This is a genomic window from Peptoanaerobacter stomatis, from assembly GCF_000238095.2.
In the GTDB taxonomy this organism is placed as follows: domain Bacteria; phylum Bacillota; class Clostridia; order Peptostreptococcales; family Filifactoraceae; genus Peptoanaerobacter; species Peptoanaerobacter stomatis_A.
The window spans coordinates 1-57,671 of record NZ_JH815227.1 but is presented as its reverse complement, the minus strand read 5'-3'; the positions used below and the strand labels follow the sequence as shown (position 1 = coordinate 57,671).

Sequence of the window (57,671 nt, the reverse complement as noted above, 5' to 3'; positions counted from 1 at the left end):
TATCCGTAAATTTTGACAAACATAATATAGCACCTGTAGTCTATGACAACATAGGCTTAGCTCTTACCGATAATATTAAAGTATTAAAAGATACAATAAAAGTGTATGAAGTAACTCCACAAAAAATTGAAGATGAAAATCACCCTGATTATATATATTGGGATGCAAGATATACAGACGAAAGCTTGGTAGGTTCCGATAAATATACTGTATCTGAAATAACAGATACAACAAGAGATTTTAATATAAGTTTTAATGAACAAAGCAATAAGTCTTATGTGATAAAATATGATACTTTATTAGATGCACCTAATGATGTAGTAAATACTGCGACATTAGATGGTAAGAGCGCAAGTGCAGGGCTTGGAGGTAATACGCACAATAGAATCTATAAATATATTAAAACTCATTCAGAGAAAAAAGACAATGATTATATAACAGTATATGACGACTTGGACATGGGGAATAAAACCATGCTGTTTTATATATATGTAGAGCCTAACAGAGCTCCGATGAGAAATATAGTTATAGACGATACATTTTTAAACAAAGGTTTAAGTATAGAAAAAGAAGACATCAGTTTTTCAGATACAAGTATTACAGATGCGGATTTTACTTTTGAGAAAAAAGCGGATGCAACAGAGGGCTTTAAATTATCAATAAACAAAGAAATTTCCAATAAATTGGAAATAAAAATGGTAGCCCATTTTACAAAAAATGACAATATATCTACTGAAAAAACTCATTTTCCAAATAAAATAACAGCAACTTGGAAAGATAAGTATAATGGGGCAAACACTAACAATAATCAAGTGGAATATATAATACCTCAAAAATTGGTCGATGAGTCATATAAAAATAACAGTAATATTTCAGGTACACTTCATGGCGGTGATATTAAGGACAGATTAATAGATTGGACTACAAATATAAATTATGCAGGAGAAAACTTGCCTGCCAATACTTCTGTAAAAATATATCCAATAAAACAAGACAGTCCTGATGATACTACAACCATAGATGAAAGATATCACAAGATAATAGATAATTTTAATATATATCCATATAAACTTAACAAATATGGCGATATAAAATATGATATGGATCATAAATTAATTGAAAATACCGATTATACAAAAACTTATAATGGAGACGGCTCATATACCATAACGTTCTTGAATCCTATAACAACAGGCTATTCTATAAGATACAGCACACAAATAGATACTAAGTATACAGATGATGAGAAGACAAATACAGAGTTTGATATATACAATAAGACAAAATTTAAGCTTAAAAATGAAATCAGTGTACCTCCTTCAACTTCTGTAAATATAACGGCAATTGTAGATACAAAGATAAGAGAAGTCTTTAATAAAACAGGTGTTCAAAACAAATTAAATGCCTATGAAATAAACTATACAGCTATATTTAATCAAATAGCTGAAAAAGTACCTCAAGGTACTTATATCTACGATGTATTATCTGAAGATCAGATATTCATGCCAAATTCATTAATAATGACTTATTCAAACGGTACAAGAGTACCAGAATCAGACTATGTTGTAAATTATTCAGTAGATTCAAAAGCAAGACATGTTATGAGCATTAGATTTACAAAAGATATAATGGAGCCTATCAAAATATCATATAATGCTCATGTTAATAACGAAAATGCAAAAGTATTGAAAAATGCGATAAGCTATAAAGAAGATCCGACAGAAGTCGATGTAAAAGACGGCTCTAAAATAACATTTAAGAGAAAAGGCAGCGGGAGACGGATAGTTCCTAAAGGTGGAAGCCTTATAAACATAAGCTATACTAACGAAAGCTGTTGCAAAAATGGAAAATGTCCTATATTTCCAAATGAGCTTGAATTTGAAGTGATTATAAAAGACAGTCCAACTTCTACGGAAACACTATATAAGACTGTAAAAGTAGGAATAAACACTAAAGTACCTGTAAACATATCAGCGGATAAGTTTGTAAAAGTAATATTAAAACAAGGCCCTACTGCAAATCCGAAACTAAGAGAATTTGCAACAGAATTCAAAAAAACAGAAGAAGATAAAACAACAGATGTAAAATATGATGTATCACTAAACGAATATAAATTAAAAATAAAATTTGAAGGTGATATAGGCAGTAGATTTGATGACACATTAGCACCTGATATTTCATTACAGTATAGTAAAAATAATGCAAGCTATAACGAAAAGATAGATGCCATTACTTTAAAAAACGCTATAAAAAATTTGGTATCATCAAATGAATATGTTGTTAATGTAGATACTATAACGCAAGACATGTTTAAAAATTCTACTAATGACAAGGTAAGATTACAAATACCTGCAGGTGATGTCAAGTTAAAGAACTATAAAATAGAGTTGTTATCTATAAACGGTGAACCTACTGCTGATAAAAATGTAAATAATAATGAGATTGTCTTAGATAAATGTACCGAAAATAAAATAGTAGTGAAGATATCAAGACTGAAAAAACACAGCATTACTTTAAAACAATGGGCATCTGTTGGAGCAGGTATAAATTTTACAGATAATACAGTCGCAAATAACAAAGATATAATACTAAAAGGAACAAAAGTTGAATTAAAGAAAAATACAGCTTCTAATGACTATGTTTTGTTTGAAGATATAGCAGAAGATATCTATGATATAATAGCCCCCTCTATATCTTATTATATTACGCCTGAAATAAGCACAGATTTTATAAGTACCGAAAATTCATCAGCGTCTAATAAAGTGGATGTGAGTAAGTCAAGCTTTATGACAGAGCTTACAGCGACAAATACGGATGCACTCTATAAAAAAGCTAAAAGATTAATAATAAATAAAAAAGAAGTAATAAGAAAATATGACGGAACAGATGAAACTAAAATATTTAACAAAGATATAACATTTACACTTACTGATAAGAATGACAGTAATATCACAGCAAAATTTACTGTAAATTCATCTACACAAAAATATAAAGTTGTTGAAGATAACAGTAATATAATAGATGTGCAAGGAGATGTATTGTATGTAAAAGAAGGGCAATATACTCTTACAGAAGAAAATATGCGCTCAAATTATTACTATGGCTATATAGATTTATCCGATACCAAAAATCTCACATCAAGCTCAGTAAATAATACATCAATAGATGTAGATTTAAGTGCAAGTGTAGTTAATACAGATATTTCAAAAGAAATATACAACCATAGAGATTATAATACACTCAAGATAACAAAAACAGGTGACGGCATACATCCTGTAACAGGTACTAAAATAGCCTTGTATACTGCTGTAAACGGAACAGAAGGAACTCAAATATATGAAAAGACAGTGGATAGCAGTGGAACAGTAACATTTGAAAATATTTCGGATTTACAATACGGCTACAAGGAAACAAAGGCACCTGACGGATATATACTTGATTCTACGTTTTATTTTATAACAAGAGATAGCGATACAAGCAATAAAAGTCTTGGAAGAACAGAGACAAAAAGTCTTGTAAACAACAGAATGAAATCAAAGATTGTAATATCTAAAAAAGATGTAAGCAGAGATAAATATTTGAGTGGAGTATCTTTTATATTACAAGGAACAAATGAAAATTCGCAAGATGTATCTGCTGTAAAAATCCAAAAATATACTGCAAAAATCGGTGATATTGCACAAGCTTCATGGGATAATCTTGAAGTGGGCACATACAAACTATATGAAAAAATACCTGATGATTATAAAACACCTGAATCATATGAAAATTCTGACACAGTAGATAATCATATATTTACAGGATATAGAATTCAAATAAATGATAATAAAAAAATATATACTGTGGATGATAATAACAAAAATACTGGAAAGATAATAACAGATGAAAAAAATGCCACTGTTATATTAAACACAGCTTTAACCTTAAATTTCGACGTGAAAAAGAAAAGTGCGAATGATGATATAGCTGATAAAAATAATCTGCCACTTAAAGGAGTACAGTATACTCTTACAGAAAAAACAAATTCAAATATTGTAGGAAAGTTCAGCAAAACAGTAAGTACCAATCAAAACGGTATAGCAACATTTGAGAACATAGCTGTAGGAGAATATGAGTTAAAAGAATCAGCTACAATAGATCCATATAAGAAAGATACTGCCGTAACAACAGTAAAGGTAGAAAATGATAACGGAACTGCAAAGCTGATAGTAGGAACTGATGAAAATACAAATAAACTTATAGAAAAAACAAACTCAGTAGATTATGGAACGCTAAAAATCGTAAAAACAGCAGGAAATCAAAAAGTAAATAATGTTAAGTTCACTATAAAATATATAGCAGATATAAATAAGGTACCTGCAGGTTTTGTAAATGGCACAACAGTTCCTACTAATCTACAATCACATCCGTATTTCAAAGACAGAGTATATGAGGCTATTACATCTGAAGTAGATTCTGAGAACGGTGTAATAAAACAAAAACTTCCAAAAGGTATATATAAGATAACAGAAGTAGAAGCACCGGACGGATACCAAAAATCAGCTCCATACTATGTCAAAGTTAGTGGTAATGATGCCGAAACTCCTCTAACAATAAACAATGAGGTAGAAACAGTAAAACTTAGCATAGTAAAAAAAGATGCAAATGATAACAGATTAATAAAAGGTGCAAAATTTGAAATAGAAAGAAAAAATAATATAAACGGTAGCTATGAAAAGCTAAAAAATACTGATAATACTACCATATTTACTACAAATGCCTCTGGAAAAATAGAAGTGACTGTTCAAAAAGGAGATATAAAAATAACAGAAATAACTCCTGCGCCTCATTATAGTCAAAACAGCTTACAGCTATATGACACTGCTGTTGAGGACAGTAAAAAAATATCAGGTGAACTGAGAATAACAGCAGATAAGACAGTAATAGCTACAAATGCTAAAATAAAATCAAAATTTGTATTAAACAAGAAAAGTGTAACAAGAGATAATAATTCTGTAAATTTTGAAAATGTAGAGTTCAAGCTGTATGAAACAGACGAAAATTATACAAAGCTTGATAATGTTGCAGACTATACATTTACTACGGATGCTGACGGAAAAATAGAAGAAGAAATAGACACAGGCTACTATGTAATAGAAGAAACAAGAAAAGCAGGCTATACAGCTAACATAGTAGCAAATGATAATGGAACGCCAATATTATCAAATAATCTTTCTTTTAAAAAAGATATAAATGCAGATACAAATATATCTGTAGAGAATAAACCTATATATGTAAAATTTAAAATAACAAAGATAAAAAAAGGAACAACTACTCCTGTACAAGGTGCAACAGTGGCAATATTTGACAAAAATGACATTAAGATAGCTGAAGCTACAAGCGGTGCAGACGGTGTTATGAACTTTGATGCTACTTACCTAAATGGAGTAAAGAAGTATGACGGTATATTATGGCAAGAAGGCTTGTACTACAAAGAGCTTAACAGACCAAACGGATATTTCCTAAATGACAAGAAGCATAATATAACACTGGCAGATGATGTATCATTAAACGACAGCACTATAAACTACACTCTTGGAAATAAACAAATACTTGGAGAGATAAAAGTAATCACATATTCACGTAATAAACTGACAAATGCTGAAGCAAAGCTTGGAAATATAAAAGTGGAACTTGAAAAATATGACGGCACAAGCTGGCAAAAAATTAGAGAAGCCACTACAGATAATAACGGTGAATTTGTATTTACAACATTAGAAGAGGGAAAATACAGAGTAGTTGAAAAATATGCATCTAACACAGAAGTATTGAAAGGATACGAACAAGTCGATAAGGAAGCTACTACAACAAAAGGCGGAGTTATAACTGAAGTTGAGATAAAACCTGCATCAGCTGACGGAAAAGATACAAACGGAGTAACAAATCACACCTTGTATATTTCGCATGAAGCATTCTTCGGTTCACTTACTATCAACAAAAAAGATACAGACGGCAATAAACTAACAGGCGTTGAGTTTGGATTATATGATGATTCCGATAAAAAAATAGATACGCTTATTACAAATGACGGTACAGTAAAAAAAGAAAATCTTATTTTTGGTAATTACTACATCAAAGAAGAAAAAACTCCAAATAATATACTGATGAATACAAGCAAGATAGATTTCAGCATAAATTATGGCAATAGAGATGTGGTAAAAGATATAACAAATAATAAATTTGAAGCTAAGATAGAAGTATCCGTAATTGACAGTGAAACAAATGAACCGGTAGATGACACTGAAATATCAATTATTAATATCGGCGAAAAAATTACGGATTCAACAGGCAAAATAATCTATACAAATGTACCGAAGGGAAAACATAATATAAGCATATCCAAAGTAAACCCTAATTATTTGCCGAATCATACAGTTAAAAAAGTAGAGCTTAAAGATGCGGATAATAATACAATAATAAAAATAGAGTACAAGCTTACAAAGATAAGAACAGGTATAATATTGACAAAAACAGACGAAAAAACAGGAGAAAAATTACAAGGAATAGAGTTTGAACTTAAGGGAACGAAAGTAGGCAACACTACAGCTATAGTAAAAACTACTGATGAAAAAGGCAAAATAATATTTGATAATCTAATATACGACACTTACACTATAAAAGAAACTCAAACTAAGGAAGAATATAGATTGTTAGAAGATGCTATAACAGTAGAATTAAATCAGGAAAATTTAGTATTAGATGTAAAAAATACTAAAAAAACAGGTTTGTTGGAATTTGTAACAGTGGATAAAAATAACAAAAAGCCTTTGCGCAACGCTCATATAGAAATATATAAAGGAAATAAAAAGATAGCTACATTTGTTACAAATGATATGGGTACGGTTGATACTGTAAACACAACTGATAAAAATATCTATGTTAGAAATGACCAAGCAACAAATAAAAATCAAATAGTAATGCCGATAGGCAACTATACTATAAAAGAAATAAAAGCACCAAGCGGATATGAGCTTAAGAAAGAAAGTATGGGGTTTGAAATATCACTTGATACGGTTACACCTGTAACACTTGAAAACGAACCAAGTCCATCAAGCAGCGATGACGAAATTAATGGTGGAAATAGTGGTGGTTTTGGAGGAGGAGGTGCCGGAGGAAACGGTGGCGGTATTGGAGATGGCGGTGGAGGTTCATCTCAAACTATACCGGGTATAATATTTTCCCTTTCTAATACTTCTAATAATACTACACAAATGAACACACCTGAAAGTGTGACAAAATCTAATACGCCTGAAAATTTGACTTTAAATACTTTCGCAAACATTGTTCCTATTCAGATTGATATACCGAATGAAAATTCGGCACAAAAAAAAGAGGATAATTTAAAACAAATATACAATGCTTCTAAAACACCAAATGGTCAAATGCCTGTAAACATAAAGCCGGATAAACCTGAAACAAATACTGACAACAATAGACACGAACAAAGCAACAATACAGCTCCTGATGGCAATGAGTCAGCTACTAAACCAAATTCAACAACAACTGACAATACAAAAGACAAATCCAATGTTGAAAAGATTAAGAAAGCTATAGAATCTAAAAATGTATATGAAATTGTTGATAAGCAAAACCGCCATATAGGAAATGCAAGAGTAGTGTTAAAAGACGATGGTGTATTTTTAGAGTTTGTAAATGATTCGGATGTACCTCTTAGCGGTAAAATAAAGTATGATGAGGATGATAATTCTATAGAGTTAATAGAAGAGAACATACCTCTTTCTCAGATAAATTTTGAAAATAAAACTTTACCAAAAACAGGTTCAAATAGTAATAAAACTACAACTATATCAGGTTTCGCTTTAATACTTTTAGCAATTCTGCTTAAAAGAAAAAATAAAAATATATAAAATAAAATATTAAAATTAATACTAAAATTCAATAGAATGATAGAAAAATAGCGTTGTGAAAATTTAGTAAATATATAACTATATTCATATATTTCTTATCAATAAATTATCTATTATTCTATTGACGATTAGTATAAAAAATTAACCTAAAAAGATTATAATTTGTCTTTTTAGGTTAATTTTTTTTATTGTTTTGATATTTATTCAACTTTATATTATATTAAAAGTTAATAGAATAATAGAAAAATATGTAAATTTAATAAAATCCGGCAATATTTGTAGACTTATAATATTAAATTATTTATTATGAGATTAGAGATTAGAGATTAGAGATTAGAGATTAGAGATTAGAGATTAGAGATTAGACTATTATATAAATATTATATTTTGCATAGTTTTTATTCAATGGTTTCATAAATTTGTTGAAAATTTTCATAATTTATGCTATTATTACAAGGTATTTTTTATTATGTACAATTTATGAAATGGAGAAAAAATGAAATTTTTTATTCAAGTTGAAAACTTGATATATGAATATAAAGATTATGAAAATGTGCGCAGAGCTGTGGATGATATATCACTTAATATAGAAAAGGGTAAGTTTATAGTGGTATTGGGGCATAACGGTTCGGGGAAATCTACTTTTGCAAAACATTTGAATGCGATATTTACACCTACAAAAGGGAAAGTATATATAGATGATATAGACACTACTGATGAAAATAGGGTATTTGATATAAGACAAAAATGTGGAATGGTTTTTCAAAATCCGGATAATCAGATAGTAGCTACAATAGTTGAGGATGATGTAGCTTTCGGTCCTGAAAATATGGGAGTTCCGTCGGAAGAAATAAGAAAAAGAGTTGATTATGCTTTGGAAACTGTGAGGATGAGTGAATTTTCTACAAGAGCTCCACATCTATTATCAGGCGGTCAAAAGCAAAGAATAGCAATAGCAGGCATAATTGCTATGAAACCTGAGTGTATAATACTTGATGAATCTACTGCAATGCTTGATCCTCGTGGTAGATATGAAGTTATGAATACAGTAGAAAAGTTGAATAAAGAAGAGAATATTACGATAATACATATAACACATTTTATGGAGGAGGCTGTAAAAGCCGACTATATTTATGTTATGGAAGAGGGAAAAATCGTAATGCAAGGCACACCGAGAGAAGTTTTTTCTCAAGTTGAAGATTTGCAAAAATTGGGATTGGACGTGCCACCTATGACAAAATTATCGTATGAACTTAGGAAAAACGGTGTAAAAATAGATGATAAGATTCTTACAGTTGAGGAGATGGTGGATAGCTTATGTCAATTAAAGTAGAAAATTTAAAACACATATATGCACCGAATACTCCGTTTGAAACAATAGCATTAGATGATATAAATATAGAGATTAAAACAGGTGAATTTATCGGTCTTATAGGACATACAGGCTCAGGAAAGTCTACGTTTATACAGCATTTGAATGGACTGTTGAAAAGTAACTATGGGAAAATTTTTATAAATGATTTGGATATAACCGATGAAAAAATATCACTTACAGATGTAAGAAAAAAAGTAGGTTTAGTTTTTCAATATCCGGAATATCAGTTATTTGAAGAGACTATTGAAAAAGATATAGCTTTTGGACCGAGAAATCTCGGACTTGCTGAAGATGAGATAACTCAAAGAGTAAAAGATGCTATGCAGCTTGTCGGATTGGAATATGAAAGGTCAAAGGATAAATCTCCGTTTGACATATCAGGAGGACAAAAAAGGAGAGTTGCAATAGCAGGTGTAATTGCTATGAAGCCTGAGATATTGATATTGGACGAGCCAACAGCAGGTTTAGATCCGAAAGGTAGAGATGATATACTTAGAAACATAAAAGAAATTCATGAAAAAGAAAAAAATACCATTATATTGGTATCTCACTCTATGGAAGATGTTGCCAAACTTGCCGACAGATTACTTGTTATGAATAGAGGCAAGGTAGAATTTTTTGATACACCTAAGGAAGTTTTTAAGCATGAAGAAAGGCTTAAACAAATCGGCTTAGATGTACCGAAAGTATTGGACTTGGCAAAAAAACTGAGAGAGCAAGGCTTTGATATTTCAGATGACATTTTAACAATTGATGATATAAAATTAGAGATACTTAAAAATTTAAAGGAGAAATAATGCTAAAAGACATAACCATAGGGCAATATTATCCTACAAACTCCATAATTCACAAGCTGGATCCGAGAGTTAAGATAATATTTACCTTTGTTTTTATGGTATCATTGTTTATTGTAAATACATTTTCAGCATATATATTCGTATTTGGTATGCTTGCAGCGGTTATTGTTTTGTCAAAAGTACCATTTTCATATATATTAAGAGGTGTTAAAGCAATAATATATCTCTTGCTTTTTACTTTTGTTCTAAACGTTTTGTTTACAAATGGAGGCAAGATATATTTTGAATACGGAATAATCAAGATAACACAAGATGGATTGAACTTAGGCTTTTTTATGCTGATAAGATTGCTATTGCTTATAGTAGGGGCGTCAATGCTTACGCTTGTAACAACACCTATACAACTTACAGATGCACTTGAAAATATGCTTTCACCATTTAAGAAAATGGGTTTACCTTCACACGAATTGGCGATGATGATGACTATAGCACTCAGATTTATACCTACATTATTAGATGAAACAGACAAGATTATGAAAGCTCAAATGGCAAGAGGTGCTGACTTTGAGAGCAAAAATGTAATAAACAGGGCTAAGAGTATGATACCTCTGTTAGTACCATTATTTATAAGTGCGTTCAGAAGAGCAGATGAGCTCGCTATGGCTATGGAATCAAGATGTTATCATGGTGGTGAAGGAAGAACAAGATTAAAACAGATTAAGTATGTGCAAAGAGATTACATTGCACTTGCGATATTATTTTTTTATTTGATTATCAGTATATTGATTAGAAATTATAAGATATTGTGATGAGTGTTTATTTTTGAAATTATGACAGTATTAAAATGTTTAATGAATTGAAAAACTATGAAGAATATATTTTTAAAAGTAAGTTATGATGGCACAAACTACTGTGGCTGGCAAAAACAAAATAATGCTGTAAGCATACAACAAACACTGGAGAAAGCCATATCAAACATAACAAGAGAAGATACAGAATTAATTGCATCAGGTAGAACCGACTCAGGTGTACATGCTTTAGGACAGGTATGTAATTTTAAGACAAGTTCAAATATTCCATCTCAAAAATTTGCATATGCAATAAATTCCAAACTTCCAAAAGATATAAGAGTTGTTGAAACAAAAGAAGTGGATTTTGCATTTAATGCAAGGTTTACAGCAAAAAAGAAAACATATATGTATAGGATATATAACAGTGAAATTTCAAGTCCGTTTTATTATAAATATTCTATGCAAGTTGCCAAAAAATTGGATATGGATTTGATGTCAAAAAATGTGAATATGCTCATTGGAACGTATGATTGGACATCATTTTACACATATGAAACAAACAATCCTAAAAATCCTGTAAGAACCATATACAGTGCCGATATATCAAAAAACAATGATATGATTACATTCGAGATAGAGGGTAACGGATTTTTATACAATATGGTCAGAATAATAGTAGGGACACTTATAGATATAGGACTTCATAAAAATGAGAGGGATATAAAGCAGATAATAGAAAAAAAAGACAGATTGTATGCAGGAGCAACAGCAAAGCCACAAGGTCTTTTTTTGAAGGAAGTATGCTATCAATAAAATGAAATGGGAGAAACTATGAACAAGATGGAAGATGTTTTTACACTCATAAGAGACGGATATGATGATTTCAGCAAAGGTCATAAGAAAATAGCGGATTTTATAATAAAAAACTATGACAAATGTGCTTTTATGACAGCGTCTAAAATGGGAGAAGAGGCTGATGTAAGTGAATCTACAGTTGTAAGATTTGCTTATACACTTGGATATGACGGTTATCCTCAGCTACAAAAAAATTTACAGGAAGTTATAAAAAATCAGCTTACTATAATACAAAGAGCTAAAATGAGTTTTGACAATATAGATGAGTATAAAATATTTGAAAGTGTGCTAAAAAATGATACACATAATATTAAACAAACTTTGGCAAGGATAGAATCTGATACTTTTAGAAAAATAATAAATGATATAGTGAATTGCAAGGGGAAAATTTATATTGTGGGTCTTAGAACATCAACATCTTTAAGCGAATATTTGGCATATTATTTAGAGCTTATGATGGATAATATAAAGCTTATAAAGTATACATATACAGATGTGTTTGAGCAGATAGTAGATGTAAAAAAAGAAGATTTGGTAATAGGCATAAGTTTCCCAAGATATACATCAAGAACTTACGATATATTAAAATATGCAAAAGATAAGGATGCCAATATAATAGCAATAACAGATTCCAAACATTCTCCTATAGGAGAACTTTCGAACAATACAATAATAGCGGTAAATAATATGACCTCTATAGTAGACTCTTTGGTTGCACCTCTTAGCGTAATAAATGCTATAATTGTAGCAGTGGGTTCAAAGAAAAAAGAAGAAGTGAAAAATAAATTTGAACAATTTGAATATATTTGGAAGATGCAAGGAATATTCAAGGAGTAATAAAAAGGTTGTTACTATGATTTTTTATCATTTTGTAACAACCTGTTTTATTTATAAGAGTTTATTCAGTGCGTGATATACTCCGAAGTCATCATTGGTGGATGTTATAAAATCTGATATATCTTTTAATTCATCTATAGCGTTGCCCATAGAAACAAGTGTTCCGACAGCTTTTCTCATAGTCAAATCGTTGTGACTGTCGCCGATTGACAGTATGTTTTCTTTATTTATACCGAGTTTCTCAGCTAAATTAGATATACCGTTACCTTTATCAACACTACTATGATGTATCTCGATAGATTTTTCACCGACTTGTGTTATATAATAATCCATAGCACTTACTGTTTCATAAGCTTTTTTCATATCTGAATTACTTAAAAAGGATGCTAAAATCATATTGATTCCGCCTTGTTCATCTTCTGAAAATTTGAGTATATCAGGTACACTCATTCTTGTGTCTTCGACTAATTTATAAAATTCAGGGTTTATATAGTCTTTGTATTTTTCGAGTGATTCTTCACTACAGATAACTTTTCCGTTTGAGTATAATTCAAACATCATGTTCATATGATCAAGCTTTGAATGTATATTTTTTACATCTTCAGATTTTATACGAATATCAAATATTGTGTTGCCGGTTTTATCTATACAGGCGGAACCATTTGTAAGTATGGTATAATCTGTATATGGAAGTAAATTTTTTATACTGTCTATATGATATACTTCTGATAGAGTTCTTCCTGTACATATTGCAAAGTTTATACCTTTTTCGTGATGTTTTTTTATTATTTCTACATTTTGGGGTGATATTTGTTTATCAGAGCCAAGCAGTGTACCGTCTAAATCAAGTGCAACTAATTTTATCATAACAAAATCCTTTAAACTGTTTTTAAGATAATATATTTATAATTGTTTATCATTTTTATTATATCACTGTTTAATCAGATAGCATTAAAATCTTATTGTAAAATTATATTTACCCAAGCTTATAAAAATTATTGCATATCTTTTATTTTTTGTAGCAATATTTCTTTTGTGTTGAGTTTAGGTTCGTCAAGGACGATTTCCATTAAATAATTTAGTATTTCGCCTATTTCCTTACCTGTATACCCTAATTTTTTTATATCATGTCCATTTAAAGCAAGGTCTTTTTTTGTGAATATATTTTCTTCATCTAATACTTGTTTCACTTTTTTCTCAAATATGTCATTGTCGCCTATTGTTGTAGACATTGAATCCGCTTTTTGTAGCTCTACAAGGTAGTTTATGTTTTCTTTGCCTATATATGAAATAAGTCGTCTTATGCCTTTTGGGGTTATAGTATCAGGTGCTATCATATGTTTTTCAACAAGAAGAGATACTATATTTATTATATTGTTAGGATATCTAAGCTTTTTAAGATATTTTACGGCTATTTCTTTGCTTATTTTGTTATGACCGTAAAAATGTGCAATACCGTTTTCGCCTATGGTTCTTGTGTAAAGTTTGCCTGTATCGTGAAATAGGGCGGATAATCTTAAAATTATATCATTTTTTATGTTATCGAGTACGCTCATTGTGTGAAAGAATAAATCATATTTATGGTATGGATTTTGTTGGTCATATCCGTACATATCGTCTATAACAGGCAAAATATATTTTAATAAATCTGTTTTGTGCATTAATATAAAAGCTTTTGACGGTTTTTCTGTGAGAAGCATTTTTGTAAGCTCTGCATTTATACGTTCAATGGAGATATCATTTATTGTGTGTGATAATAATTTTATTGCATCAAAAGTATTTTGTTCTATTTCAAAATTAAGCTGAGATGCGAATCGTATAGCTCTCAATATTCTCAATTTATCTTCTTTAAATCGTTTCCTCGGATTTCCTACACATCTTATAATCTTATTTTCTAAGTCGAATTTTGAGTTAAAAATATCTATTAGACCTCTATCGTCATTATAAGCCATAGCATTTATTGTAAAATCTCGCCTTGACAAATCATATTTTATATCTTTTTCAAAATTTATTTTTTGAGGGTGTCTGCCGTCTAAATAACCGCTTTCACTACGATATGTTGTTATTTCTATTGGAACATTATCAATTATTACAGTTACAGTACCGTATTTTATGCCTGTATGGGCTACTATATATTTATCTTTAAATATTTTTGTAACTTCGTCCGGCAGGGCGTCTGTAGCTATATCTATGTCATTTACCCTTTTGCCTAACATCATATCTCTAAGATAACCGCCTACTATATACGCATCGTAAGAATGATTTTTTAGAGCAGATATTATTATTTTTGCATTTTTTTGCATAGTAAAATTTTTGGTGTTCATATTTACTCACCTTATACTTATTATAGAAACCTTGTATATATTTTATCATAAATATCTTTAAATTTGATAAAAAATATGATTTTTTATAATTTCTATACTCCTATTAAGTTTTGGTATTAAATAATTATATATAAAGCTATGAAAACATTGATATATATAATTAGATTATATAAAATGTATGTAAATATAGGATTAATACTAATATCAAATCAAATAAGGGAAAAATAAAAATTAATGAATTTAAAATTAATTGCAATACATTTTTTCGTAATTCTAAAGCATATTAGTATAAATTATATTGTGTATGTAAAATTAATTGAGATTTAATATTTTTTATTAAGTAGTGTAGGAGGGAAAATATGAAGCTTAATATGTTTAAAAAATTGGCTTTATCTTTAATATTAGGTTTATCTTTATTAACAGTACATGCAGATGCCGAGACTATTATGTCAGATAAATATGATTTAGACTTAAACGGGACAAAGGAATGGATAAAGTTATATGTGGACAGAATAGACGAATATGTAGCAATACCAAGTTATATGGAGATACAATACAACATACCTACAGATATAGTACCTGATACATATGATGTAATTGATATACCTAATGAGAATAAATTGTCTTATTCTAAAATGAAAGTTATAGACATAAATTCTAATGATAAGCAAAAAGAGATTATGTTAATGTTGCGTTCAACAGAATATTTTTATAATGAAATTCAATTATATTCATTTGTTAATGGGAAAATAAAATATCTCGATAAAATAGAAAGTGTTTCAGACTTTGAAAATGTTGGAGTAAATAAAAAAACAAACAGGTTGGAAGTGATATCTGAGGCAGATTATCCTATACAAAGTGCATATTATAGGAAATTTATGATATTACAAGGAAAATTAAAAGAAGTTACAAGCGATGAAGTAAATATATCATATTTTAATAAAAAAATAGAATTAACAGCACAAAAAAGTATAGATGTATATTCAAATTTAAATTTTAATAAAAAGTCTTTTTCAATAAGACCTAATGAAAAGATAATTTTTGTTTCTGCAAATAAAAAATCAGGATATATTAAGGTAAAAAATAGCCAAGGAAAAGTTGGATATATACAAACAAAAAAATCCTCTGAGGGGTATGGACATGAATTAAAACAATATTCCGGTGTTCATATAGAAGGAGATGATGAAAGTCCAATTACAGGTGCCAATCATTGGAATTAATAGGATAGATTAATATCAAAACTTAATAGAATGATAGAAAAAAATAGAGTTGTATAAATTTAATAAAATACAACTCTATTTTTAGTTTTCTTAGATGAATTATATAGTATTATATTGAAAATTAATATAATACTAAAATATTATAGAATAATGGAAAAACATAATAATTAATTTTTCCGATGAACTATTTATATTATATAAGTTATACATAATTTTCTTAGAGAATAGTAGAAGGGTACAATCTATAAAGATCTATTACTATAAATTACTTGATTTCGGAATCACAATATTCGCATTTAACTGTAAAACCGGATCTTTTTGTAATTTTTGCACCACAGTATGGACATTCAATGCTTTCGTTCAAATTATCAGAGCTGTTGGGTTTATTGAGCATTATTTTTTGACTGCTACCTAATTCTAAGGATATATTTATCAATATTTTTAATTTTAATAGTTTTTCTATTTCTTTTGTTACACTGTCGTTTGTTTTATTCAGTTTTGAAGCTAATTCAGATAAACGAATATATCCATAAGCATCATGAACGAATATATTATTATATAAATAAGCGCTTTTAATTAAATTGCTTTTTCTAAAATTCAAATAGGCTAAAACGGAGAACAGGACTGTAAATTGAATATATGTTACCATGTTATCTGCCAATTCTGAATTTTCCGTAAAACCTGAAATAATGCCATAAACTGATATAACTACAAAAAATGCCCATATAAAGAATTTTATTTTTAAAGATTTTAATAATTTGTCAATTTTTTTCCCATCTATATACATTATATTTCCTCCGCATGCTGTAATAATTAAAGCTAAAAAGTCAAAGTATAATTTTATTTTAAAATTGATATAAATAAAAATAATGTTGTAAATAAATTAAGTTAGAATTTTTTATACATCAAAATAAAATCTATGTTTAATCTTATAAGAATATTATAAGTCAATCTATATGCCTTTCATAGACAGACTTACTTTTTTTCTGTCATAATCTATGCCTATTACCTTTACATTAATTACATCACCTATTGATACTACATCCATAGGATTTTTAATATATTTGTCGCTTAACTGTGATATGTGTACCAAACCGTCATTTTTTACACCTATATCTACGAATGCACCGAATTCAAGTACATTTCTTACTGTACCTTTTAATATCATACCTTCGCTTAAATCTTCCAGTTTCAGTACATCACTTCTCAAAACAGGTGAAATATTTTTTTCGTCTCTTATATCAAGTCCGGGTTTTTTAAGCTCTTTTATTATATCTATAAGAGTGGGCATACCAATTTCCAATTTGTCTGCTAAATCTTTTTGAGAAAATTTGTCTATTTTTTCTGTAAAATTTTTTATAAAATTTTCGCTTTGTATATCAACATCTAATATTTCTAACAATTTATAAGTTTTTTCGTAGGCTTCAGGATGTATGCCGGTATTATCGAGTAAGTTGTCGCTTTCTTTTACTCTTAAAAAACCTGCACATTGTTCAAAACAGGATTGACCTAATCTTGATACTTTTAAAAGTTCATCTCTGTTTTTAAATTTTCCTGAAGTATCTCTATATTTTACTATATTTTTTGCAATTGATGGTGTTATGCCGGATATATATTCGAGTATGCTGTAAGATGCCGTATTTAAGTCAACACCAACTTTATTAACATTATCTTCGACAACATTTGATAATACTTCACTCAACCTTTTTTGATTTACGTCATGCTGATATTGACCTACTCCTATTGATTTCGGTTCTATTTTTACAAGCTCGCTCATAGGGTCTTGTATTCTTCTTGCTATGGATACAGCGCCACGAAGTGATACGTTCATATCTTTTAATTCCTCTTCACCGAGTTTTGAAGCGGAATATACTGATGCACCTGCTTCGCTTACTATTGTATAATACACATTATCCATTCCTTTTACAATATCTGCAACTATTTGTTCTGATTCTCTTGACGCTGTTCCGTTTCCGATGGATATTATATTCACTTTGTATTTATTTATGAGTGAAGTTATTTCTTTTGATGTTTCTTCTACTTTATTTTGTGGCATAGTGGGATATACCGTTGTAGTGTCAAGCACTTTTCCTGTTTCGTCTACGACAGCTATCTTACAACCTGTTCTGTATGCAGGGTCCCAACCTAATACAACTTTATTTTTAAGAGGAGATTGCATTAAGAGTGCTGATAAATTTTCGCCAAAAACAGCTATGGCTTTCTCTTCGGCTCTTGAAGTCATCTCTGAGCGAAGTTCTCTTTCGAGCGATGGCAACATTAATCTTTTGAGTGAATCTGTTATTGTGTCTGTCATTATATCTTCATGAATTTCTGATTTTATATAAGATTTTTGGGCTGTTTCCAAAAATTTTTCAAAATCATAATCTATTTTCACTTTTAATATATCGTCTTTTTCACCTCTGTTTATGGCAAGTATTCTATAAGACGGCATTTTAGAAGATATTTCACTAAATTCCATATACATTTTATATACTGAGAAATCTTCTTTTTCTTCTGCACCTTTTTTTGCAGATGTCATTATCACTGCTGTATCAAAAAGCAATTTTCGAAGCTGTTTTTTGAGTTCAAAATCATCGGCTATTATTTCGGCAACTATGTCCATTGCGCCTGCTATGGCATCTTTTTTAGAGTTTACTTCAAGTTCTTCGTTTATAAATTCATCCGCTCTATCTTCTATTTTTTCAATGCCTTCTAATAATATTTGACTTAGAGGCTCCAATCCTTTTTCTTTTGCAACACTTGCTCTCGTTCTTTTTTTCTGTTTGAACGGTGCATATATGTCTTCTACTTCTTGAAGTGTCATGGCATTTTCAAGAGACAGTCTTATGTTTTCAGTCATTTTACCTTGTTCTTCTATGAGATTTATTACACTGCTTTTACGTTCTGATAGTGAAGTTAGGTATTTTAATCTTTCGTCAAAATCTCTAAGAAGTGTATCGCTGGCTCCTCCGGTTGCCTCTTTTCTGTATCTTGCGATAAACGGTATTGTTTTTCCTTCGCTTATAAGAGTCATTATATTATCAACTTGACCGCTTTTTAGAGAAAACTCCTGCATAAGTATTTTTTGTATATCCATATCTACTCCTTAAAAGTTTAATAAAATATTTTTTGACGCTAATATCTTGTTTAAATTATGATAATTAATAAGTATTAATACCGATACTTTTCATAATTATATGAAAATATATTGTAATTAGGCTTAGCTGAATATTTTTTGCATAAAAAACTATTTCAATTTTATATTATATAACATATTTGTTCAATTTTGTAGTGAATTAGAGAAAAAAATGTCAATATATAATATTTCTTAAAAAACTAAAATCACAGTTGAAATTATCAACTGTGATTTTAGTTTGAGTATTAAAATGAAAGATAGATACCTTATTTAGTTTGTAGCTCTTAGCAGCTTTTTATAGATATTTATTATTTAGAAATTCATTGGCAAATGTCTCATATGTTGAGGGCTTTCCGTAGAAATAACCTTGTATCATATCTATATCTGAAAATATTTTTATGGAATTGAGCTCACTTTCAAGCTCAACACCTTCAAGACAGGTAGTTATGTTTGCCTTGCTGCATAAAGAGCCTATAAATTGTATGAATGTGGCATCGAATTTATTGGAGTTAATGCCTTTTACAAATATTTTATCTATTTTTAACATATCTATCGGGATTTCTTTTAGTAATCCGAGAGATGAGCTTCCTACACCGAAGTCGTCCATAGCCACTTTTATTCCTAATTCCTGTATATTTTTGAATTTTTGTATAAGGTCATTTTTATTCTTAACTATGCTTGTTTCTGTCAATTCTAAAAACAATGTATTAGGTGTAAGAGCATATTTATTTAATATATCTTTTAGAAAATCTATAAAACTGTCATCCAATAACTGTAAATATGATACATTTACGTTTATATGGAAATTTTTCAGTTGTTTTTGTGCATGAATACAAACTTTTACAGATTCTGTAAGTACCCATTTGCCAAAATCTTGTATAAAGCCCATTTCTTCCAATATTGGAATGAATTCTTCAGGTGATACGCTACCGAATTCATCACATGTAAATCTTGCGAGAGATTCGGCGCCTAATAATTTGTCTGTTTTTGTATCTATATGTGATTGATAGACCAAATAAAAACCTGAAAAATTATTTGACATGCTGTCTCCTATTATCTGCGTCAATTTATTTTTTCTATATTTTAATTTCAGTATGTGTTTACTGAAAGATATCAATCTGTGTTTGTCATCTAATCTTGACTGCTCCAATGCATATTCAGCATTGCTTATGAGTGTGTTGTATGAATTTGAATCTTTCGGAAAGAAAGAACATCCGGCAGATATATTCAGATAATAGTTTTTTTCAGGAAGAACTTTGTATGTGGATAATATATTTTTTATTATATCAACAAGTTCCATACATTCACGAATATCGGCAGTTTCTATTTTTATAGCGAATATATTCCATTCAAATAGAAACAGCATCATATTGTCTTTCATAATATGCTGAAAAGTCTCAGCTAAATCTATGACTACATAATCGGCTATATTTCTGCCGAATATTTTTGAAATATTAGTCAGATTATCAAATTCTATGAGCAATATAGCCATAGGAGTATGTTTGTTTCTTAGATGTTCTTCTGTTAAGTTCTTCAAGTGAAATCTGTTAGGAAGATTTGTAGAATAATCTACAACAGGTTTTTTATTTAGCAATTTAATCATTATAGAAACAACATTAGGTTTTAAATTCTGGTCATAAGTCAATGATGCTCTTAATTTTGCAAAAATTACTTTACCAAATTTGTTTAAAATTCTAATTACTGTATCAAAAAATTCTATTTCGCCTGAAGACATTTTTCTTATAAATTGTTTGAACGCTGACAAATCTTTTTCATGAATAGAACGATATAGTGTGCTTTCAGAAAACAAATTTTTACTCTTTTCGGAATATCCGAGTTCATATAACAGTTTGTCAGGTATATATGTGTTTTTTGTTTTTAAATTGTAAAATATCAAATAATCTTCACAGACACTGGCAATAGAATTATAAAAATCAAGTAATTTAAAATCAAAACTGTTAAAAAGTGTCTGCTTACGGTTATCTTCAAAAGCTGATGAAAATTTCTTGCACTTATCTATATTAAAAGCAGTTAATACATACTTATATTTTGGATGATGTTCATTTTTTGTTATATAGACTTTGTAATATAAGTCTAATTTTTTATAATACATCTCTCTTTTGCAAGTTTCATTTAACGGCATATTTTTAAAATATACATCTGAACAACATTGATTTTTGAAACCGAATTCATTTTTTATCGGACATGATGCACATGGGTATTCATTTTCCATTAAAATTTCATAGCATTTAGTACGAACACCTTTATAATTAGCAATTTCTCTAAATTGCTCATTTGCATATGTGAGATTGAACTCATCGTCTATTGCATATACAACGGCATTCATAGATGATAAAATATAGTCAGAAATGGTATCGGTATTTTTTGGTATATAAACAAAATCCTTAAAATGTATGAATAAAGATACTATTTTTGATAATGAAATAAGATGATTTATATCATAATCGCTCCATGTTTTATTTTTATCACTTGATAGAAACCCCATAATTCCTACGATTTTGCGGTTGTCAAATATTATGTGATTACATAGATTTTTTATACCTTTTAAATGAAGTCTACGTTTTATATAATGAGGCAAAACACTAAAATCATTCAAAGTCATTATATAGTTATTATCATGGTTGAAAATCAATTTCGTGATATACGATATTGAGATTGAATTTATTTGTTTTCCTATTTCATCATCTTTTACAATAGAATTATTTATAAGATATTTTTCATTATCAGACAATGTAAAAAGATAAATAGAATCGATACCGATTTTATGTTCAAATGTTGAAAATAGATATTTTATGACATCGTTAAGATTAGAAGAATTAGATAATATGCTAAGTACAGAGTCGAAAAAATCTCCTCTTGGAAAATAATCTTCTAAAAATTGTGAAAATATCTCTTCTCTTGAAGTTTCGCTTAAAAGCTGAAGTTTATTAAATGACAGATATTCATTTTTATTTATTTTCAGTACATCTATGGATTCGCTCGGATACATATTTGTTTTGGCATCTGATATATTTTTTAAAAAAGTATCAATATTATCGCCTGATACATCAAGTATTGAGTAAACCGTTCTCATAGAAAAGGGTTTTACAAATCCGCTTCTTTTGAAAAAATATTGTGCATTTCCGGCAATAAAATCTATTTTACTTTTTATAGATTTAGTGGAATACACACTGTCCATAAAAATTAAAAATCTTTCTTTATCTATACAGGTTACAAAATCGTTTTTACCGAATTGAGACTTTAAAAATAAAGTTACCGATTTCAATAAATTAATATGTTCTATGTCATTATAATTATCCCAAATCAATCTTATTTTAATAACGCCGTAATTTGTGTTATTTTTTATAGCTGAAATCTGTTTAAAAGATTCATATGACAATAAGAATGTACTTTTGCGATAACTTGAATTTATAATTGTATATCTTTGCATATTTGGATAAATCCCACCTTCTCAGACATAAACTCAGATGATATAATAGAACGTGAAACTATGATTGATAATATTCGTTACAACATATTATCTTTATAGTTTAATTGAATTTTGACATATTTTTAAATTGAAATTTTTGGAATGTAGGTAGGTTTGTAGAAAATAAAAGTGGATAATACAGGGGGGATAAATATTTATTAATAAATAGAAACTACCAATCATACATCACAAAACGAAATCCCAATTTAATTATTTTGTATTAAATAGAATATTAATTAACGATTAGTGGGATATATTATTTTCAATATATTTAATTGTCATATGCTTATAAATGAAAAACTATCAAAATACTGATTAGAATCCATAAATAATAAATTTTTTATATTAATTAAAAATAATTGCTATATAAATTATTTTTTGTTAGATAAAAATATACAACTTTAATAGCATAATGTCAATAGAAATTTTTTGTAAACAAGAAAAAATTGAAAAATAAAGCACTATTTGAATAGAAATATAGGACCATATTGTTTGTTTATAAAAAAAATATGGTTTTTATATGATTATAGATTGAAAAATAAGTGCATTTTGATATAAAATATAGTTGTATAATTTTATTGAAGATATTTTAGGTATTATTATATTTTTTTATGCAAAGAGGTGATATATGGATACTTTGGAAAAAGCAAAAGATGTGATAGATGAAAATTTAGATATATTTGAAATTATTTTTTCAAATATAAAAAAGGCTATACCCAATATTATAATAGCTATTTTATTTTTTGTAATAGGATATTTCATAGCCAAGCTTCTAAGAAAAAAAATAAGGACTATGATGAATATTGCCAATATGGATGTAACACTTGCAGGTTTTTTGTCACAAGTACTGTTTTTTTGCGTACTTATAGTAGTATCAATAGCATCGCTCAGCATACTAGGCATACCGTCTTCGTCTTTTATTGCTGCACTTGGCGGTTTCGGCATAGCTGTAGGACTTGCTCTTCAAAGCAATCTTTCAAATTTTGCTTCAGGCATAATAATAATTATATTTAAGCCTTTTAAGGTAGGCGATTATATTGAAACAAAAGATCAAATATCTGGAACGGTAAGAACCATATCCATTATGAATACAGGTCTTGACACTACGGATAATAAAAAAATATTTATTCCTAATTCCAGCCTTACAACCAATTATGTAGTAAACTATTCTAAAAATGATATAAGAAATATAATATTAAACATTAAAATAAGTTATGATGCAAATCATAATAGAGCTATAGAAATATTGAAAAGCATATTAGAAAATAGTAAATATACTATTCAAGATGCGGATGTGATTTGTGAAATAAGCGAACTTTCTATATATTATGTGAATATATTGGCGAAAACAAGCGTAAAAAACAACAACTATTGGGATATGTATTATAGTGTTATGAGGGAGATAAAAGATAAATTTACAAGTGAAAAAATAGAATTTGCACATTTCGATACAATATACAAGGCATAATAAAAAATTTATGATAATATATTAAGGATATAGAGATGAAAAAGATAATTTTGGCTATTTTTGTAATATTGACTACAATAATTCTCAGTAGCTGTTTTAAAATAGCTACTCCGGAAGATTTATTGGTTTCACCTGCACTTAATCAGGAAAAAAGGGAGATGAAAGAGGCTGTAGATAATTTCAGACCTCCAAATTCTGCAAGTTATCCTGTTATAATGTCAGACAGTGACAGATCGATGTCTATGATAATAAGTGACTTGGACTTGGATTCATCAAGCGAGATAATATCATTTTATAAAAGTAAAGTTGACGATAAAATAGGTATGTTTATACTCAAAAAAGTGGACAATATATGGGTGAAAAAAGATGATATAAAATTTAACACTTATGAAATAAGTGAATTTATGATAGAAGATTTGAACGGTAATGGAAAAAAAGAGCTTATTGTTGAATCGTTTGAGCCTGAAAATACACTTAATCCAAGAAATTACAGCGTCATATATTTTGATAACAAAGAGGTAAAAGTGATAAAAGAAATCCCCAATATGATTATTGAAATAGCTGATATAAATTCGGACGGAAGAAAAGAAATATTTTCTATAACAAAAAATTTGTCGGATTTGGATTATGTTCTTAATATTGACGAATTTGACGGTAGTAAAATAGTAAATTACAGAAAAAAAGTGTTGAAAGATATAAAAAAACCGTATAATATTTCGATAGGCAAGATATTTGATGAGCAAATGGCAATATTTATAGATTATATAGGCGACAACAAGTATGAAAATACAGATATATTGTTATTTAATAAAAATCGCAAAGTACTAACAGATATGAGAGATATACAAGAGTTTAATAAAGGAAATTATCAGTTTAATGTACAGAGTCAAGATATTGATAACGATGGTATAATAGAAGTAGGATATAAGTTTAAGGCACCTAATTATTCCATGTCTATTCAAGATACAAAAGAAGGTGGACTTATAAACGGATATTTTAAAATAAAAAAAGACTATAAATTGGAGCTTGTCAAAGAAGTGTATGAAAATATAAACCTTGGATATGTAATGAATATACCTAAACTTTTTACGGGGAAATATACTATAAATGAAAATGATATGAATACAAATATTAATTTTATAAATCATTTAGGTAAGGAATATCCACTCATACAGATAAATTATATAAAAAAATATGAATGGCAACAAGACAATGAACTTAGAAACAGTATGCAGCTCATAACAGAAAATCAAGATTATGTAATAGCCGGAAAAGTGTTGGATTACAGTGACAGTTTAGATGATAAGGAGAGAGAAAGTTATTTACAGATGCGTTCGTCAGTACAAATTTTATCAAATGTTATAAAAGAAAGATTGTATAAATAAATTTTATAAAAATAATAAGAAGTTTAAAAAATTTGGAGGAAAAAATGAAAATACTTGTTTTGGAAGACGAGTTTTCAATAAGAAGTTTTATTACGCTTAATTTAAAAAGAGAAGGCTATGATGTTATAGAAAGTGCATCTGGAGAAGAGGCAATAGAGCTTTTTGATAAAAATCCGGATGTAAGCATGGCGGTTTTAGATGTAATGCTTCCTGGAATAGACGGATTTGAAGTGTTAAAACATATAAGAAACAAATCTCAAAATATCGGTATAATAATGCTTACAGCAAGGACTAATGAAGAGGATAAAGTACTCGGTTTGGAATACGGCGCAGATGATTATATAAGTAAACCGTTTTCACCAAAAGAGCTTATAGCAAGAATAAGAGCCCTTATAAGAAGAGTTACAAGTGTAGATATGAATAAAGAGGAGATAGAAAAACTTACGAGTGGAGAATTTACTCTTAATTTTTCAGAGAGAAAATTTCTTAAAGGCGATGAGGAAATAGAACTTACACCTAAAGAATTTGAAATATTGGAATTATTTATAAAAAATAAGGAAAAATCTCTTTCAAGAGATGAAATATTGGACAAGATATGGGGAAAAAACTACTATGGAGATTTCAAAGTGGTAGATGTAAATATAAGAAGAATAAGAATGAAAATAGAAAAAGACCCGTCAAATCCATCATATTTGAAAACTGTGTGGGGATATGGATATAGGTGGGAAGAAGATGAAAATTGAAAAAATATTTCAAAAAATAAAAAGATATACAGATTCAAGTATACAGACAAGAATGATAAAAAATTTTGGACTTATAATGGCAGTTACAATTGCAGTTTTGGAAATAATGATAATATCTGTAATATATAATTATTATTATGGCGGAGTAGAGCAAATACTAAAAGACAGGGTGACTCTTACAGCGGAATTTTTGAACAAGTCATCAAACTATTCTTCGTCATATGATAAGGCGAGAACTTTGCTCGGTATGTCAATGTCATCATTTGAGAACAAATTTTTGGTACAGTTCATAGATTCAGATAAAAAACTGATAATAGACTCAAACGGATTTTCAGACAATATTGAAGTGAACACACCAGACGTTGAGGCAGCTTTTCAAAAAAAGATATTTTTATATAGAGGGGTGAGTTCAAGCACAGGAGAAAAAATTCTTGCAGCAAGCAGGCCTCTTATAAGATACAATACAACAGATGGAGTTATAAGATTTGTAGTTTCGCTTGAAAAAGTAGATACGGAGATAAAAAATTTTGTCATAGCAAGTATAGTGCTCTGTATGATAATAGTAGGGTTTTTCTTGTTCACATCTTCGTTAATATCCACATCAATAGTAGAACCTATAAAAAAATTAAATTCTACTGCAAAGGAATTTGCAAAAGGAAATTTTAATGCAAGTGCAGAAAAAACATATAATGACGAGATAGGACAGCTTGTAGATACAATAAACTTCATGGCAAATGAAATAAAAAATACTGAAAAATTGAAAGTAGAGTTTGTGTCATCAATTTCACATGAGCTGAGAACACCGCTCACATCAATTAAAGGCTGGAGTGAAACCTTGCAAATGAGCGAAGGTTATATGAAAGATTCAGATGTGGCAACAGGACTTAATATAATATCGGCAGAGGCGGAAAGATTAAGTATAATGGTGGAAGAGCTACTGGATTTTTCAAGATTTCAATCAAATTCTATGAAAGTTATAAAAAAACCTGTGAACATAAAAGATGTAATATTTCAGGTATATAGACAGTTTTCGAATAAGAGAGCCAATATAAGCCTAAAATGTGACTTAAAAGGTGAAGACACTATAATAAATGCAGATGAAAACAGACTAAAACAAATATATATAAATTTGGTTACAAATTCTATCAAATTTACAAAAGAAGGCGGAGAGATAGAGCTTATAGCCATAGGCTATGAAGATAAAATAGTAACAGTTGTAAAAGACAACGGAATAGGAATAAAAGCTGAAAATTTACCTCATATAACAGAAAAATTTTATAAAGGCACAAGTACAATGCCGGGAAATGGTTTAGGTCTGTCAATAGTAGATGAATTGGTAAAATTACAAGATGGAGTTATGACAATAGAAAGTGAATACGAAGTAGGAACAAAAATAACTATAGTATTCCCTGCATTTAAAGAAGAAGTCTTGGAAAATGATGAAATTTTGGAAGATATAAATGGAGAGCTTTAGTATAAAAAAGACATAGAAATTATATAATACGATTAACTGATTAATGTAAAATGTTGAATTGTATGTATTTTTTATTAGATGTGCTCACATTTTTTAGAAATAAATGTTATTTTAAATAGGTTTTAGTATTATTTATATCAGGTTGACCTGAATTTTGAATATATTACGGTGTAATTATGGATAATTATATTATAGATTTATATGGAAAAGATATTGACTCAATTCATCTTAAAAATGATGCGGACAGATTTGTAATAGAAAATGATACAGGCAGAGGCATAATTACAAACTATCATATTTGCGACGGTTTGGATATAACGTTTAATAATATTCAAATGGATTATTATGAAGGAAATTTTGAATTTAAAGCTGACATAATTGAGATTAATCATTGTAAAGACGGCAGATGTGAATATGAGATTGACTCAAATACAGTAGCTTTTGTATCAAGAGGAGATTTATCCATATCCAATACCATTGATAATACAGGAATATCATATTTTCCAACAAAACTATATAGAGGAATAAGTCTATATATAGATATAGAAAAAATACAAAACAGCAGACTTATAAAAGAATTTGATATAAACCTTTCAAAGATAGCTTCGCTTGCAAAAGGAGGAAATGTCAAGATATTTCGCTCAAATGAGAGATTGGAGCATATATTTTATGAGTTTTACAATGCCCAAAAATATTTTTTGAAAGAGTATCTTAAAGTAAAAAGTATAGAGTTGTTACTTTTTGTATCAAATATAGATTGGAATAATGAAATAAAAAATACCTCTTTTTTGAACAAAAAACAATTATATAAGATAAAAAAAGTAAGAAATTTTATATTAAAAAATCTTGAAAATCACTATACTATAGAACAACTTTCCAAAAAATTCGACATATCAGAATCTTCGCTTAAAAATCAGTTTAAGAAACTTTATGGCGAAAGTATATACAGTTATACAAAAAAACTAAGGCTTGAAAAGTCAAAAACTTTGTTGTTGGAGGGAAAAATGTCAATAGCTCAAATAGCATTAGAGAGCGGTTACGAAAATCCGGCAAAATTTTCATCAGCTTTTAAAAAAGAATTTGGGGTTATACCGTCAAAGTTTCAAATATAACATTATAATTCAATATCTTTATTGGTTTTTAGTATAAATATGCATATTTTTATAAAAAATGGCAAAAATCTATATATTAAAGATTTTGCCATTTTTTTTAGTATAATTTATTATATCCTATTCATTATCTAATTGAACCGTCATAAATACAATGATAAATTGAATATATTTAATTAGGAGTGCTTTGGAATATATTTATTACATATGTCTAAATGGATAGTTTTTAGTCTTTAAAGAGTAGAAAAAGGAAAAATCTTATGATAATATATATCATAAGATATGTATAAGTAGTTGATTGTTAAAGCAAAAACAATAATTTGTAAAAATTTATTTTTTAAAAGAGGGTGAAATAATTGAATGTATTAAAAAAACATATAGATAAGATAATATTTTCTATAATTATGGCTGTGATAGGTGTAGCTTTCAGTGTAGTACCGTATTTTGCAGTAGCTGATATTATAAATAAAATAATAGACAATAACAAAAACCTATCAGAGTTTGTATCATCGATATTACTCATATTTGTCGGACTTGTAGGGGGAGTTATATTTCATTACATATCTACACTTACTTCTCATAACTTGGCTTTTAGTATAATAGAAACGTCAAGACATACGGTTGCACAAAAACTTGAAAGCTTGTCTATGGGAGAGATAGAAAAGAAAAGTAGCGGTCAGTGGTCGCAATTTATGACAGAAACTTTGGATAAAATGGAAAGACCTATTGCTCACGTCATACCTGAGGTAATTGCCAATTTACTTGTACCTGCCACACTTGTTGTGATAATTTTTTCTATGGATTGGAGAATAGGGCTTGCTAATCTTGCAACACTTCCGCTCGGATTTTTATTTTCTCTTTTGATGATGAGGGGATATGAAGAAAAATCGAGAAGATACCAAGAGGCAGCTAAGTCTATGAACACAACAGCAGTAGAGTACATAAGAGGCATAAATGTTATAAAAGCATTTAATAAATCAGCATCGTCATACGGAAAATTTAAGACGGCTGTGGAAAATAATAAATCTGCAATGCTTGATTGGTATTTGAGTGTTTGCTTTTCTATGACTGCAACTATGGAAGTTTTACCTTCTACGCTTGTGTTTGTCTTGCCTGTTGCGTTGTTTTTGTATATGAAGGGTAGTGTAAATACCGGAACTTTAATAATGTGCGTACTTTTATCTTATGCTTCATATAAACCTCTAATCAAGGCTATGAGTCATTCGGAAACTATAGCAAACGTAAAAGTGATAATAGATGAAATAAAATCAGTAATGGATTTGCCACAACTTGAGCGTGGCGATAAAATCCAAATGATAAACTCATATGATGTAAAATTTGACAAAGTAGGATTCGCCTACAATGAAAATGTGAGAGTTTTTGACGATTTGTCATTTATAGCAAAAGAGGGAGAGCTTACAGCTATAGTGGGTTATTCAGGAAGCGGAAAATCGACTGTAGCAAAACTTATTGCAGGTTTTTGGAATATTGACAGAGGTAAGATAATTATAGGGAACACAAATTTAAAGGATATGCCTCTTTCACAAAATATGGATATAGTTACTTATGTGTCGCAGGAGAATTATTTGTTTCAAAAAAGTATAACTGATAATATGAGAATGGCAAAAAATGACGCAAGTATAGAAGAAATACAAGACGCTTGCAAAAAAGCAAGTTGTCATGATTTTATAATGAGCCTTGAAAACGGATACGACACTATAATAGGAGAAGGTGGAGGAAGTTTGTCAGGAGGAGAAAGACAAAGAATAACAATAGCAAGAGCACTTCTGAAAAACAGTCCTATAGTTGTGCTTGATGAGGCTACAGCGTATTCTGATCCTGATAATGAGGCAAATATTCAAAAATCTATAAATGCACTTATAAAAAACAAAACGGTTATTATGATTGCACATAGACTTTCCACTATTATTCATGCAGATAAAATAATAGTTTTAGATAAAGGTAAAATAGAAAATATCGGTACCCATAAAGAACTTCTTGAAAAAAGTGAGATTTATAAAAAAATGTGGAATGCACATATAAGTATGAAGGAAGAGGTGATATAGATGAGAGAGCTTATAAAAAAACTGTATCAAGTTTCCGGAAATCAATCAAAAAGAATTACGAATATGTTTATATTTGAAGTTATAAAAAATATTTTTGAAGGTATGACATTAGGTGCAGTATTGTTGTTTTTATTAAAAATTACTCAAAATATATTTGAAAAAAGGGAAATTTTAAACGAAGATATAATATCAGTATTTGCAGTAGCATTTATGAGTGTTACGGGAAAGATATTTTTCGGATATATGGCAGATAGAAATAAATTTATCGCATCTTATACAATGGGGGCAGAAAATAGACTGTATATAGGCGATAGACTTAAAAGAGTGAATATGGGTTATTTCAGCAATAACAGACTTGGAGATATAGCGAGCGGGCTTACAACAATAGTAGGAGAATTGGAGACTGTAGGAATATATATTATAGAGATGTTGTTTGTAGGAGTTATCCAAACATTTATTATGGCAATTTTTATGATACCTTTTGATTTTGTTACAGGAGTAATTATTATATCAGCATTGATTTTAGGTGTTATTGTAAACAATATTTTTCAAACAAAAGCTGATGAAAGTACAAAAAAACTTTTGGGATTGAAAATAAATCTAAATGCGGATATGCTTGAATATGTAAAAGGCATAGGTGTGATAAAGTCTTTTGGGAAAGGTAAGGAAGTATTAAAAAACTTGGAAAAAAGTATCTCAGAAAATAAAAAAGGATTTTTTGATGTGGAAAAAGCGGTAGCACCGGTTGGAATACTGTTTTTGTTAATTTTTAAATTAGCGATATGCTTAATAATTTTTGCAAGTTTGACAAGATATACACAAGGTGAAATCTCGGCTCATAAAGCTATAATGCTCATAGTGTCAAGTTTTATAGTTTTCGGAGGTTTTGAGATGACAGGCAGTATGCAAAATATAATGGGAGTTGCAGTACAAAATTTGGACGCCTTGACAAAGCTGAGAGATATACCTACTATTGAGGAGGGAGAAAAACAAACTGTAGATAATTGTGAAATAGAAATGCAAGATATAAATTTTTCTTATAATGATGACACATTGTTTAAAAACTTGAGTGTTGTAATTCCTGATGGAAAAACAACTGCAATAGTAGGTCCGTCAGGAAGCGGCAAGACTACATTGTGTAATCTTATGGCAAGATTTTGGGATGTGAATTACGGGAAAATACTTGTAGGAAAAACAGATGTAAAAGACTATTCATATGATTATTTACTCTCTAACTTTTCATTTGTATTTCAAGACGTTTATTTGTTTGATGACAGTATAAGAAACAATATAAAATTCGGAAATACAGATGCTACTGATGATGAGATGATTGAAGTTGCGAAATTGGCAAGATGCCACGACTTTATTATGCAGTTAAAAGACGGATATGACACAATATTACAAGAAGGAGGAAGTAATCTGTCAGGAGGAGAAAGACAAAGAATATCTATAGCAAGAGCTATGTTAAAACCAAGTAAATTTGTAATATTGGATGAAGCAACTTCAAGTGTAGACCCTGAAAATGAAGAACAGCTTATGACAGCATTAAAAAATTTACTTAAAGGTAAAACTGCCATAATAATAGCCCATAAATTGGATACTATAAGAGAAGCCGACAAAATAATCGTACTCGATAGAGGAAGTGTGGAAAGTATAGGTACACATGATGAACTTATGAAAATATCAAAAGTCTATAAAAATTTTATAATTCAAAGACAAGATGCAATAAAATGGCAACTTTCAAATTAATACTATTGATTATTCAATCAAATAATAGTATCATACTTATATGGTTAAATATAGATGTTTTTTAATATAATGCTCAAATATATTTTGCTCGGAGTAATTTTTTATAAATATCTGAAAAACGGATATTTATAAAAGCGTTAGTTATTTCGTTTGCAAAATATTTTGGGCATATTCTAATTTGTACTAAAATCTAATAGAATTGTATATTTAATAAAAATTGATATACTTACTATATGGTAAAAAATATACGGAATATAACTCATAACATTTGTATAAAATCAATGATTTAAACAAATTTTGGCATATAAAGTATAAATCGTGGCTTATATAAAATAAATAATTTAAATAGTGTTTATATATTTTATACTGAAGAAAATTTATCAGTGGAGATTTTATGAAAAACTTAGGACTTTATTTTCATATACCGTTTTGTAATTCAAAGTGCTTGTACTGTGATTTTGATTCCGGTATTTCCGATTATTTGCATAAAAAGAGATATGCAAATGCTCTTATGAAAGAAATAGACATGGCAATTACAAAATACAGCTTAAATGATTATAAAATAGATACAGTGTTTATAGGAGGAGGAACACCGACTTCATTAGATGAAGATTTATTGCAAAAAGTATTGCAAAAAATAGATAAAAGCTTTAATTTCAGTGATAATTTGGAATATACTATAGAGATGAATCCTAATTCTGTGACAGATGAAAAAATAGAGATTATAAGAGAATCTAAGATAAACAGAGTAAGCATAGGTCTCCAGTCTACAAATATGATAGAATTAAAGGCATTAGGAAGAACTCACACATATGAAGAGTTTTTAAGTACGTATAAAAAACTTAGAAACAAAGGATTTACAAATATAAGTATAGATTTGATGATGGGAATACCTAATCAAGATTTTAAGACATATGAAGAAAATTTGAGAAATATAATATCATTAATGCCTGAACATATTTCTGCTTATATGCTTATAATTGAGGAGGACACACCTTTTTTTGATATGTATGAAAAAGGTATTATAAGTGTAGACGATGAACTTACACTAAAACTGTATGAGTACACCATAAATAAATTGCAACAATATGGATATAATCAGTATGAGTTTTCAAATTTTGCCAAAAAAGGCTATGAGTGCAAGCATAATATCAAATATTGGAAAGTTGAAGAATATCTCGGATTTGGGCAAAACGCACATTCTTTGTTTGGAGAAAAAAGGTTTGAAAATTACTCTGATGAATATATAAATAGTATAGAAAAAGGAGAGTTACCGATAAATAACGTGCAAGAGCATACAAAAAAAGATATGTATGAAGAATGGATATTTTTAAAACTCAGAATGAACGAAGGTATAGATATAAGTGAGTTGGATAAACAATTTGATATAAATTTTAAAGAAAAATATGCAGGCAGTTTGGAAAAATTATATAAAGAAAATTTGATACAAGAATATGATAAATATTTAAGATTGACTACAAAAGGCATAGAAGTAAGTAATACAGTGTTTTTAGAGTTTATTTAGTTTGAATTGCATAAAATAAAAATAAATTTGGAATATAATTGACATATGACAGAAATGATGATATGCTTATATAAAGTTATTTGCATATGTCGGAAAGGAGAAGTCATGCCGAGACCAAAACGATGTAGAAGAATATGCGGATATCCAAGCTATTGGAGTTTTGCACCTGAAGATGTAAAAAACTCTGAAGTTATTGCTTTCAAACTTGATGAATATGAAACTGTCCGTCTGATTGATTATGAAAAAATGACTCAGGAAGAATGTGCGTCTGCAATGGGTGTATCAAGAGCAACCATAACAAGCATATATGAAAAAGCTCGTTATAAGTTGGCAGATGCTATAGTTAACGGAAAACGTATCCGTATTACAGGAGGCTCTTATTGTATTGACTATATTCCGGCATCGGCTGAAATAAGCGAAAAAGGAGAAAATATTATGAGAATAGCAGTTACTTATGAAAAGGAAATGGTAGGTCAACATTTTGGAAAGACAGAAAAATTTAAGATTTATGATGTGGAAAACGGAGAAATTAAATCATCTCGAGTAATTGATACAAATGGTAACGGACACGGTGCACTTGCAGGTTTTCTTCGTGCTGCTGAGGTTGAAACTTTGATTTGTGGAGGCATAGGAGCAGGTGCAAGAAATGCCTTGAAAGAAGTAAGCATAAAACTTTTGCCTGGAGTGACAGGAAATGCTGATGAAATGGTGAAGAACTATCTATCAGGAAATCTTGAGTATAATCCGGATATAGAGTGTCATCATCACGATCACGACCATGGTGAAGGGCATAGTTGCCATCATTAATGCTATTTATCTAACGTATTATGTTGAATTGATCTTGTAGAAAAATATCTAAACATGGATTTTTTAAAAGCATCTCTTTTGAGGTGCTTTTTTACATAGAGAAAATTGATTTTAAGTTTAATTATTATCTTTTATGAATATCCTTATATCAATGAAAAATATTTTTGTCAATACATGATTAAATAGGCATATAGTACAATTTTGAGTTTTGCTTTAATGATAAATTAATGTCAATGTGTTTTAGAATTATTTGGGAATATACTACGAATTATAAATGAATAAAAATGCCTAAAAAAAATTATTTTTTTTGTTATTTTTTGTTTTTTCTTGGTATAATATGAATTAGTGAATTACAAAATATATTTTATAAATATAAATATGTGCAAAATAAATAGATTTTTTGTCTTGATATATAGGTGTTTGAAATATAAGTAAATGATAAAAAAGAGATATGTTAAATAATCTTATTTGTATATATTTATAGTGTTAGCTTAATAAAATTTGACATTTTATATATTTATTCAAAAACTTGGAGGAATTTTATGTTAAGAAAAAAAGTATTAGCTTTTGCAGTTGCATTTGCTTTAGTGTTGCCTATTTGCAGTGTACCTACCAATTCATACGCATATAGGGATGTAACTCAATCAGAGCACAGTAATCAAGTTGCAGAAATAGAAGATATTGCAGATATAACGGATGAGTTTGTCAATAAGTACAAAGACAGAGCAGAGCTTTATTTATCAGCACCTGATAAAAAAGAAATAAAAAATATAGGAAAACTCAAAGATTTTAAAAATCTTACGACTTTGAGTATCAAATCATATAATATAGAAGAAACGGCTCTAAAAAATTTAATAAAAGAGTTGCCTAAATTAAGTAAAATTATAATTGATACAAATAAATTCATAGATTTAGGAGGTATATCCAACGAAATAAGGCAATATGGCGGAAGTCAAAAGATTGAAACTATAATACAAGATGTTAATTTAGAAGATGTTTTTACAAAAAATACCATTGACAATCCTATTAAAATTAATGGAAAACCTGTAGCTATAAATACAACTATAACTGCAAATGGATATAATATACCGGATGTTATAGATAATAGTGAACCGTCAAAAATAAAAATTAAAAATTTTAATAAACTTGTAGAAAACGGTCTTGTTGAAATAGAACTAAGCTATGATAAAACAGTTTATAAACAAATAAATACAAAGCAATTTAAAGATATTAAATTTGAAGGTAATATACGTCTGAAAATTGATAAGCCTGGTTTAGCGATAAATGTGGTAGACGGTACATCGAATAAAACAGAGGCAAAACCTGGAGAGAAGGTAGAACTTAAAGCAGAGAAAACAAAAGATGGAAAGAAATTTGATAAGTGGGTAAGTGATGATGTAGTTATAACAAATAGTAACTCAAGAACAGAGGCAAGCTTTACTATGCCGAATAAAGCAGTAACTGTAAAGGCGACATATAAAGACTATGAGAAAATAAATAATCTTGAAGCAACAACAGGTACTATATTGATGACAACAATTACAACAGATGTCGAGCTTAAAGTAACACCTGAGGAAAATAGTGATGAATTAACATGGACATCATCAAGAGAAAGTGTTGCAACAGTAGATAATACAGGAAGAGTTACTGCAAAAGCAAAAGGCGAAACAGTAATAACAGCAAAATCACTATTAAATGTAACAACAAGTGTAAGCTTAAAAGTAATAACAGAAGGTCTGCCTGATGCTACAATAGAAGAACCGAAACCTGAAAAACCAAAAGAACCGCAAAAATCTGAAGAATCACAAAAATCACAAGAACCTGAAAAAAAATCAAATTCAAACGATAAAGCTAAAAGCAACAGTAATTCAAGCACATCAGGTGGTGGTGGAGGTGGCGGAGGCTCATCATCAGCACCAAAACCTGTACAAAAACCTGTAGAAGCTCAAACTGAAACTGCAACACAAGAAAAAGCACAAACAAATCAATCACAACAAGAAATATCAAAAGAAATAAAAGTATCAGATGTAATGACAACAAAAGAGGCGGAAACAAAAGTAAATAATCTGAACGATATAAACGAAATAACATGGAGTAAACAAGCAATAGTAAAAGTAATGCAAAAAGGAATAATGTCTGGAGATACAAGCGGAAAATTCATGCCGAAAAAAAGCGTAACAAGAGCAGAAGTAGCCCAAGTAATAGCAAATATAATAGGGAAAAAATCACAAAGTGCAAAAGCAGTAAAAGATGTAGACTCTGATAAATGGTATGCAAACGCAGTACAAACAGTGTTGGAAAACAAAATATTCACACAAGACGAAAAAGGCAACTTCAGACCTCAAAGTAAAATAACAAGAGCTGAATTATTTGTAGTAATAGCCAGATTCAAAGGAATAGAACCATTAGAAGATGCAAAAGCAAAAGAAGTATTGGCAAATTATAAAGATATAGAATCTATACCTAATTGGGCGCTGGGATATGTATCAGCCTTAGTAGATAAAGGAATAGTAAACGGATCTGATAACAAGATAAGTGCAAATGATAATTTAACAAGAGAACAATTAGCAAAAATATTTTCAAATATCGTAGAATAATATCAATAGTATAGCTTTGCCAAATTATAGCAAAATAATAAAAAATTTCAAAAAAACTGTTCTATCAATTATGATAGAGCAGTTTTTTGTATAAAGAAAACTAATTTTATATTATTTTCTAATAAAATTATGGATGATTTGTATAATTATATAACATTAATATAAATAATTTATTTGAAAAATTAATTATTATGATTTTTCATTATTCTATAAGATTTTAGTATCAGTTTTAATTATTAGCTTTTACAAATATCTATATAATTAATGGAAAATGTGTTTTGTATACTAAAATTCTATTTATAAAATCTCTGTATTTTATATACTTTGTTATTTAAAAAACATAAATTTTTAAGTATATGATTATAAAATGAGCTTTTAATTAGTTTTAAATGGAATTAATGTTTGTGCAACAAATATTAAAACTATACATAGTACTGTATATTTGGTATAATAAATGTGCCATAAACTTGAAATTTATGGGTTTTATATGTACATATTAAAAATAAAAAAGCTTTACAAAATTAAGAGGTTACTGAATTTATATATTTACTGTATGAAATCTTATAATAATTATATTGTGTATTATACTAATCCCTAATTAAATGGACATATGATAAAAATGTTAAATGTAATGTATTTGATTAGGAGTGCTTTTGGATACTTCTGTTTTAGGGCTCACCTTAATAAAATGTATTCAAACGCATATGTATATTTTAATACTATATTAAATATAGTATTAAGACATCATAGACGATATGTTATGTAGAAACTTTTCATGAAAAGGAGAGGATAGAATGGCAGAAGGAAATGATAAAGCTATATTGAAAGATAAAGCTTATAACAAAAAAGAATTTATAGTTCCGCTTATTGTTTATATTATAGGATTTGTAATCTGCTTTATTTTTGCTCAGAAATCGGATGAACTTACTGTAGGTGCTTTTATAGGCTACATAGTGCTCAGTATAGGTACAATCATGATTTTAAGAACTTGGGTAAATGAAAAGTATAGACTCGGACTTAAAATAAAATTTCCGCTTAGTTTAATTTTTCCGTCTTATCCGCTTGTAGAAGACTATGATGAATTAACAAGGAGAATGAGCTCATTTAAAACAGCGTACAGTCAGTTTATAGGCAGTAAAGATATAAATAAGGACAACAGTAAGATACAAGAGTATGCTACACAACTTTTATGGCATGGTATTTATCTTCAAAAAAGACGCTTGGAAAAACTAAATGTACAAATAGATTTGCAATCAAGCAGACGTTCGTATTCCAAGAATTCAAACCCCGTTCGTTCCAGTACATATTTTGACGGCAGATACAATGTGGATGATGCCTATGAAGAGATTTATTGTACAAGGACTTATCGATGTGGCGGTAAAGATATAAAACGAGTATATGATAAGGAAGTTGCTCATTATACATTTTTGTCTGCCAAAAATGTCGGAGGAGATGATGTTGTGTGTCCAAACTGTGGCAGTATATCATCAAGGAGCAATTTGATTGACGGATGTGATTTTTGCGGGACAAAATTTACTGTAGAAGACTTGGATAGTAGGGTAGGCAGTTTCGGATTTTGTCGTGATTTTCAAGTAATAGAAGGGAAACGTCAAGCTATAAAAAAATTAATATATCCTTGGGCTTATATGATTGGAATGCTACCGTTTATCAACATGGGATTTTTTCTACCGTTTTTATATGTAAAAGATATGAATATCTTTATGAGATTTGTCGGAGGATTATTGAGTGCACTTACACTTGGTTTTGCCGGATTTGCAATTGTAACTTTTTCAATGTTTTTTATAGTGCCGATCGTATTTTTATTTAATTCGAATTTTGAACTTTTAGATGACAAGTTGGTATGTCGTCCGAAAGAAAAAATAGATAAAGAAATAAAAAGGGCAAATGAAGTGAGAAAATATGATCCTTTATTTTCTATTCAAAGTTTCTTCGGAGGAGTCCAAAATAAACTGTATGCCATACATTTTGCAGATACGGAAAATATGGTCAATGCTTTTTCTGAATGTGATCTTTCAAGGCAGTTGCAAAATTATAAGGATGTCGTTGATATGGACACCTTATCTTTTTATATAAATACATATCAGGTAAAAGATGATATGCAAATTGCAAGTGTAAGTGTGAATTTATTGCTTAGAGAATTAAAAAACGGTAAGATTGAAAATAGAAAAGAATTTGTAACGATTAGACTTGAAAAAAACAAAGATTGTAAAACACAGGCAGTTTGTGGACCGTCTATTCTAAAATGTATAAAATGTGGTGCCAACTTATCTCTCATAGAAGGCAAGACATGTGAGTTTTGCGGAAACGAATTGAATCTGAAAGAACATGACTGGGTGATTACAAAATATCATACCTATTATAAGAAATCAGAAAAAACTAAATAAAAAGGTATATAAAACAATCTACATTGTAGTAAGGATATGATGTTATAATTGTACATAGATATTTTTTAATGCAATGCTCAAATTGTTTTGCAAGTAAAACAATTTGAGCATATTTTAATTTAACACTGATGTTTATTTATATTATTTTATTAAGGTTTAGTATAAATGACTTAGTCTTATTTTTTTTATTTCATAATATTGTTTATTACATTTATTTCGTATTTATCTCCGGCTGTAGTAAGATATTTGATGCTTTCTGCACAGTAGTATTCAAGATCATTGTCAAGGTATTTGCTGTATACTTTATTGAGGTTTTTGTTTTTTAGCATATCGGCTCTAATTTGTGCTTTTACTCTAAAAACTACCCCTATTTCATGAGGGTTTTTTATTTTTTGTGAATGTGTATCTGCATTTTTTAAATATTTCAAAGCTTCTGAATAGTTTTCTTCATTATTTAATATGAGTGCCATAAAAGCTTCTGCAATTGATTTTCGCCATATAGAATCCAATTTGCTGTAAAGATTAAGCGCTTTTTCAAAATATTCTGTGGATTTTTGATAATCTCCCATATCAAATGTTGCTTGCCCTGCATTTATATTAAAAATTGCCAAGCTTATAAAAGCGCTCTTGCTTTCACATATTTTTATGGCTTGTTCGTAATAATACACAGCCTCATCAAATTCCATATTAAATCGCCTTATTTCACCTATATAATTATACGCTGCGGCTATATTAAGTGCATATTTATTGGCTACTTGTTTTGTTATTTTGAATGTGTTTATAGATTCATTCAATAATTTTTCGGCTTCTTCGTATTCTTGACACATTATTTTATATAAACCTTTTAGGCGCAATATTATGCCTGTTTCTTTGTGGTAATTGCATTCTACTGCTAAATTGAGCGCAAGTTCGATATATTTTAACATAATATCAGGCTGATTAGTCTGTATGCAATAAAATATCATCTGTTTGTAGCCTTCAATGGTATAATCTCTGTCTTCTACATCCAATGACTGTGTAATCATATCTTGAATAAGTTTTATGCCTTGCTCGTAATCTCCGTCTCTTATAAGATATCTGCCTTTCATATGGAGAAATGCTATTTCCAATTTTATTATTTCTTCGCTGTTACCTCCTTTTTTTCTAACTTGTTTTAATGTGTTTTCTATATCTTTAAAGTGTGAAAGTGTCTGTTGCTTGCTGAAGTTTTCATATCTGTATGCGTCCATATCGGCTTGGTTGAGTATAGGGAACAGCTCGTGTGAAAAATTAAGATAGTAGTTGAGTATTTTTATTTTATAAATAAGGGCTTTGCTTTTATTATCAGCATTTGTATAATGGTATATGAGTTTGTGATAAATATCTATATTTATCTTGTCATTTTTTATTGATTGTTCTAAAATTGAGCCTATTTTGGCATGGAGTAATTTTTTTCTTCCGTCACTTTGTTTCATATATATAAACTCTCTGAGTTTTTGATGTGTGAATTTAAAACTTATAGAGTCTTCATTTTGGGTTTCTGTAAGTATAAATTTGTTTTCCAACTCTTCTATTATATCCATAAGTTCAAGTTCGTCATGACCTGTTATATCTTTTAACAGCTTGAGTGGAACTTCATCAAAAAATAGTGATGCAATATTTAATATTTTTTTGCTTTCTTCTGATAAATATAAGAATTTGCTTTTTATGATGTCTTGCATTTTTACGGACATTATGTTGATATCGCCATTTGATTTTAATATGTTGACATATTCTGTTAAGAAAAAAGTGTTTCCCTCTGTTTCTTGATATATTTTTTTTAATAATTCTTTTGTAGGCGTATAATTAGGATAGGCTTGTTTTACAAATTTTTCGGCTTCTTCACTTGTAAATCTGTCGAGTGGCATTAAAATGAGCTTGTCATGTAAATTCATTGATGTTATAAGCTTATCCACATTTTTATCGTATTCATTTCTATATGTTGCAATAAATATTATGTCTGATTTTTTTTGATGCAGTATTATACTGCTCAGTATGGATATGCTCATGCTGTCGGCATACTGTATGTCTTCAAATATTAACATAACTTTTTTGCGCTTTGTTATTCTTTCTAATATGTCGCTTAATATATCGCCAATCATATCATACTTTATAGTTTCAAAGTTTTCAGGAAGATGTTGATAAGGTGTATTCTTGTTTTTATTGAACTCAGGGAATATACATGAGATTATATTTTCCCATATATGAGGTATATTTATATTATCTTTTATTAGAATTTCTGACATTTTTGAAATTATAGGGTTCCAGGGTTTAAAAAAATATTCTTTTTCTGCAGGGTAGCAGTTGGTTTCAAATACATATGATTTTTCAGAGTTTATTTTACTTAAAAATTCGTCTTTTAATCTTGATTTTCCTATGCCTGCTTCACCTGAAAGTATTATAGATTTTGCATCATCATTTTTTATAAATTTATCAAAGTTTTGTTCTAATAATCTGAGCTCACTGATTCTACCGTAGAAAAATTTTTCGCTTTGAGATTTTTTATTGTAATTTGAATCGTTGATTAAATCTAAAACTTGATTAAACAGTACAGTTGTTTGTTCGTCAGGTGTTATTCCAAGTTCTACAGACAGAATTTTTGAGAGTTTGTTATATGTGTCTATGGCGCTTTTATAGTCTTTTATATCTTTGTAATGATTTATAAGTATTGCGTAGGCTTTTTCGTCAAATTCGTTGACGCTGATAAGTTTTTTGCAATACAATTCTATTTTTGAGTTTTCTTGATTGTGTATACTTTTATCTATTAGTTCATAGAGCTTTCTGACAAAGATCTCTCTATAATTTTCCCTTATTTGTGTGAGCCATTGTTCAAAAGGTTCTGCATTTTTTACATAAAAACCTTGTATAAAATCACCTATATATTCATCTATAAGAGAATCATCTCCATTAATAAACGGCTCTACATTGGAGCTTATATCCAAATTGGGATTTATCATGACCAGTGATTTATTTGGTGATATCAATACATCTTCATCAAAAGATTTTTTGATTTTATATATTGCATTTCTTAAATTTTTTTTAGCTATTTCTTCTCTGTCTTCGCACCATAACAGCCCTGATAACTCATCACGGCTGGCTCTTTTGTTTATGATCAGATAGTATAGCAATGCTTTGACTTTGCTGTAAGGGAATAGAACTTCTTTGTCGTCTTTTGTTATTATTGGAGTTCCGAACATTTTTGCATATATTTTACTCATTTTTCCCCCTTTTGCAGAATTATTGAAATTTTTAATATCTATTTTTCATACAAATAATGCTGTTAACTATAATTTATTGATTATTTTGAATTATATTATTGATAATTATAATATAAATTATCTTTTTTCACAATATAATACTTAATATCATTTAAAAGTAATGTGTTACTTATTTGAGGAATATAAATATTTATTTGAAAAATAGATATGGTTATTATCTATAAAAATGTATTAAATTTTTAGTTTAGAGAATATATTTAATGCTAAAAGTCAATAGAATAACGGATATTAATTTTTTTTAGAATATATAAGTTAAGTAAAATTGAGTATACTTAAAAATAATTTATTATAAATGCATCCATTAATTAAATGGATATTAGTATAATTAGATAATATCATAAATGGCGTCTGTTTTTATTGAATAAACAGTATAAGAATTGCTATAGAATTTGGAATAAATTATGAATAAAAAAATAAAGCCACTTGATAAAGTGACTTTTATTTTTAACGATTAGTTTTCTCTTTCACATTCTTGATTTGCTACTGTGCAAGATGTTTTGCAAGCAGATTGGCAAGATGTTTGGCATTCTCCACATCCACCGTGAGATGCGCTTTGTTTAAGTGAACCTTTTGCTATTGTTACTATGTGTTTTTTCATAATTTACCTCCTAATGTATTCAGCTTTTTTAGAAACTACAAAATTCAAATATGTATAAAGCTATAAGTTGAAAATGTGTTCTATAAGCAAATTTATTCTAATAATTATATCATATATAAACACAAATTTCAATAATTATTAATATAAGTACAAGCAGAAATGTGTAAAAAAGTCAAACATTTTTGACACAAAGCCTATAATATAATTTTGATTATTGTATATCATATTTTTTTAACAATATATGCGGGTAACCCCATATATTGTTAAAAATTTTCTAAATCACACTCTCGCTTTTTCTATATAATCTTCTAACATTTCATTTGCAGTTTTGAATTTCAAAACTTTCTTCGCTATATTGTTTTGCCTTTTTGCATATCTTTCAAAACTCTTATACATCTCTTCTTCGCTCTTGAATCTTCTATTTGCATAAAATTTCTCACTATCTTCTCTATGACTTCTTTCTACATACCCATTTTGCCACGGACTGTATGCGGCTGTTAGTTTATGCTCTATACCTAATTCTTCTAATGTTTTTTGAAATCTACTTTTTTTATTTGTTCTGTCTTGCTCATTTGTAAATTCTAATCCATTATCTGTTTGTATTTGCTCTATTTTAAATCCCATTTCTTTTTCTAATGTATTTAAGTAATTACTTGTTTCGTATGTGCTTTTTTCTTTTACAAGCTTCAATATTCTTTTTCTTGTATATACATCTATACCTGTTATTTGATAATATCTGTCTACTTCACTTTTAAATCCTATGCATTCTAACGGTACATATTTTATATCTACTTGTACTTGCTCTCCTGGTCTTGTTACTTTGCTTACTTTCTTTTCTTTCTTCTTTTTTCTAATTTCTTTTTTTTCTTGTATAGTTTTTAATTTTAATTTTTTTATCTGTCTTGTCATTGAATCATAGCATCTTGTATATCCTTTTTCTTGTAACTTTCTGTATACTTGTGCTAACCCTTCATGCTTATGATATCTATAGCAATGTTTTATCTTTTCTTGTTCTTCTGCTGTGTGCTCTTTTGGATGGCTTTTTGGTTTTGTTGACTCTTTTCTTAATGATTCTATTGTTCCATCATATCTTTTCATCCAATAATGTACATACTGTCTTGTTACATGGTATTTTCTTGCTGCTTTTGCATTATTTTTTTCTTTTATTGCATATTCTATTATTTGCTTGCGTCTTTTCATTCCTTCTGTTATACTTTTATTCATAAGAAAGCCTCTTTACTGATTTTTATTTTTTCCAAATCTTATTATATCAGTTGGCTTTCTTTTTTTATACTTTTTTGTCACAAATCTATTGTAGCATAACATATTAATATAAGTACAAGCAGAAATGTAGAAAGTAGAGCATTTTGATATGTATGGATTTTATATATTTTAATTTATAAGGATATGGTATCTACTATTTCCTCTACGCTCATTTTTGAATTTATAGTAAATGTACCGGATTTCAGTTTTGTTTCCAAGTTGTTTTCTTTTAAATATATATTAATCTCGTCTTTTGAAGTGATGAGTTTATTGTCATAAAGTATGTCTACTATCTGTGTAGATGTTGAGTTTGCTGGGATAACTATAGTTACAGTAAAATTATTGTTGTTTTGTACCGCTTTTGTAATTTCATTCTTAGAATTTTCTTTATTTTCATCATTGGGATTTACTTGTAAATTTTGTGTATCAGATGTTTTGTCTTCGGTGTTTATATTTTGAGGTATGCTCGTTTGTTCTATTGATTTTTCTGTTTGTGAGGTGTTTGTTTCTTTGTTTTGATATGTGACGGATTCATCAGCAGACTTTGCGTTTTGTGATGTTGTAGTATTGATGTTGTTTTTTTCTTCGAGATTTTCAGTTTTCTCAGAGTCTGTGTTTACATTTATAGATGTATTTGAAATATCATCTGATACAATTTCTTTTATATTTACAGATAATTTTTGATCGAATATATCGCTGAAAAATACGCTTATATTTTTGTAAAACACAAAAAGTATTATAAATACTACAACAAGAACCATTATAATATCACTTATATAGTGAATGAAATCCTTGAGTTTGTTCATATACAACCTCTTAATAGTATAATTGGATTTTTAAATTTTGTTAAATACAGATAAAAATATTTAGATAATATTATCTAAATAAATATATTAGAATTATTCTACCATATTTGAAATAATTAAACAAATTAATTTTTTTTAAGATATAATTTTAGATTTAGGATGTTAAGTGATACATTGAATCAGAATAAAGTTAACACAAAAGCGTATTTAAATAAGAGATACTGTATTGAATATAATATATTAAGAATATGGTTATAAATTTTAATGACATATATAAAAATATTGAAAATATAATATATTTGCTGTAAAATATAAAAAAATAACATTAAAAGGAGAATTTATGAACGAAAAAAAATGGATAATATCTAATATAAATACAAGCACAATACCTTTTGATAAGTTATTTTATGACAGAAACAAATATGATATGAGTAAAGAGGAGTTTTTTAAACCTGATATAGATAACCAGTATGATGGTATGCTTATGCTTGGTATGAAAAGAGCATTGGAGAGAATAGATACAGCTATAAAACAAAATGAGAAAATATATATTTATGGGGATTATGATGTTGACGGCACGAGTGCAACAGCTATATTGTTAAAAACGTTCAATATTTTAGATTATCACAATATAAACTATTATATACCCAATAGAAAAACTGAGGGATATGGACTTAACAAGGATGCGATAAACAAAATATCACAAGATGAGTGTAAGCTTATAATCACAGTGGATTGCGGCATAACGGCTATAGATGAAGTTGATTTTGCAAATGAACTTGAAATGGATGTTATTATAACAGATCACCATCAAGTTGGCGAAGTTATACCCAAAGCGTATTCAATAGTAAATCCTCATCAAAAAAATTGTAAATATCCGTATAAAAATTTATGTGGTGCGGCAATAGCTTATAAATTATCCAGAGAGCTTTTGAGGATGTATGCTAAGCAGGAAACAGGCGAGCTTGTAGAAATAGCAGGAATAGCTACAGTGGCTGATATAATGGAGTTAAACGGTGAAAATAGAGTTATAGTAAAAAATGCACTGAGAGAAATAAAAAAGTCTTCAAATTTTGGAATAGATGCTTTAATAATAGAAGCGGGTCTTAATAAAAGTGCAATATTTTCGTATGAAATAGGATTTGGAATTGCGCCGAGGATAAATTCTGCGGGAAGATTGGACGATGCATCACTTGCTGTAAGATTATATATGGCCAAAAATGAAATAGAAGCAAAATGTTATGCAAAAGAATTGAATATTCTAAATTATAAAAGACAAGAGATGGTAAAAGATATATATGAAAAATCGCTTGTACAAGTAGAGGAAGAAAGTGAAAACCAACCATATGTAACAGTATCTTACGGAGAAAACTGGAATAAAGGGGTAATAGGTATAGTAGCTTCAAAACTCGTTGACAAATTTGGAAAACCGTCAGTTGTGATTGCGATAGATGACGATAAAGCCTCTGCATCCTGTAGAGGTATAGAAAATTTTAATTTTTTTGAAGCTATGAAATCTATGGAAAATATGTTCGAAAAATATGGCGGACATGAAATGGCTGGAGGATTTTCCATAAAAAAAGAAAAAATTCCTACTTTTATAAAAAAAATAAATGCATATGCAAAAAAAATTATGTCGGATGAAGATTATGAAGTGAACTTGAACATAGATATGCTTATGCCGACAAATGCAATAACTCAAGAAAATTATAATAAGATGGAAATGTTTGAGCCTTTCGGTATAGAAAATGAAAAGCCGATATTTTTGTCAACTGATATAAGCTTGGAAAATATTCAATTTATTGGAAAAGATAAAATTCATTTTAAGGCTAGAGATAAAAAAACGGGAAAAAATATTTTGAAATTCAACAGTTATGACGAATTAAAAGATTTGGACATATCTAAAAATGTAGATGTAGTATTTCATATGAATAGGAATGTTTTTGCTGATAATGTTGATATACAAATGTTTGCTTCAGATATAAGGTATTCATATGATTATTCGTATGATTATAAAGATATTTATCAAATTGTAAGAGATGATATAGGATATTTTGAAATGAATTATGACTTTTCATTAGAGGATGTGATAAATTTTGAAATACTGGAGTTGAAAAATATATCTAAACTCATAGGAAAAACTGCATTTTTATGCTATTCATATAAATCCTATTTTTATATTCGTAAGCTAATGGAATACTCGTATAAACGTCTTGATTTTTATCAGGACAATATGGAAAACAGCTTTGAAAATATGGTTATATTATTGCCTTTATTGGATAAAACAGAGCTTAAAGATTATGATAATATCGTTGTATGTGATAAACTTAAAAAAATAGAAAACGTAATTTATGAATGTGAGTGTAATAAATATGCTTTAGATTTTTCACAATTTGATATAGGATACAAGCCTTACGATTTGCGTTTGAATATGGTTATTTTATACAATTTTTTCAAAAAATATGATGATAAGAATATAAGGATAACAGATATATTGAATGTATTGAAAATAGATTCGATGATTTTTTTTATAGCAAGCAGTATGCTTCAAAAATGTAAACTTATTGACATAATATATGATTTTCAATATAATAGAGTACACGTAAAGTTAAAAATAACAGATGAAAAACAAGATATAAATGATAATATTATTTTTAGAAAATTTAAACAGTATTTTTCTATTATAGGACGATAATTTATATATTGTTTTTATTACAATCAAAAAGATTGAGGGGATATGTATATGGATTTAAGGTCTGTGATAAGAGAAATACCGGATTTTCCTGAAAAAGGCATAGGTTTTAAAGATATAACAACGCTTATAAAAGATAAAGAGGCGTTTAAATATGCAGTAGATTTAATAGTACAAGATTTGAAAGACAAAGATATAGATTATATTGTAGGACCTGAAGCAAGAGGATTTTTAATGGGAGCGGCAGTTGCGTATGCTTTAGGTGTGGGTTTTGTTCCTATTAGAAAAAAAGGTAAATTACCTGCAGAGGTGGTTAGAAAAGAATATTCTTTGGAATATGGAACAGATATATTGGAAATACACAAAGACGCAATAGAAAAAGGCTCTAATGTCGCAATTGTAGACGATTTAATGGCGACAGGAGGAACTGTGTGTGCAGTCGCAGAGTTGCTTGAAGAAATAGGAGCTAATGTAAAAGCTATGGAATTCCTCATAGAACTTTCATTTTTAAAACCTAATGAAAAAGTGAAAAAATATCATGTAAATTCATTGGTTAAATATGAGAGTGAATAACAATTTTAGGTTAATATCAAATTAACAGGATTGTTTAAGTTTTATTATGTATTATTGTTTTGATAAATGCTCAATGCAATAAAATTATGATAAGATAAAACATTATTAAAGTTGATATAATTATTTGTTTTTTATCTATCAATCAGTATAAAAAATTTTAACAAAGTGATGTATTTAGTATATCTTATTGCTTTGTAATTTGTTATAATTAAAATCAGTAAAGGGATTGTTGTGATTCAATCCCTTTTGCTTACATATTTTTATAGATGTATCAATAATATTTGGAATATTTATACATATTTTAAAGCTGGATAATAAAAATATATTTAAATTATTCTTGTTTAAAATACAATCTATCTGTTTTGATTTGAAGTGGAATTAACTTACTTATATAAAGAATAGATAAAGGTGATTAAATTGTTGGAAAATGTAATAAAAACTGTACAGCAATATAATCCTGATGCAGATGTGGATATACTTATAAAAGCCTATGAATATGCTGAAAATAAGCATGAAGGACAGGTAAGGCGCTCAGGAGAAGCATATATAGTGCATCCTGTTCAAGTAGCCGGTATATTGGCGGAGTTGGAATTAGATGTGGCTACCATTGCAGCAGGGTTGATGCACGATGTTGTGGAAGATACGGACACCACTAACGAACAAATGATAAATATGTTTGGAGTTGAGATAGCTACACTTGTAGATGGAGTTACTAAACTTGGTAAAATAGATTATAAATCTAAAGAAGAAAATCAAACAGAAAATCTTCGCAAGATGTTTATGGCTATGGCGAAAGACGTGAGAGTTGTCTTAATAAAACTGGCTGACAGACTTCATAATATGAGAACTCTCAAATTTATGCCGCCAAGAAAAGCAAGAGAAAAATCAAAAGAAACTATAGAAATATTTGCGCCTATAGCAGGCAGACTCGGTATATCAAAAATCAAATGGGAAATGGAAGATATAGCACTTAGATATCTTGAACCTGAGTTTTATTTTGACATGGAAAGAAAAATATCAAGAAGAATAACTCAGAGGGATTCATATATAAATGGCATAATTTCCAAGTTAAAAGAAAAAATACAAGTAGAAGCTAACATACCATGCGAAATATATGGTAGAGAAAAAAATATGTATAGTATATACAAAAAGATGAAATTTAAAAATAAATCTTTTGAAGAAATATACGATTTTATAGCTGTCAGGGTAGTTGTTAAGGAATTGAAAGATTGCTATGGCGTAATAGGTATAGTTCACACTATTTGGAAACCAATACCAACAAGATTTAAAGATTATATTGCTATGCCAAAGGTAAATATGTATCAATCCATACACACTACAATATTTGGACCTGACGGAGAGCCGGTAGAAATACAGATACGTACAGAAGAAATGCATAAGACAGCAGAATACGGTATAGCAGCACACTGGAAATATAAAGAAGGAAGAATAGATACAAATGAATCTGATATGGACAAGAAATTAGCCTGGTTAAGACAGATAATGGATTGGCAAAAAGAAGTATCAGATCCTACAGAATTTATGGAGTCTTTAAAAATAGACTTATTTGCCAATCAGGTTTTTGTGTTTACGCCAAAAGGAGATGTAATAGAATTACCTACAGACTCGACACCTATAGATTTGGCATACAAGATACACACAAATGTAGGTAATACTTGTATAGGTGCAAAAATAAGTGGAAAGATTGTGCCGCTTGATACCAAGCTAAAAAATGGTCAGATAGTTGAAATAATGACATCTGCATCTTCAAAAGGACCAAGCAGAGATTGGATAAATATTGTAAAATCTTCGCATGCAAAAAATAAAATAAGACAATGGTTCAAAAAGGAACGTAAAGAAGAAAACATAGAAAAAGGCAAAGAATTAATAGAAAAAGAAACAAAGAAGCAAGGCTACCCGTTAGGAGATTTTTTAAGAACAAAAGCACTTGTAGCAGCAGCTAAATTTTTAAGTCAGGCAAGCGAAGAAGAATTATATGCAGCTCTTGGTTATGGTGGGCTTACTATGAATCAGGTTATGGGTAAGCTTAAAGATATTTATGAAAAAGACTTCGGAGATAAAATAAAAGAAGAAAAACTAAAACAGTTAAAAGAAAATCAAAGAATATCACAAGAGGGTAGAGAACAGAAAAAAGAAAGAAAAAATAGACAACTGGTCAATGTTACAGGTGTAGATAATATACTTACAAGACTTGCAAAATGCTGTACACCAATACCTGGAGATGAAATAGTGGGCTATATAACAAAAGGTAGAGGAGTAACAGTTCATAGAAAAGATTGTCCTAACGCCCAAAGAGATATGCAGAACAGCTCTAAAGAACTGGTAGAAGTGCATTGGAATGATATTAACGTAAACTCATCATTTGATGTGGAAGTCCAAATAAGAGGATATGACAGAAGAGGATTGTTTGGAGATATAAGCAGAATTTTTGAAGATGAAAAAAGTGACTTATTGTCATTAAATGCTAGAAGAGTAAAGGATGATATAGCAATAATAGATGCAACGTTTGAAGTAAGATCAAAGGAGCAAGTGAGGAAGATAATCAGAAAATTGAAAGCTGTTCCGGATATACACGATGTATTTAGGATATCAAAGTAATATATTTTGATATCCTTTTTTTCTAATTATAAATAATCGTTTGATTAATGTATATATTTATATAATACTAATATTCCGCCCAATAGATACCATATTCAAATTCCTTAAAGTTATACTTTTAAGTATATTTTTTTGAAAGGTATTATATCTTATTTTTCTCTTTTTTAGTTATTTTATAGAAGTTTTAGTATAATTTGTTAATTTTAAGAATGCTCATATTAAAATATTATAAAATAAGAGAAAAACATAATAATTAATTTTTCAAATAAATATTTTTGTTTTCGAAAACTCTATTATACAAGTTTTTATTTTCTAAGTCATTATTTTTTTATTAAGTGTTGCACTTATATTGTAAACCTAATATTATAAGATAGTATAATTAAAAATCAGAACGAAAAAACAAAATAATAGAATAAAGTATATAATCAAATAAAGGATAAAAAACAATAAAAATAATAAAAAGGACAAGAAAATAAAAAAAGTGAAAAAAAATAAAAAAAACTGTTGACTAAGCATAAGTAAATATGATAATATGATAAAGCTCTCAGTGAGAGAGTAAAAAAAGAAAATAAAAAAAGTAAAAAAAAGTACTTGACAGGGAGAAAGATAAGAGATATAATAAACGAGCTGTCAAAGGACAGATGAACAATGAAAATCGGATAGTAAACAAAGAAGACTTATGAAGAATAAGTTAAATGTACCAAACAAACAAAGTCAGTAAGGATAAATAATGCTGAGAGAAGTCAAATTTTAATTGAGAGTTTGATCCTGGCTCAGGATGAACGCTGGCGGCGTGCCTAACACATGCAAGTCGAACGAAGTCATATGTGAAGTTTTCGGATGGAATATAAGACTTAGTGGCGGACGGGTGAGTAACACGTAAGTAATCAACCTATAACACACGAATAACTAATAGAAATGTTAGCTAATACGAGATAAAATATATGATATGGGAATATTGTATATCAAAGCTGAGGCGGTTATAGACGAGCTTGCGTCTGATTAGCTAGTTGGTGGGGTAAAAGCCTACCAAGGCGACGATCAGTAGCCGACCTGAGAGGGTGAACGGCCACATTGGAACTGAGAGACGGTCCAAACTCCTACGGGAGGCAGCAGTGGGGGATATTGCACAATGGGGGGAACCCTGATGCAGCAACGCCGCGTGAACGAAGAAGGCCCTAGGGTCGTAAAGTTCTGTCGTATGGGAAGAAAAAAATGACAGTACCATACAAGAAAGCCCCGGCTAACTACGTGCCAGCAGCCGCGGTAATACGTAGGGGGCAAGCGTTATCCGGAATTACTGGGCGTAAAGGGTGCGTAGGCGGCTTGTTAAGTCAAGGTTAAAAGGCAGTAGCTCAACTACTGTTCGGCCTTGAAACTATTAAGCTTGAGTATAGGAGAGGAAAGTGGAATTCCCAGTGTAGCGGTGAAATGCGTAGATATTGGGAGGAATACCGGTGGCGAAGGCGACTTTCTGGACTAAAACTGACGCTGAGGCACGAAAGTGTGGGTAGCAAACAGGATTAGATACCCTGGTAGTCCACACCGTAAACGATGAACACTAGGTGTCGGGAGGAATCTCGGTGCCGGCGCAAACGCAATAAGTGTTCCGCCTGGGGAGTACGTTCGCAAGAATAAAACTCAAAGGAATTGACGGGGACCCGCACAAGTAGCGGAGCATGTGGTTTAATTCGAAGCAACGCGAAGAACCTTACCTAAGCTTGACATGGGGATGAAAAGCGATGTAAAGTCGTAATAATACCTTCGGGTATACATCCCACACAGGTGGTGCATGGTTGTCGTCAGCTCGTGTCGTGAGATGTTGGGTTAAGTCCCGCAACGAGCGCAACCCCTATTAATAGTTGCCAGTGCGTAAAGGCAGGCACTCTAGTAAGACAGTTAGGGATAACCTAAAGGAAGGTGGGGATGACGTCAAATCATCATGCCCCTTATGCTTAGGGCTACACACGTGCTACAATGGCCGTAACAAAGAGAAGCGAATCTGTGAAGAAGAGCAAACCTGAAAAAAACGGTCCAAGTTCGGATTGTAGGCTGAAACTCGCCTACATGAAGTCGGAGTTACTAGTAATCGCAAATCAGAATGTTGCGGTGAATGCGTTCCCGGGTCTTGTACACACCGCCCGTCACACCATGGGAGCTGAGGGCACCCAAAGTCAGTGATCTAACGAAAGAAGAAGCTGCCTAAGGTGAACTTAGTAACTGGGGTGAAGTCGTAACAAGGTAGCCGTATCGGAAGGTGCGGCTGGATCACCTCCTTTCTAAGGAGAAAAAAGTTTACTATCCGATTTTTGTTGTTCATAAAACAACAAAAAATATAATTTTGTTTCAGATACGAGTATAACGAGGCAAGCGAGCAAAGGACGAAGGAGCATACTAAAGTATGTAACTGAGTACAGATGCGAAACTTAACGAAGTTAGACGAAGTATATCAAACGAAATGAAATTTGTACAATGAAAACTGCATATCATCAAAGTATAAAACGCAGACAAAAAGGAAGAAAGACAAAAATAAAATATTAAGTCTTTCCGAATAAAAAGTCAAAGGATTATACAATTTACACCAAGTAAACAAATAGCAAGGTCAACTTAGAGAAAACTAAGGATAAAAAAACGAAAAGGTTAAGGAAGAAAGAGCATAAGGTGAATGCCTTGGTGATTAGAGCCGAAGAAGGACGTGGCAAGCTGCGAAAAGCTATGATAAGGAGCAAACATCCGTTATAGTCATAGATATCCGAATGAGGAAACTCACTTAATAGAGATATTAAGTATCCATTACTGAATAAATAGGTAATAGGAAGGGAACCCGCCGAACTGAAACATCTAAGTAGGTGGAGGAAAAGAAAGAAACATCGATTCCCAAAGTAGCGGCGAGCGAAATGGGAGGAGCCCAAACCATATAAGGAAACTTAAATGGGGTAAGGACTATCAAGAAAGTGACGAGGTATTGAAGAAGAAGTAGTCTGGGAAGCTACACCAAAGACGGTAAAAGTCCGGTAATCGAAACAAGAAGACGCACGAGATAGTACCAGAGTATCGTAGGACACGAGGAACCCTGCGAGAAGAAAGGGGGACCACCCCCAAAGGCTAAATACTACTAATCAACCGATAGAGAAAAGTACCGTGAGGGAAAGGTGAAAAGAACCCCGGGAGGGGAGTGAAAGAGAACCTGAAACCATATGCTTACAAACAGATGGAGCGATAAGTGACATCGTACTTTTTGTAGAACGGGCCAACGAGTTATGCTGTAAAGCAAGGAAAAGAAATTAAGTTTCAAATCCAAAGCGAAAGCGAGTCTGAAAAGGGCGATAAGTTATACAGCATAGACCCGAAACCGGGCGACCTACCCATGAGCAGGTTGAAGTTTCAGTAACATGAAATGGAGGACCGAACCCACGAACGTTGAAAAGTTCGGGGATGACTTGTGGGTAGAGGTGAAATTCCAATCGAGCTCGGAGATAGCTGGTTCTCTTCGAAATAGCTTTAGGGCTAGCGTCTTAAAAAAAAGTATATTGGGGGTAGAGCACTGAATGCTCTAGGGGCCGTATAGGTTACCGAAAGCTATCAAACTGCGAATACCAATATATGATAAAAGGCAGTCAGACTATGAGTGATAAGATCCATAGTCAAGAGGGAAAAAGCCCAGACCAACAGCTAAGGTCCCCAAATGTATGTTAAGTGGAAAAGGATGTGAAATTGCACAGACAACCAGGATGTTGGCTTAGAAGCAGCCATACATTAAAAGAGTGCGTAATAGCTCACTGGTCGAGTGGTTTTGCGCCGAAAATTACCGGGGCTCAAACATACTACCGAAGCTTTGGATTCACGCAAGACGTGAGTGGTAGAAGAGCATCGTATGATAGGACGAAGCAGAATCGAAAGAGACTGTGGACAAGATACGAGAGAGAATGTTGGCATGAGTAGCGAGATGTGTGTGAGAATCACACAGGCCGAAAACCCAAGGATTCCTGAGGAAGGTTCGTCCGCTCAGGGTAAGTCGGGGCCTAAGGCGAGGCAGAGATGCGTAGCTGATGGATAACAGGTTAAGATTCCTGTACCTACGAGTATCGCCAAAGAGGAGAAGGAATGACGCAGGAGGATAGTTAAAGCGTGCGACTGGAAGAGCACGTCCAAGCAGCAAGTTAGAGTATAAAGGCAAATCCGTATGCTTGATAATATGAGCTGTGAAGGGGAGCGAATAAAGTAGCGAAGTTAATGATTTCACACTGACAGGAAAAGTTTCTATCCAGATACAAGTAGCCCGTACCGAAAACCGACACAGGTGGGTAAGGTGAGAAACCTAAGGCCAGCGAGAGAACTGTTGTTAAGGAACTCGGCAAAATGACCCCGTAACTTAGGGAGAAGGGGTGCCTACGAGAGTAGGCCACAGAAAAAAGGCCCAAGCGACTGTTTACCAAAAACATAGGTCTCTGCGAAACCGAAAGGTGAAGTATAGGGGCTGACGCCTGCCCGGTGCTGGAAGGTTAAGAGGAGAGTTTAGAGAAATCGAAGATTTGAATTTAAGCCCCAGTAAACGGCGGCCGTAACTATAACGGTCCTAAGGTAGCGAAATTCCTTGTCGGGTAAGTTCCGACCCGCACGAAAGGCGTAACGATTTGGGCACTGTCTCAACAACAGACTCGGTGAAATTGTAGTACCGGTGAAGATGCCGGAAACCTGCGACAGGACGGAAAGACCCCATGGAGCTTTACTGTAGCTTAGTATTGAATTTATGTAATTAATGTACAGAATAGGTGGGAGGCAGAGAATGTAGGTCGTCAGATTTACAGGAGCCAACTTTGGGATACCACCCTTTGATTATGTGAGTTCTAACCGGAACCTTTGAAGCAAGGTACGGGACAGTGCTTGGCGGACAGTTTGACTGGGGCGGTCGCCTCCCAAAGAGTAACGGAGGCGTCCAAAGGTTCCCTCAGCATGGTCGGAAATCATGCGAAGAGTGCAAAGGCAAAAGGGAGCTTGATTGCGAGACTAACAAGTCGAGCAAAGACGAAAGTCGGGCTTAGTGATCCGGTGGTAGAAAGTGGAATTGCCATCGCTCAACGGATAAAAGCTACCCTGGGGATAACAGGCTGATCTCCCCCAAGAGTTCACATCGACGGGGAGGTTTGGCACCTCGATGTCGGCTCATCACATCCTGGGGCTGGAGTAGGTCCCAAGGGTTGGGCTGTTCGCCCATTAAAGTGGTACGCGAGCTGGGTTCAGAACGTCGTGAGACAGTTCGGTCCCTATCCGTCGCAGGCGTAGGATATTTGAGAGGAGCTATCCTTAGTACGAGAGGACCGGGATGGACGCACCACTGGTGTACCAGTTGTCTTGCCAAAGGCACAGCTGGGTAGCTATGTGCGGAACGGATAAGTGCTGAAGGCATCTAAGCACGAAGCCAACCTCAAGATAAGATATCCCATTCGAAAGAAGTAAGACCCCATTAAGAGTAAGTGGTAGATAGGCAAGGAGTGTAAGTGCAGTAATGTATTAAGCTAACTTGTACTAATAGGTCGAGGACTTAACCTACTAATATAAGGTATTTTCAAAGATATGCGAGTAGTACAAGGCAAACAAGTGAGTAAGGAAGGAGCATACTAAGCTATGTGACTGACGAGCGATACGAAGTTTAACGAAGTAATACGAAGTATATGTTTGAAAAGAGATGATATGCAGTTTTGATTGTGCAAAGTACAATCAGATAAAATATTTCGATGTTATGCGAAGTATATCAATCGAAAGA

Annotated in this window: 30 protein-coding genes and 2 rRNA genes (1 of these 32 running past the window's edge); 23 read left to right on the top strand and 9 right to left on the bottom strand. The window is 30.2% G+C overall.

Translation table 11 applies throughout. The features are described 5' to 3' along the window. The 6 genes from HMPREF9630_RS09890 to HMPREF9630_RS09865 all read left to right on the top strand — a co-directional run. Positions 1 to 7,907, top strand: partial view of an MSCRAMM family protein gene (locus HMPREF9630_RS09890; RefSeq protein WP_009528331.1) — the 3' portion only. 1,564 nt of this gene lie to the left of the window's left edge; the window shows 7,907 of its 9,471 coding nt (coding positions 1,565-9,471); its start codon lies beyond the left edge, outside the window; the stop codon is at positions 7,905 to 7,907. Positions 7,908 to 8,403: 496 nt separating this feature from the next. Next, positions 8,404 to 9,240 carry an energy-coupling factor transporter ATPase gene (locus HMPREF9630_RS09885; protein ID WP_009528316.1) on the top strand — a complete coding sequence of 279 codons (837 nt, stop codon included), beginning with the start codon at positions 8,404 to 8,406 and terminating at the stop codon, positions 9,238 to 9,240. Continuing rightward, entirely contained in the window at positions 9,225 to 10,079 is an 855-nt protein-coding gene (locus HMPREF9630_RS09880; RefSeq protein WP_009528315.1) for an energy-coupling factor transporter ATPase, read from the top strand. Before HMPREF9630_RS09885 ends, HMPREF9630_RS09880 begins: the two co-directional genes overlap by 16 nt. Next, the gene (locus HMPREF9630_RS09875; protein WP_009528314.1) at positions 10,079 to 10,888 is read left to right on the top strand and encodes an energy-coupling factor transporter transmembrane component T family protein; all 810 of its coding nucleotides are present in this window, start codon (positions 10,079 to 10,081) and stop codon (positions 10,886 to 10,888) included. The genes HMPREF9630_RS09880 and HMPREF9630_RS09875 overlap by 1 nt, the downstream gene beginning before the upstream one ends. A 57-nt stretch (positions 10,889 to 10,945) precedes the next feature. After that, the gene (truA, locus tag HMPREF9630_RS09870) at positions 10,946 to 11,683 is read left to right on the top strand and encodes a tRNA pseudouridine(38-40) synthase TruA (protein ID WP_009528313.1); all 738 of its coding nucleotides are present in this window, start codon (positions 10,946 to 10,948) and stop codon (positions 11,681 to 11,683) included. An 18-nt stretch (positions 11,684 to 11,701) separates the two neighbouring features. Beyond that, entirely contained in the window at positions 11,702 to 12,562 is an 861-nt protein-coding gene (locus HMPREF9630_RS09865; RefSeq protein WP_009528312.1) for a MurR/RpiR family transcriptional regulator, read from the top strand. 51 nt (positions 12,563 to 12,613) lie between these two features. Here HMPREF9630_RS09865 and HMPREF9630_RS09860 read toward each other — a convergent pair whose 3' ends face one another. Then, entirely contained in the window at positions 12,614 to 13,429 is an 816-nt protein-coding gene (locus HMPREF9630_RS09860; protein WP_009528311.1) for a Cof-type HAD-IIB family hydrolase, read from the bottom strand. A gap of 128 nt (positions 13,430 to 13,557) precedes the next feature. Beyond that, entirely contained in the window at positions 13,558 to 14,886 is a 1,329-nt protein-coding gene (locus tag HMPREF9630_RS09855; RefSeq protein ID WP_009528310.1) for a CCA tRNA nucleotidyltransferase, read from the bottom strand. A gap of 359 nt (positions 14,887 to 15,245) precedes the next feature. Between HMPREF9630_RS09855 and HMPREF9630_RS09850 the strand changes: the two genes are divergently transcribed. Continuing rightward, entirely contained in the window at positions 15,246 to 16,106 is an 861-nt protein-coding gene (locus HMPREF9630_RS09850) for a hypothetical protein (RefSeq protein WP_009528309.1), read from the top strand. Positions 16,107 to 16,371: 265 nt separating this feature from the next. On the opposite strand, the gene HMPREF9630_RS09845 is transcribed toward HMPREF9630_RS09850, so the two are convergent. The 3 genes from HMPREF9630_RS09845 to HMPREF9630_RS09835 all read right to left on the bottom strand — a co-directional run bounded on the left by HMPREF9630_RS09845 (position 16,372) and on the right by HMPREF9630_RS09835 (position 22,693). Then, positions 16,372 to 16,893, bottom strand: coding sequence for a hypothetical protein (locus HMPREF9630_RS09845; protein ID WP_009528308.1), 522 nt, complete (start codon positions 16,891 to 16,893; stop codon positions 16,372 to 16,374). A gap of 165 nt (positions 16,894 to 17,058) precedes the next feature. Beyond that, entirely contained in the window at positions 17,059 to 19,203 is a 2,145-nt protein-coding gene (locus HMPREF9630_RS09840; protein ID WP_009528307.1) for a Tex family protein, read from the bottom strand. A gap of 334 nt (positions 19,204 to 19,537) precedes the next feature. Next, entirely contained in the window at positions 19,538 to 22,693 is a 3,156-nt protein-coding gene (locus tag HMPREF9630_RS09835; protein ID WP_009528306.1) for a GGDEF domain-containing phosphodiesterase, read from the bottom strand. 667 nt (positions 22,694 to 23,360) lie between these two features. On the opposite strand from HMPREF9630_RS09835, the gene HMPREF9630_RS09825 reads away from it, so the two are divergent. The 11 genes from HMPREF9630_RS09825 (at position 23,361) to HMPREF9630_RS09775 (ending at position 40,060) form a co-directional block, all read left to right on the top strand. Then, positions 23,361 to 24,200 (top strand): mechanosensitive ion channel family protein, encoded by an 840-nt coding sequence (locus HMPREF9630_RS09825; RefSeq protein WP_009528305.1) that lies wholly within the window; start codon positions 23,361 to 23,363, stop codon positions 24,198 to 24,200. 35 nt (positions 24,201 to 24,235) lie between these two features. Beyond that, complete coding sequence (locus HMPREF9630_RS09820; protein ID WP_009528304.1) at positions 24,236 to 25,585, top strand: hypothetical protein; 1,350 nt, start codon at positions 24,236 to 24,238, stop codon at positions 25,583 to 25,585. Positions 25,586 to 25,629: 44 nt separating this feature from the next. Next, complete coding sequence (locus HMPREF9630_RS09815; protein WP_009528303.1) at positions 25,630 to 26,328, top strand: response regulator transcription factor; 699 nt, start codon at positions 25,630 to 25,632, stop codon at positions 26,326 to 26,328. Then, entirely contained in the window at positions 26,318 to 27,802 is a 1,485-nt protein-coding gene (locus HMPREF9630_RS09810) for a sensor histidine kinase (RefSeq protein WP_009528302.1), read from the top strand. The genes HMPREF9630_RS09815 and HMPREF9630_RS09810 overlap by 11 nt, the downstream gene beginning before the upstream one ends. 176 nt (positions 27,803 to 27,978) lie before the next feature. Continuing rightward, positions 27,979 to 28,914 carry a helix-turn-helix domain-containing protein gene (locus HMPREF9630_RS09805; protein ID WP_009528301.1) on the top strand — a complete coding sequence of 312 codons (936 nt, stop codon included), beginning with the start codon at positions 27,979 to 27,981 and terminating at the stop codon, positions 28,912 to 28,914. A 353-nt stretch (positions 28,915 to 29,267) separates the two neighbouring features. Beyond that, entirely contained in the window at positions 29,268 to 30,977 is a 1,710-nt protein-coding gene (locus HMPREF9630_RS09800; protein ID WP_009528300.1) for an ABC transporter ATP-binding protein, read from the top strand. Further along, a complete protein-coding gene (locus HMPREF9630_RS09795) occupies positions 30,978 to 32,726 on the top strand; it encodes an ABC transporter ATP-binding protein (protein ID WP_009528299.1) in 1,749 nt (582 codons plus the stop codon). Positions 32,727 to 33,120: 394 nt separating this feature from the next. Then, the gene (hemW, locus tag HMPREF9630_RS09790; RefSeq protein WP_009528298.1) at positions 33,121 to 34,251 is read left to right on the top strand and encodes a radical SAM family heme chaperone HemW; all 1,131 of its coding nucleotides are present in this window, start codon (positions 33,121 to 33,123) and stop codon (positions 34,249 to 34,251) included. Between the two features lie 105 nt (positions 34,252 to 34,356). Then, positions 34,357 to 35,058: a DUF134 domain-containing protein gene (locus HMPREF9630_RS09785; RefSeq protein WP_009528297.1), complete on the top strand. Its 702-nt coding sequence runs from the start codon at positions 34,357 to 34,359 to the stop codon at positions 35,056 to 35,058. 542 nt (positions 35,059 to 35,600) lie between these two features. Then, on the top strand, positions 35,601 to 37,655 hold the full coding sequence (locus tag HMPREF9630_RS09780; RefSeq protein ID WP_009528296.1) for an S-layer homology domain-containing protein: 2,055 nt from the start codon (positions 35,601 to 35,603) through the stop codon (positions 37,653 to 37,655). A 794-nt stretch (positions 37,656 to 38,449) separates the two neighbouring features. Further along, positions 38,450 to 40,060 (top strand): hypothetical protein, encoded by a 1,611-nt coding sequence (locus tag HMPREF9630_RS09775; RefSeq protein WP_009528295.1) that lies wholly within the window; start codon positions 38,450 to 38,452, stop codon positions 40,058 to 40,060. A 185-nt stretch (positions 40,061 to 40,245) separates the two neighbouring features. On the opposite strand, the gene HMPREF9630_RS09770 is transcribed toward HMPREF9630_RS09775, so the two are convergent. The 4 genes from HMPREF9630_RS09770 to HMPREF9630_RS09760 form a co-directional block, all read right to left on the bottom strand. Next, the gene (locus HMPREF9630_RS09770) at positions 40,246 to 43,296 is read right to left on the bottom strand and encodes an AAA family ATPase (RefSeq protein ID WP_009528294.1); all 3,051 of its coding nucleotides are present in this window, start codon (positions 43,294 to 43,296) and stop codon (positions 40,246 to 40,248) included. 511 nt (positions 43,297 to 43,807) lie between these two features. Then, positions 43,808 to 43,954, bottom strand: a complete 147-nt coding sequence (scfA, locus tag HMPREF9630_RS10125; protein WP_009526377.1) for a six-cysteine ranthipeptide SCIFF — start codon at positions 43,952 to 43,954, stop codon at positions 43,808 to 43,810. Between the two features lie 279 nt (positions 43,955 to 44,233). Further along, positions 44,234 to 45,178 carry a DDE-type integrase/transposase/recombinase gene (locus HMPREF9630_RS09765; protein WP_009526608.1) on the bottom strand — a complete coding sequence of 315 codons (945 nt, stop codon included), beginning with the start codon at positions 45,176 to 45,178 and terminating at the stop codon, positions 44,234 to 44,236. A gap of 173 nt (positions 45,179 to 45,351) precedes the next feature. Beyond that, entirely contained in the window at positions 45,352 to 46,023 is a 672-nt protein-coding gene (locus tag HMPREF9630_RS09760; protein WP_009528329.1) for an endolytic transglycosylase MltG, read from the bottom strand. Between the two features lie 340 nt (positions 46,024 to 46,363). Here HMPREF9630_RS09760 and recJ point away from each other — a divergent pair, with 340 nt between their 5' ends. From recJ to HMPREF9630_RS09735, 5 genes are all read left to right on the top strand, one after another. After that, complete coding sequence (gene recJ / locus HMPREF9630_RS09755) at positions 46,364 to 48,718, top strand: single-stranded-DNA-specific exonuclease RecJ (RefSeq protein WP_009528328.1); 2,355 nt, start codon at positions 46,364 to 46,366, stop codon at positions 48,716 to 48,718. Positions 48,719 to 48,766: 48 nt separating this feature from the next. Further along, positions 48,767 to 49,288: an adenine phosphoribosyltransferase gene (locus HMPREF9630_RS09750; RefSeq protein ID WP_009528330.1), complete on the top strand. Its 522-nt coding sequence runs from the start codon at positions 48,767 to 48,769 to the stop codon at positions 49,286 to 49,288. A 417-nt stretch (positions 49,289 to 49,705) separates the two neighbouring features. Beyond that, on the top strand, positions 49,706 to 51,907 hold the full coding sequence (locus HMPREF9630_RS09745; protein ID WP_009528327.1) for a RelA/SpoT family protein: 2,202 nt from the start codon (positions 49,706 to 49,708) through the stop codon (positions 51,905 to 51,907). 750 nt (positions 51,908 to 52,657) lie between these two features. Continuing rightward, positions 52,658 to 54,186, top strand: a 16S ribosomal RNA gene (locus tag HMPREF9630_RS09740). Positions 54,187 to 54,545: 359 nt separating this feature from the next. Beyond that, a 23S ribosomal RNA gene (locus HMPREF9630_RS09735) occupies positions 54,546 to 57,457 on the top strand. The 16S and 23S rRNA genes sit together here, the layout of an rRNA operon. The last annotated feature ends 214 nt before the right edge of the window (positions 57,458 to 57,671 follow it).

Excerpts from the sequence above, each read along its gene's own strand:
- HMPREF9630_RS09885 (WP_009528316.1), top strand. The coding sequence starts at position 8,404 with ATGAAATTTTTTATTCAAGTTGAAAACTTGATATATGAATATAAAGAT.
- HMPREF9630_RS09880 (WP_009528315.1), top strand. The coding sequence starts at position 9,225 with ATGTCAATTAAAGTAGAAAATTTAAAACACATATATGCACCGAATACT.
- HMPREF9630_RS09875 (WP_009528314.1), top strand. The coding sequence starts at position 10,079 with ATGCTAAAAGACATAACCATAGGGCAATATTATCCTACAAACTCCATA.
- truA (WP_009528313.1), top strand. The coding sequence starts at position 10,946 with ATGAAGAATATATTTTTAAAAGTAAGTTATGATGGCACAAACTACTGT.
- HMPREF9630_RS09865 (WP_009528312.1), top strand. The coding sequence starts at position 11,702 with ATGAACAAGATGGAAGATGTTTTTACACTCATAAGAGACGGATATGAT.
- HMPREF9630_RS09860 (WP_009528311.1), bottom strand. The coding sequence starts at position 13,429 with ATGATAAAATTAGTTGCACTTGATTTAGACGGTACACTGCTTGGCTCT.
- HMPREF9630_RS09855 (WP_009528310.1), bottom strand. The coding sequence starts at position 14,886 with ATGAACACCAAAAATTTTACTATGCAAAAAAATGCAAAAATAATAATA.
- HMPREF9630_RS09850 (WP_009528309.1), top strand. The coding sequence starts at position 15,246 with ATGAAGCTTAATATGTTTAAAAAATTGGCTTTATCTTTAATATTAGGT.
- HMPREF9630_RS09845 (WP_009528308.1), bottom strand. The coding sequence starts at position 16,893 with ATGTATATAGATGGGAAAAAAATTGACAAATTATTAAAATCTTTAAAA.
- HMPREF9630_RS09840 (WP_009528307.1), bottom strand. The coding sequence starts at position 19,203 with ATGGATATACAAAAAATACTTATGCAGGAGTTTTCTCTAAAAAGCGGT.
- HMPREF9630_RS09835 (WP_009528306.1), bottom strand. The coding sequence starts at position 22,693 with ATGCAAAGATATACAATTATAAATTCAAGTTATCGCAAAAGTACATTC.
- HMPREF9630_RS09825 (WP_009528305.1), top strand. The coding sequence starts at position 23,361 with ATGGATACTTTGGAAAAAGCAAAAGATGTGATAGATGAAAATTTAGAT.
- HMPREF9630_RS09820 (WP_009528304.1), top strand. The coding sequence starts at position 24,236 with ATGAAAAAGATAATTTTGGCTATTTTTGTAATATTGACTACAATAATT.
- HMPREF9630_RS09815 (WP_009528303.1), top strand. The coding sequence starts at position 25,630 with ATGAAAATACTTGTTTTGGAAGACGAGTTTTCAATAAGAAGTTTTATT.
- HMPREF9630_RS09810 (WP_009528302.1), top strand. The coding sequence starts at position 26,318 with ATGAAAATTGAAAAAATATTTCAAAAAATAAAAAGATATACAGATTCA.
- HMPREF9630_RS09805 (WP_009528301.1), top strand. The coding sequence starts at position 27,979 with ATGGATAATTATATTATAGATTTATATGGAAAAGATATTGACTCAATT.
- HMPREF9630_RS09795 (WP_009528299.1), top strand. The coding sequence starts at position 30,978 with ATGAGAGAGCTTATAAAAAAACTGTATCAAGTTTCCGGAAATCAATCA.
- hemW (WP_009528298.1), top strand. The coding sequence starts at position 33,121 with ATGAAAAACTTAGGACTTTATTTTCATATACCGTTTTGTAATTCAAAG.
- HMPREF9630_RS09785 (WP_009528297.1), top strand. The coding sequence starts at position 34,357 with ATGCCGAGACCAAAACGATGTAGAAGAATATGCGGATATCCAAGCTAT.
- HMPREF9630_RS09780 (WP_009528296.1), top strand. The coding sequence starts at position 35,601 with ATGTTAAGAAAAAAAGTATTAGCTTTTGCAGTTGCATTTGCTTTAGTG.
- HMPREF9630_RS09775 (WP_009528295.1), top strand. The coding sequence starts at position 38,450 with ATGGCAGAAGGAAATGATAAAGCTATATTGAAAGATAAAGCTTATAAC.
- HMPREF9630_RS09770 (WP_009528294.1), bottom strand. The coding sequence starts at position 43,296 with ATGAGTAAAATATATGCAAAAATGTTCGGAACTCCAATAATAACAAAA.
- scfA (WP_009526377.1), bottom strand. The coding sequence starts at position 43,954 with ATGAAAAAACACATAGTAACAATAGCAAAAGGTTCACTTAAACAAAGC.
- HMPREF9630_RS09765 (WP_009526608.1), bottom strand. The coding sequence starts at position 45,178 with ATGAATAAAAGTATAACAGAAGGAATGAAAAGACGCAAGCAAATAATA.
- HMPREF9630_RS09760 (WP_009528329.1), bottom strand. The coding sequence starts at position 46,023 with ATGAACAAACTCAAGGATTTCATTCACTATATAAGTGATATTATAATG.
- recJ (WP_009528328.1), top strand. The coding sequence starts at position 46,364 with ATGAACGAAAAAAAATGGATAATATCTAATATAAATACAAGCACAATA.
- HMPREF9630_RS09750 (WP_009528330.1), top strand. The coding sequence starts at position 48,767 with ATGGATTTAAGGTCTGTGATAAGAGAAATACCGGATTTTCCTGAAAAA.